This window comes from Corynebacterium sp. c24Ua_83, from assembly GCF_039907245.1.
Taxonomy (GTDB): domain Bacteria; phylum Actinomycetota; class Actinomycetes; order Mycobacteriales; family Mycobacteriaceae; genus Corynebacterium.
Map to the genome: position 1 here is coordinate 1 of NZ_JASBOI010000016.1, position 50,457 is coordinate 50,457.

At 62.0% G+C, this 50,457-nt stretch carries 46 protein-coding genes; 29 read left to right on the forward strand and 17 right to left on the reverse strand.

Going from position 1 to position 50,457, the window contains the following annotated elements; all coding sequences use genetic code 11:
- The 5 genes from QKE30_RS08890 to QKE30_RS08910 form a co-directional block, all read left to right on the forward strand.
- A partial coding sequence (locus tag QKE30_RS08890) for an AAA family ATPase (RefSeq protein WP_347934632.1) occupies positions 1-491 on the forward strand: 491 nt, incomplete at its 5' end.
- On the forward strand, positions 488-964 hold the full coding sequence (locus QKE30_RS08895; RefSeq protein WP_239202855.1) for an ABC transporter permease: 477 nt from the start codon (positions 488-490) through the stop codon (positions 962-964). The genes QKE30_RS08890 and QKE30_RS08895, both read left to right, overlap by 4 nt.
- Positions 965-1,363: 399 nt before the next feature.
- Entirely contained in the window at positions 1,364-1,828 is a 465-nt protein-coding gene (locus QKE30_RS08900; protein ID WP_239202854.1) for a GyrI-like domain-containing protein, read from the forward strand.
- Between the two features lie 133 nt (positions 1,829-1,961).
- Entirely contained in the window at positions 1,962-2,393 is a 432-nt protein-coding gene (locus QKE30_RS08905) for a MepB family protein (RefSeq protein WP_347934633.1), read from the forward strand.
- A 95-nt stretch (positions 2,394-2,488) separates the two neighbouring features.
- Positions 2,489-2,884, forward strand: coding sequence for a TIGR00730 family Rossman fold protein (locus tag QKE30_RS08910; RefSeq protein ID WP_255717351.1), 396 nt, complete (start codon positions 2,489-2,491; stop codon positions 2,882-2,884).
- Between the two features lie 66 nt (positions 2,885-2,950).
- Here QKE30_RS08910 and QKE30_RS08915 read toward each other — a convergent pair whose 3' ends face one another.
- On the reverse strand, positions 2,951-3,553 hold the full coding sequence (locus QKE30_RS08915; RefSeq protein WP_239202333.1) for a DJ-1/PfpI family protein: 603 nt from the start codon (positions 3,551-3,553) through the stop codon (positions 2,951-2,953).
- Positions 3,546-4,514: an NAD(P)/FAD-dependent oxidoreductase gene (locus QKE30_RS08920; RefSeq protein ID WP_239202335.1), complete on the reverse strand. Its 969-nt coding sequence runs from the start codon at positions 4,512-4,514 to the stop codon at positions 3,546-3,548. The genes QKE30_RS08915 and QKE30_RS08920 overlap by 8 nt, the downstream gene beginning before the upstream one ends.
- 448 nt (positions 4,515-4,962) lie before the next feature.
- Between QKE30_RS08920 and QKE30_RS08925 the strand changes: the two genes are divergently transcribed.
- From QKE30_RS08925 to QKE30_RS08935, 3 genes are all read left to right on the forward strand, one after another.
- The gene (locus QKE30_RS08925; protein ID WP_239202337.1) at positions 4,963-5,253 is read left to right on the forward strand and encodes a hypothetical protein; all 291 of its coding nucleotides are present in this window, start codon (positions 4,963-4,965) and stop codon (positions 5,251-5,253) included.
- A gap of 92 nt (positions 5,254-5,345) precedes the next feature.
- A complete protein-coding gene (locus QKE30_RS08930) occupies positions 5,346-5,927 on the forward strand; it encodes a hypothetical protein (protein WP_347934634.1) in 582 nt (193 codons plus the stop codon).
- 270 nt (positions 5,928-6,197) lie between these two features.
- Positions 6,198-6,548: a transglycosylase family protein gene (locus QKE30_RS08935; protein ID WP_239202344.1), complete on the forward strand. Its 351-nt coding sequence runs from the start codon at positions 6,198-6,200 to the stop codon at positions 6,546-6,548.
- 42 nt (positions 6,549-6,590) lie between these two features.
- On the opposite strand, the gene QKE30_RS08940 is transcribed toward QKE30_RS08935, so the two are convergent.
- Positions 6,591-7,358: a DUF4442 domain-containing protein gene (locus tag QKE30_RS08940; RefSeq protein ID WP_239202345.1), complete on the reverse strand. Its 768-nt coding sequence runs from the start codon at positions 7,356-7,358 to the stop codon at positions 6,591-6,593.
- 321 nt (positions 7,359-7,679) lie between these two features.
- Between QKE30_RS08940 and QKE30_RS08945 the strand changes: the two genes are divergently transcribed.
- Positions 7,680-8,312: an HNH endonuclease family protein gene (locus QKE30_RS08945; protein WP_239202411.1), complete on the forward strand. Its 633-nt coding sequence runs from the start codon at positions 7,680-7,682 to the stop codon at positions 8,310-8,312.
- A 7-nt stretch (positions 8,313-8,319) separates the two neighbouring features.
- Here QKE30_RS08945 and QKE30_RS08950 read toward each other — a convergent pair whose 3' ends face one another.
- Positions 8,320-8,961, reverse strand: a complete 642-nt coding sequence (locus QKE30_RS08950) for a DNA-3-methyladenine glycosylase (RefSeq protein ID WP_239202346.1) — start codon at positions 8,959-8,961, stop codon at positions 8,320-8,322.
- Positions 8,962-9,129: 168 nt separating this feature from the next.
- Between QKE30_RS08950 and QKE30_RS08955 the strand changes: the two genes are divergently transcribed.
- Both QKE30_RS08955 and QKE30_RS08960 read left to right on the forward strand, forming a co-directional pair.
- Positions 9,130-10,293 (forward strand): cystathionine gamma-synthase, encoded by a 1,164-nt coding sequence (locus tag QKE30_RS08955; RefSeq protein ID WP_239202348.1) that lies wholly within the window; start codon positions 9,130-9,132, stop codon positions 10,291-10,293.
- A gap of 12 nt (positions 10,294-10,305) precedes the next feature.
- Positions 10,306-10,722, forward strand: coding sequence for a hypothetical protein (locus tag QKE30_RS08960; RefSeq protein WP_239202350.1), 417 nt, complete (start codon positions 10,306-10,308; stop codon positions 10,720-10,722).
- A 46-nt stretch (positions 10,723-10,768) separates the two neighbouring features.
- Here QKE30_RS08960 and QKE30_RS08965 read toward each other — a convergent pair whose 3' ends face one another.
- Positions 10,769-11,827 carry a hypothetical protein gene (locus tag QKE30_RS08965; RefSeq protein WP_239202352.1) on the reverse strand — a complete coding sequence of 353 codons (1,059 nt, stop codon included), beginning with the start codon at positions 11,825-11,827 and terminating at the stop codon, positions 10,769-10,771.
- Positions 11,828-12,033: 206 nt separating this feature from the next.
- Entirely contained in the window at positions 12,034-13,059 is a 1,026-nt protein-coding gene (locus tag QKE30_RS08970) for a hypothetical protein (RefSeq protein WP_347934635.1), read from the reverse strand.
- A gap of 145 nt (positions 13,060-13,204) precedes the next feature.
- On the opposite strand from QKE30_RS08970, the gene QKE30_RS08975 reads away from it, so the two are divergent.
- Positions 13,205-13,996, forward strand: a complete 792-nt coding sequence (locus QKE30_RS08975) for an SDR family oxidoreductase (protein ID WP_239202356.1) — start codon at positions 13,205-13,207, stop codon at positions 13,994-13,996.
- 61 nt (positions 13,997-14,057) lie between these two features.
- Here QKE30_RS08975 and QKE30_RS08980 read toward each other — a convergent pair whose 3' ends face one another.
- A complete protein-coding gene (locus QKE30_RS08980; protein ID WP_035003371.1) occupies positions 14,058-14,375 on the reverse strand; it encodes a YbjQ family protein in 318 nt (105 codons plus the stop codon).
- A gap of 139 nt (positions 14,376-14,514) precedes the next feature.
- Here QKE30_RS08980 and QKE30_RS08985 point away from each other — a divergent pair, with 139 nt between their 5' ends.
- On the forward strand, positions 14,515-15,330 hold the full coding sequence (locus QKE30_RS08985) for an NAD-dependent deacylase (protein ID WP_304504321.1): 816 nt from the start codon (positions 14,515-14,517) through the stop codon (positions 15,328-15,330).
- 21 nt (positions 15,331-15,351) lie between these two features.
- On the opposite strand, the gene QKE30_RS08990 is transcribed toward QKE30_RS08985, so the two are convergent.
- Together QKE30_RS08990 and QKE30_RS08995 are read right to left on the reverse strand one after the other, a co-directional pair.
- A complete protein-coding gene (locus QKE30_RS08990; RefSeq protein WP_347934636.1) occupies positions 15,352-17,754 on the reverse strand; it encodes an acyltransferase family protein in 2,403 nt (800 codons plus the stop codon).
- A gap of 98 nt (positions 17,755-17,852) precedes the next feature.
- Positions 17,853-18,410 (reverse strand): gamma carbonic anhydrase family protein, encoded by a 558-nt coding sequence (locus QKE30_RS08995; protein WP_239202360.1) that lies wholly within the window; start codon positions 18,408-18,410, stop codon positions 17,853-17,855.
- 89 nt (positions 18,411-18,499) lie between these two features.
- Here QKE30_RS08995 and QKE30_RS09000 point away from each other — a divergent pair, with 89 nt between their 5' ends.
- Positions 18,500-19,036: an NAD(P)H-dependent oxidoreductase gene (locus QKE30_RS09000; protein WP_239202362.1), complete on the forward strand. Its 537-nt coding sequence runs from the start codon at positions 18,500-18,502 to the stop codon at positions 19,034-19,036.
- Between the two features lie 22 nt (positions 19,037-19,058).
- On the opposite strand, the gene QKE30_RS09005 is transcribed toward QKE30_RS09000, so the two are convergent.
- On the reverse strand, positions 19,059-19,412 hold the full coding sequence (locus QKE30_RS09005; RefSeq protein WP_239202364.1) for a hypothetical protein: 354 nt from the start codon (positions 19,410-19,412) through the stop codon (positions 19,059-19,061).
- A 120-nt stretch (positions 19,413-19,532) separates the two neighbouring features.
- Here QKE30_RS09005 and QKE30_RS09010 point away from each other — a divergent pair, with 120 nt between their 5' ends.
- Entirely contained in the window at positions 19,533-20,504 is a 972-nt protein-coding gene (locus QKE30_RS09010) for a nitronate monooxygenase (RefSeq protein ID WP_347934637.1), read from the forward strand.
- Between the two features lie 12 nt (positions 20,505-20,516).
- Positions 20,517-20,900, forward strand: a complete 384-nt coding sequence (locus QKE30_RS09015) for a DUF488 family protein (RefSeq protein ID WP_239202368.1) — start codon at positions 20,517-20,519, stop codon at positions 20,898-20,900.
- Between the two features lie 25 nt (positions 20,901-20,925).
- On the opposite strand, the gene QKE30_RS09020 is transcribed toward QKE30_RS09015, so the two are convergent.
- Positions 20,926-21,240: a hypothetical protein gene (locus QKE30_RS09020; RefSeq protein WP_239202371.1), complete on the reverse strand. Its 315-nt coding sequence runs from the start codon at positions 21,238-21,240 to the stop codon at positions 20,926-20,928.
- A gap of 355 nt (positions 21,241-21,595) precedes the next feature.
- Here QKE30_RS09020 and QKE30_RS09025 point away from each other — a divergent pair, with 355 nt between their 5' ends.
- Positions 21,596-21,913, forward strand: coding sequence for a GlsB/YeaQ/YmgE family stress response membrane protein (locus QKE30_RS09025; RefSeq protein WP_239202373.1), 318 nt, complete (start codon positions 21,596-21,598; stop codon positions 21,911-21,913).
- Positions 21,914-21,956: 43 nt separating this feature from the next.
- Here QKE30_RS09025 and QKE30_RS09030 read toward each other — a convergent pair whose 3' ends face one another.
- Complete coding sequence (locus tag QKE30_RS09030; protein WP_239202375.1) at positions 21,957-22,262, reverse strand: hypothetical protein; 306 nt, start codon at positions 22,260-22,262, stop codon at positions 21,957-21,959.
- Between the two features lie 448 nt (positions 22,263-22,710).
- Between QKE30_RS09030 and QKE30_RS09035 the strand changes: the two genes are divergently transcribed.
- Positions 22,711-23,379 (forward strand): DNA-3-methyladenine glycosylase I, encoded by a 669-nt coding sequence (locus QKE30_RS09035; RefSeq protein WP_239202378.1) that lies wholly within the window; start codon positions 22,711-22,713, stop codon positions 23,377-23,379.
- On the opposite strand, the gene QKE30_RS09040 is transcribed toward QKE30_RS09035, so the two are convergent.
- Positions 23,376-25,709, reverse strand: a complete 2,334-nt coding sequence (locus QKE30_RS09040; protein WP_239202380.1) for an NADPH-dependent 2,4-dienoyl-CoA reductase — start codon at positions 25,707-25,709, stop codon at positions 23,376-23,378. The genes QKE30_RS09035 and QKE30_RS09040 overlap by 4 nt on opposite strands.
- 353 nt (positions 25,710-26,062) lie before the next feature.
- Between QKE30_RS09040 and gltB the strand changes: the two genes are divergently transcribed.
- The 5 genes from gltB to QKE30_RS09065 all read left to right on the forward strand — a co-directional run bounded on the left by gltB (position 26,063) and on the right by QKE30_RS09065 (position 34,230).
- Positions 26,063-30,670 carry a glutamate synthase large subunit gene (gene gltB / locus QKE30_RS09045; protein WP_239202382.1) on the forward strand — a complete coding sequence of 1,536 codons (4,608 nt, stop codon included), beginning with the start codon at positions 26,063-26,065 and terminating at the stop codon, positions 30,668-30,670.
- A complete protein-coding gene (locus QKE30_RS09050; protein ID WP_347934638.1) occupies positions 30,671-32,209 on the forward strand; it encodes a glutamate synthase subunit beta in 1,539 nt (512 codons plus the stop codon).
- Positions 32,206-32,901, forward strand: coding sequence for a LysE family translocator (locus QKE30_RS09055; protein WP_239202386.1), 696 nt, complete (start codon positions 32,206-32,208; stop codon positions 32,899-32,901). Before QKE30_RS09050 ends, QKE30_RS09055 begins: the two co-directional genes overlap by 4 nt.
- A 20-nt stretch (positions 32,902-32,921) precedes the next feature.
- Positions 32,922-33,314: an RNA-binding S4 domain-containing protein gene (locus tag QKE30_RS09060; protein ID WP_239202388.1), complete on the forward strand. Its 393-nt coding sequence runs from the start codon at positions 32,922-32,924 to the stop codon at positions 33,312-33,314.
- Between the two features lie 94 nt (positions 33,315-33,408).
- A complete protein-coding gene (locus QKE30_RS09065; protein ID WP_239202389.1) occupies positions 33,409-34,230 on the forward strand; it encodes a VOC family protein in 822 nt (273 codons plus the stop codon).
- Between the two features lie 46 nt (positions 34,231-34,276).
- Here the strand turns inward: QKE30_RS09065 and QKE30_RS09070 are convergent, their stop codons facing one another.
- Complete coding sequence (locus QKE30_RS09070) at positions 34,277-36,394, reverse strand: M13-type metalloendopeptidase (RefSeq protein WP_239202390.1); 2,118 nt, start codon at positions 36,392-36,394, stop codon at positions 34,277-34,279.
- A 319-nt stretch (positions 36,395-36,713) separates the two neighbouring features.
- On the opposite strand from QKE30_RS09070, the gene QKE30_RS09075 reads away from it, so the two are divergent.
- The 3 genes from QKE30_RS09075 to QKE30_RS09085 all read left to right on the forward strand — a co-directional run bounded on the left by QKE30_RS09075 (position 36,714) and on the right by QKE30_RS09085 (position 39,891).
- The gene (locus QKE30_RS09075; RefSeq protein ID WP_347934639.1) at positions 36,714-37,379 is read left to right on the forward strand and encodes a hypothetical protein; all 666 of its coding nucleotides are present in this window, start codon (positions 36,714-36,716) and stop codon (positions 37,377-37,379) included.
- Positions 37,372-38,340, forward strand: coding sequence for a PrsW family intramembrane metalloprotease (locus tag QKE30_RS09080; protein WP_239202417.1), 969 nt, complete (start codon positions 37,372-37,374; stop codon positions 38,338-38,340). Before QKE30_RS09075 ends, QKE30_RS09080 begins: the two co-directional genes overlap by 8 nt.
- A gap of 123 nt (positions 38,341-38,463) precedes the next feature.
- On the forward strand, positions 38,464-39,891 hold the full coding sequence (locus tag QKE30_RS09085; RefSeq protein WP_347934640.1) for a glycoside hydrolase family 25 protein: 1,428 nt from the start codon (positions 38,464-38,466) through the stop codon (positions 39,889-39,891).
- A 477-nt stretch (positions 39,892-40,368) separates the two neighbouring features.
- Here QKE30_RS09085 and QKE30_RS09090 read toward each other — a convergent pair whose 3' ends face one another.
- From QKE30_RS09090 to QKE30_RS09100, 3 genes are all read right to left on the reverse strand, one after another.
- Positions 40,369-43,842 (reverse strand): arabinosyltransferase domain-containing protein, encoded by a 3,474-nt coding sequence (locus QKE30_RS09090; RefSeq protein ID WP_239202393.1) that lies wholly within the window; start codon positions 43,840-43,842, stop codon positions 40,369-40,371.
- A gap of 185 nt (positions 43,843-44,027) precedes the next feature.
- Positions 44,028-46,073 carry a galactan 5-O-arabinofuranosyltransferase gene (locus tag QKE30_RS09095; protein WP_239202395.1) on the reverse strand — a complete coding sequence of 682 codons (2,046 nt, stop codon included), beginning with the start codon at positions 46,071-46,073 and terminating at the stop codon, positions 44,028-44,030.
- An 80-nt stretch (positions 46,074-46,153) separates the two neighbouring features.
- The gene (locus tag QKE30_RS09100; RefSeq protein WP_347934641.1) at positions 46,154-47,569 is read right to left on the reverse strand and encodes an NYN domain-containing protein; all 1,416 of its coding nucleotides are present in this window, start codon (positions 47,567-47,569) and stop codon (positions 46,154-46,156) included.
- Between the two features lie 187 nt (positions 47,570-47,756).
- On the opposite strand from QKE30_RS09100, the gene QKE30_RS09105 reads away from it, so the two are divergent.
- Genes QKE30_RS09105 through QKE30_RS09115 form a run of 3 tightly spaced genes read left to right on the forward strand, consistent with a single transcriptional unit; the run spans position 47,757 to position 50,370 of the window.
- Positions 47,757-48,131 (forward strand): GntR family transcriptional regulator, encoded by a 375-nt coding sequence (locus QKE30_RS09105; RefSeq protein WP_239202407.1) that lies wholly within the window; start codon positions 47,757-47,759, stop codon positions 48,129-48,131.
- Positions 48,128-49,060, forward strand: coding sequence for an ABC transporter ATP-binding protein (locus tag QKE30_RS09110; RefSeq protein WP_239202409.1), 933 nt, complete (start codon positions 48,128-48,130; stop codon positions 49,058-49,060). Before QKE30_RS09105 ends, QKE30_RS09110 begins: the two co-directional genes overlap by 4 nt.
- 5 nt (positions 49,061-49,065) lie before the next feature.
- A complete protein-coding gene (locus QKE30_RS09115; RefSeq protein WP_239202419.1) occupies positions 49,066-50,370 on the forward strand; it encodes an ABC transporter permease in 1,305 nt (434 codons plus the stop codon).
- Positions 50,371-50,457: the final 87 nt, after the last annotated feature.

Sequence of the window (50,457 nt, forward strand, 5' to 3'; positions counted from 1 at the left end):
GCACTCTCAGATCGTTATCTGGTGGACAAAGTAAACTCGTCCAACTTGCGATCGCCATTTCCTCCAACCGACCATTCGTCATTCTGGATGAGCCCACGAACGAGCTGGATGCGCTAAACCGCCGTCTAGTATGGGATGAAATTGCGACCCTCGCCCAACAGGGAGTTACCGTATTAGTAATCACTCATGCAGTTTCTGAAGTTGAATCCTGCCTAACCCATCTTGGAATTATGGATAGAGGGCGGCTCATTGCCGACGGCACGGTTAATCACGTCATGCAAAACGTTCAAAATAGACGAACCATTGCGTACCGCACGGAATCCAATAGTGATAAAAGTTCAGAACCTTGGGAGCAGATAGTAGATGTCGACCAAATTCCGAGAATTGTCTCGAAACTATGCCACGAAGGAGCCGACGATATTACTATCAGTTCACCCAATCTCGAGGATGTTTTTGTCAACCTAATTGCATCCAGAACGAATGAAGCATGAGTAACACCCTTACGTTTACGCGCATACAGCTGACCAATTGGCGATGGTCTTGGCCGTCCATGCTGCTTACTGGAATTGTCGTTCCTGTTCTAATGTCTTTAGGACTTGGTGTGTACGCGCAAAACTTAGGTGGGCCTGCCGTTGAGTACGCTGTTATTGGTGGCTTGGCGTTTTCTCTACTATTCGAGTTGCAGGGCAAAATGGCCGCCAATATTTCCTTTATGAAGGCGAATGGAGCCCTAGATCAACTAGTGGCTACGGGGGCGAAGCGCATCCAGTTTGTTGTAGGGAGCTTTATCGCCTTTAGTCTCTTAGCTACTCCTTCACTGCTCATAACTCCAGTTGCGGTAGTTAAGATTCTCGGGCTTTCTTTCTCTCCGTCTTTCACTATCGTTCCTTCCGTAATTTTTGCTGGTTGTGCTTTCCTTTCTGCCGGAATGATAATTGGAGCATTGTGTTCCAGTCTTGAGTAGGCGTCTTCCATCTCATTGTTATTGGCCATTATGCTGCTAAGTTTCGGCCCAGTTGCCGTTCCTGAAGATTTGTTGCCTTCGTGGCTTCAGGTAGCGGGAGAAGCCAATCCGGCTGTCCATATAAGTGAAGCAATTAGATACGGCCGCTTTGGCGGCAAGGGTATCCCCTGGAGCTCGATAGCATATTTAGTGGATGTCACTGTCGTCTTGCTTGTTGGTGCTGTGGTTTCCCTACCCTGGCGGCATAAACGGGCATAAATGTTGTTTTCCCACGCCATACGGCACACCGTGACAAGTGTGCACGTTTACTTTCCCTGCGTCGTGTTTAAACATTGTTCGATCCTTGGGAAATGTTTTAAAATTTTAATTCAATTAAACTGATGAATATGGTTACTCTTCATGGACACAACCATGGTATGGACAGAAAGCATTGAAGCAACCTCGGCATACTATCTAGAGGTTGAAGGCCCCTACGGGACTGCTCAGCACAAAGAAGCGATGGAGCATACTAAGAAAGTTGCCTACCGTAGCTTTGGAGATAGCGACTTCACCATCTACGGTCTTGCCCTCGATGATCCGCGCACAGTTGATGAGAAACTCCTGCGCTACCGCATTTGTCTGCTAGATACCAAGCGTTCGTTTGACATAGACAGCCTGTGCGATTTCGGGGTGATGGAAATCCCATCGCTTCATGTACTAGTCATTGAGGTGGATCATACGCGAAAGGCTATTGCGCAGATGTGGGAGAATTTTCCGTCGATACTTGCTGAGCAAGGAGTGTCCCAGAAAGGTTATATCGCCGAGCGGTTTAGAAGGTCCAAAGTCGCTGCAGGGAAAAGCGAATTCCTTATACAGCTTCCTTGACCCCCGTCGCTTGGTAGTCCTTTTCCTCTACGGCATGCGATAAGGTACGAGATAACGCGGCAAAATTGTTACCCTCTGATACCTTCCTTAAGCTTCAAAGCTAAACGAAAAAGATGCGGATATCGACTTGAAGATGAAGTTTGATTCCTTTTACCAATTCATGGCGGCCTTTAATTTAGAGGGCACCATCAATGAAACAAGTGATAATGCGAATTATGAATCGGGAATAGCCGAGTTGGGAGCTAAAACCTGGCATGTTCGCACAGCACGCACCACGCCTTCTAAGCCGGGAGCCTTTGTAGCATTCTGGCAACGCAACCATGAAGGGGAACCCGTGCCTTTTGAAGATTCTTCCTGCGGCGACGGTCTCCTAGTCTTTGTGATTCAAGGAGATCACCGAGGTGTGTTTCAATTTAGCAATCAAGATTTACAACGTCTCGGTATTACCTCCGGAGCAGCCCCAGGAAAGAGAGGATTTAGGGTATATCCACCATGGTGTGAAGGGCTGAACTCCAGCGCTTTAAAGACTCAAAAGCAGCAACAGGCATCGTTTACAGAATTCTGACCGCCTATTCCTCCCGGATAGGCGGTAGGAAGTGTTTCTTATTAGCTAGCTTGCCTACTTTTTGTCATGGATTGTGAGTAGATAGCCATCGGGGTCTGAAGTGTTCCAGATTTTCCCATCTACTCAAACGGAACAAAACCTGGGACACTTCACATCGGGGTCTTTCACACCTCGAGATTGTTGACACAATGCATCAGCGTAAGCAACGGATGAGTGACCTGGTCGATGCCTACGTGTGTTTGCCTGGCGGCGCTGGAACGTTAGACGAATTTTTTGATGCGTGGACAGCTCAACAACTCGGGCTTCATAGCAAGCCCATTGCCCTTTTTGGTTCAAGTTTCTGGGCACCTACGGTATCGATGCTCAAGCATATGGCAGACGAGGGATTTATTCGTCAAGATGATGTCGACACGCTTATTGTCGCCGACACCGTTGATGAACTTCTCGTCGCGCTCAATTCTTGGGCTGCGCCGTGCCCCAAGTGGAATTAGTTTCTAAATTGTATTGCAGTAGGTACCGAGTAAAGCGATATTTGTTTGCATTTGCTGGACTGGAAGCTATACCGCGAACGGGTCGTGGTCCGGGTCGCTGTTAACTTGAATCTCTAGGTCATGGGCGATCTTCTCCGCAAGTGGAGCGCCGAAGAAGTGGGAGACGAAGGCGACGGCCATATCTATACCCGCGGCCACACCGGACGACGTCCAACGATCTCGGTCGTGCACCCACCGGGAAGAGCTTTTCCAGTCGATGTCCTTGCCGAAAGACGTGGCCCAATCAAACGCAAGCTTATTGCTGGTGGCGGCGTATCCCTCCAGCAGACCAGCTGCAGCCAAAACCGCTGAACCCGTGCATACCGAGCAGACAAGTGAGGCGCAGCTCGCGACCCTATCGATGCGGGCCAGGAAATCTGCATCTTTGACGAGAGCTCGCGTTCCTTGGCCACCGGGGACCACAATGGTGTCGCAATCTAGGGAATCGAAGGCCGTATCGGGGAGAATCTTTACACCTTGGGAGCTGGCTACAGGTTCCCTATCCGCGGAGGCGAATTCCACCTGTAGGCCAGGCACCTTGGAGAAAATTTCGGCAGGCCCAAAGACATCCAGCAGCTCAAACCCGTCGAAAAGAATAAACGCTACGCGCTGTGGTCGTCCGTTATTCATGGGTCTGCCCTCGAACCTGCTGCATTTCTTCGTGCAGTAAGAACTGATCGATCGCGATCGCAGTGGCCACGCCGGTGCCCATCGCCTGAGAAACCTGGTCGGGGGAGCTGGTGACATTGCCGGCTGTCCACAGTCCGGCTTTGGAGGTCCGGCCACTGGGTTGCCTAACTACCCAGCCGTTTTCGGATTCACAACCAGCTGCTAGCAGCAGTTGATCATTGGGGTGGAATTCCGGGCCGGTGAAGCACGCTTCAAAGGCGCGGGTAGTAAAGGCAGAGTCGCCACTTTCGTTGGGATCGGCGATGCTCACCAGAACTCCCGCTTCTGACTCAGGGTCGGGTTGCACCTCGGTGACGTGGGCGTCCATAAGAGCAACACCGCGCTTCTCGAACAGTGCACGGTCGGCTTCGTCAAGGGAGAGCCCATTGGTGAAGAACGTGACGCGATCGGTCCACTTCCGCATCAAGTGCACCATATGCGTCGTAAACCTGGGGTTCTTTCCGCCGATGACGGCAAGGTCGCGCCCCCGGACCTCGTAGCCGTGGCAATAAGGGCAGTGGAAAACTCGCGATCCCCAAAGCTCGGCTAAGCCCGGTACGTCTGGCAGTTCGTCGGTGATGCCCGTCGCAATGAGTACCTGTCGGGCCGGAAACTGCTGTCCGTCGGCCGTAGTGGCCGTCCATGCGTTGTCTGTTTGCTCGAGGGAGGTGACCTCACCCTGGGTCACTTCACCGCCGAAAGTCATGAATTCTTTGCGGCCTTGGTCCAGCAGCTCCATTGGGTTAGCCCCGTCACGGCCCAAAATGCCATGGGAATGGGCGCTGAAGCGGTTACGCGGTTTTCCGCTGTCGATGATTCCTACGGTCCGCTGAGCCCGGGCGAGGGTAACACCCGCCGCAGTGCCCGCAAACCCTCCGCCGATGATGAGTACGTCGAGTGGTTCAGTCGCATTGCATGCCATGATCTACTCCCTTCGAGGATCGTTACACTCGGCCACTGTACCTGCATGTTTGGTGCGATTCGCGCGACGGAAAGGTGGAGTATCGTGCAAACCTACTCTGAAAAGGCGATTCGGAAGAGCTTTATCAACTGCTCTAAGGGTGCCGCTGCGCGCATCAATATTCCGCCACACGTTCTGGGAGCGGATTTGGGGGAGCCAGGTGTTTGTCAGCTGGGCGGTCCCCAATGCGCCCCAGCGGGCATACCTCGTCGCGAAGTCCGCACAGGTTAACTACGGCAGCATCGGTACGTACATGTGCAGCGCCGAGGCGTATCTCACCAGTATTTATTGAAAACGTATTGACAACGTAGCAGGTGAGAGGGCAGTATAGAAAGCGTCGAAGCAACCTACTGGCCCGCCTAATCCTAGGGAAGTGGCTCCATGGTTGCCTGTAATAAAGGAGTTCATCATGAGCTGCACTACCCACGCCGATCATGATCACAAGCACGGCCCGAACTGTGGTCACGTCGCCATCCCGCACGGCGACCACGTCGATTACGTCCACGATGGCCACCTGCACCGCGAGCACGAGGGGCACTGGGACGAGTGCGAGACCACGGAGCATCAGGTCCACGAGGATCACGACCACGAGCATGGCCCGAACTGCGGCCACGTCGCCGTTCCGCACGACGACCACGTGGACTACATTCACGACGGCCACCGTCACGCCAAGCACGGTGACCACTGGGACGATCACTAAAGCTCGATCACTAAAGCTGCGGAGAGGGGTGACTACTCAATAGTCACTCCGGTAACATAGGCCACCTGAAACGCCAGTGAAAGGAGCGTTGGGTGACTTACCCGCAAGGAAACGACGATCAGACCCGCATGTTCAACACGCAGGGCAATAGCGGTTATGGCGGCTACAATTCTGGCTACAACAATCAGCAGCAGTACCCGCAGGGCTATAACTCTGGCTACAACCAGCCCCCGCGGGACCCGCGCGAAGGCCTGCTGGCCGGCCGTTACGACGGCAAGAAGGTTGCGATGAACCTCATAGTCCTCGCTGTTCTGGCCGCGGCTGTTACTTTCGCTGCGGTGTTCATCGTGGATCTCTTGGTGGGCTTTATCCCTGGTGAGGCTTCCGCGGGCGTAGGACCTGCCGTACTGACTGGAGTGATTGCGGGCGTCATCGGCGTACTCGCCGGGCTCCTGTACATACCGGTTTCCGGTACGGGCAACGAGCACCTCTTTGGCATGGCCGTGATCGCGCTGGCATCAGTCGCCGCGATCGCATGGGTGCTCGCGGGCGGACTGCTAAGTGGCGACTGGGGGACGTTGGTCACGCTCACGGGCATTGTTTGCACCGCCGCAATCACGTACGTGGTGCCTACCCGCATCGAATCGGCTGCGGTCTACGGCCCGCGCCGATAGTTCAAAAAAAAAGGGGGCGGGGGATAAGAAGCCCCTTAAATTTCGTTATCAATCCGAGATTCTTTCGGGATTTAGTGCTTTTTCGGTTGACGCACCCCGGGGGAGAGTGCGTAAGTTTGCGTACTTAGTGGCAGCCGCCCGGCAAACACCCGGGGCGCGATACTTCGCGTAACTGCCAGCGTGCAGTCGCAAAGCGCGGCCGCGTAGACATCAAACAATCGATATGAGGCCAGCCACCCGGTCGGCTTCGCAGAAGGAGTTTTCGTCTACATGAATAAGTCCGTAAAGACCGCTTTCGCCCGCATCGGTATGGCCGCAGGCCTGGTTGCTGCTCCGGCAGCCGCCGCAGCTGTGGCAGCCCCGGCCGCACAGGCCGCACCAGTAAGCGCCTGGGATCAGGTTGCGCAATGCGAGTCCGGTGGCAACTGGAGCATCAACACGGGCAACGGCTACTACGGCGGGCTGCAGTTCAGTGCTCAGACCTGGTCTGGCTTCGGTGGCACGAAGTACGCCCCAACCGCTAACCAGGCCACGAAGGCGCAGCAGATTGAGATCGCCGAGAAGGTCCTGGCCAAGCAGGGTGCAGGCGCTTGGCCGAACTGCGGCAAGGTGCTCGGCTAATCGCTTGAGCTAGGTACCGGACTAATTTAGTACCGGGCTAACTTAAGCGTCCAGGTACTTTTCCGGAATATCTAGAGCCACCAGGTCCTCCCGGGACTTGGTGGATTTTTCTAGTGCTACCTTCACCACGTGGCGCATCTGATCCTCGGGATCGGGGATGCGGCGCTGTTCGGACATGAGCACGGTCAGGATCTCCGGCTGATCCTTGAAGCAGTGCCAGACCACGGCGTTTGCCAGCGATTCCAACACTAGGCCGCGCGGCTGCAGGGCCTGCTTCGGCCGGTCGGCGCGCTTGCCTCCACCGCGCGGGCGGACGTGCAGATCCTGCTGGCCGATGCCCACGATGGAGCCGTCCTTGTTGTAAATGATGGAGGTGTACGGCACGTTGCAGTAGCCGTCCTCTTCGACGGTTTCGGTGATCCAGTTGATCAGCTCGGGCGTGAGATCCACGTCCATGTATGCCCCACTGCGACCGGGCTTGAGGAATTGGAAGGTGCCGGTACGGGTCCAGGCTTCGTATTCAGTGCCAAGACGGCGGGCGATCAGGGTGCCGAACAGCACATCCGTCATGGCAAACAGCGTTCCGCCGAAGGCGGCGCCGTGCATGTTGGCGTTCCACCAACGCAGGTTCAGCACGATGCGCGCGTGTGCCCAGTCTTCGGAAACGCGGGTCATCTTAATGCCGGAGCACAGCAGCGGTGGCCAGAGGTTCATCATGCGCCGCATGCGGTTCGGCTTCTCGATCATCTTGTCTGCGAAGGCCGGTACTGCCTTCATTTGTGCGCGGTAAATCTTCTTCAGAGGTTTCATGATGCGTTTATGCTACCGCGAGACCGCTAGCGGTAAGCAGGTATAAAAGTATTCTCTTTTTGTTGACGCCCCTACGCCCGCGCCGCCCCGCACGCTTGTTCGAAACTTAAGGTGGATGCTCGCCGGGACTGTCCAGGGCGATTGCTAGCGTGTTGGACTATGAGCAAGAGGGTAAGTGGGCGTGTATCCGCTCGTGCAGCGGCGCTGCTAGTGGGCGTGAGTTTGCTGCTCGGTGGGTGCGCCGAGGGTGCGGAGTTCCTAGAGGGCGGAAGTTCGGCGTCACAAAGCTCGGAAGCACCGGTAGAACCGACCACAGAAACGGTGCCGGAGCAGCCAGAACAATCCGAGCCCCCAGAGCACCCCGAACCAGAGCCAGAGCAACCCGCAGCGCCGGAACGGTCGCTGCACCAGCAAAACATGCTGGATCTGCTGGAGACGTTGGCGGTCAAGGGGCGCGCGCCGAAGACGGGCTACAGCCGCGACGAGTTCGGCCAGCGGTGGAAGGATATCGACCGCAACGGTTGCGACCAGCGCAATGACATCCTCGCGCGCGACCTCACCAACGTGGAGGCGCCGAAAGGTTGCAAGGTGCTCAGTGGTGATCTGCAGGATCCCTATACCGACCAGCGCATCCACTTTGTCCGTGGGCAGAACACCAGCCGGGCAGTGCAGATCGACCACGTGGTGGCGCTGGCCGATGCCTGGCAGAAGGGTGCGCAGCAGCTTTCCCCGGAGCGGCGCGAGCAGTTTGCCAACGATCCGATGAACCTGCTGGCTGTGGATGGGCCGGCGAACATGCAAAAGGGTGCGGGCGATGCCGCGACGTGGCTGCCGGCGAATAAGGGTTTCCGCTGCACTTATGTCTCCATTCAGGTGCGTGTGAAGGCGGAGTACCAGCTGTGGGTTACGCAGGCGGAAAAGGCGGCGATTCAGCGCGAACTCGGCCGCTGCTAGAAGCCCACTACGAGGGTGTGCGCAGTGGGCTTCCCAGCTGCCGGCCGCGAGGGCTGGAAACGCTGCGGTCGCCGGGCACCCAGAAGCGGAGTAAGGCATCCGCGTTCTTGGTGATCCCTATGCGTTTGCCACGGGTGATCTCTGGGATAGCTGTGCGTGGGGTCAGGGTAAACGGGGCAGCAGGGGATGAGGTATCGCCTGCGCCAGAAATCACTTGATCAACCGCCGAGCCATTAAGGTCCAGGTTCAAACCAAGTGCTGCGCCCAGGTTTCCCGGCCCACGCGCAAGCGCTTCATCCGCGGGCTTTGATCCGCGCCGGGCACGGGCAATATCGAGCCCCTCGATGAGTTTTCCTGCGCGCAGCAGTACTCCTCCAGCCTCGCCATCGGGGCTGCACACCAGGTTGCCGGCACGGTGGATGCCGTAACTGGCATACACGTAGAGGTGCTGGGGAGGGCCAAACATAACCTCGCAACGAGGGGTCGGGCCGTTGAAGGCATGGGAGGCTTCGTCTGCAGTCCCTAGGTAGGCCTCGACCTCGGTCAACTCGATAGCCACTCCGCCGTGGCGCAAGACCGCGCCCAACAAAAGAGGGGCGACGACGTCGGCGGGTTGGGTGAAGTCGATTCTCTTTGCGCTTCGATCCATGTAGCCATTGTGGTGCTATTGCCCTAAACCCGCCAAGGTTGGTCCATTGTTGCCGAAAACTAGACTGCTTAGTCTATAATCGTTGAAACGATACGCGCCGGATCGGTTCACCCGGCGCCGACAAGCGCGACTACGCGCGACCAAGCACTAGTTCGAAGAGGAGTTTCCATGGCCCACAACACAGATGCCATCCACGCAGGCTACGAGCCCGACGAGTTCATGGGCTCCATCAACGTGCCGATCTACGCCTCCACCACGTTCGCCCAGGATGCACCGAACGATCTGCGCGGAGGCTACGAGTACGGCCGCGTGGCGAACCCCACCGTCGATTCGCTGGCCCGCACGGTCGCCGCCTTGGAGGGTGGCAAGCACGGTCGCGTCTACGCTTCCGGCATGGCCGCCACCGATCACCTGCTGCGCGTGCTGCTGCGCCCCGGCGACCACGTGATCATGGGGCACGACGCTTACGGCGGCACGTATCGCCTGATCGCCACCGTTTTCAAGGACTGGAACGTGGACTTCACCGTGGTTGACACCACCGACCCCGAGGCCGTCCGTGCGGCGCTGACCCCGCAGACGAAGCTGGTGTGGCTGGAGACCCCGACGAACCCGCTGCTCGCCGTGACCGACATCGCCGCTATCGCCGAGGTGCTCTCCGACGAGTTTGGTAATGACGCCCCCACGCGCCCGAAGCTGATCGTGGATAACACCTTCTGCAGCCCCTACCTGCAGCGCCCCCTGGACCACGGAGCGGATGTGGTGCTGCACTCCACCACGAAGTACATCGGCGGGCACTCCGATGTGGTCGGCGGCGCGATCGTCAGCAACGATGCACAGCTGGACGAGGATCTGGACTTCCTGCTCGGCGGTGCGGGCCCGATTGCTTCGCCTTTCGATGCCTACCTGAATGCCCGTGGCCTGAAGACCCTGGGCGTGCGGATGGATCGCCACTGTTCGAACGCGCAGGCCATCGCGGAATACTTGGATGAGCGGGAGGAAGTCGCCACCGTCCTGTACCCGGGTCTGCCGCAGCACCCTGGACACGAGGTGGCCAAGCGCCAGTCCACCGGCAAGGGGTTTGGTGGCATGATCTCCGTGCGCTTCCACTCCGAGGAAGCGGCACTGAAGTTCTGCCAATCCACCAAGCTGATCTGTCTGGCGGAGTCGCTGGGCGGCGTGGAATCGCTGCTGGAGCACCCGGCGACGATGACTCACCAGTCGGTTGCGGGATCCCAGCTGGAGGTTCCGCGCGACCTGGTGCGCATTTCCATTGGTATTGAGGATCTGGAGGATCTGCTCGCAGATGTCGCGCAGGCTCTGGAACAGCTTTAAAATACGGGGCTTATGAAGTCCTTTTCTTCTTCCAAGTCCCTCACCGCCCTAGCCACCGCAAGCGCCCTAGCCGTCAGCGCCATCGCAGCCACCCCGGCGCAGGCCATTGCCCCGTCCGAAGGCAACGGCTCGAGCACCGCCCCGATCACCCAGCCCGTCGACCCGGACTCCAATCCGAACAACCCAGAAGCCACTAATGAAGGCTCGTTGGCCGGCAGCATTGAGGCTGCGAACCCGGGTGCCGAATGGCTGTTGAAGACCTTCCCGCTGGGCAGCACCGACCCCGCAGGTTCCCTGGGTAAAGATGCACCGCCGATCGCAGGCATCTTGGCCTGGGTCGGCGGTGTCGTAGGTGCTTTTGCCCTGGGCGCGGCACTCGTCGGTGGGTACCAACACGCCGTGCAGCAGGGCTGGATCCAACCGCTGTAGCGGTTGGGCGCTAGCCAGGAACGGTATTTAGCTAGCCGGTCGTGGGTTAGGCGTCATCGGCAACACCGGAGTAACCAAGCTCGTCGAATACCTGCTTGACCTCGCCGGGCTTCGGGGCGATGAGCTTGGACTCTAGAACCATGTCCTTGTCCTTGTTGAAGATGAACACGATCGTGTTGCCCCGGTCTTTAACGTAGCCGGCGTACTCGTTTGGCTTGTCGTTTACAATCTCTGCGCCGCCGTCCTTGAATTCCTTTTCCTTGACGTCGACGTACTCCTTGTCTTTGATGAAGTCCACGTCCCAGTAGGCCCAGCCCGAGCCTCGCACGCCCTTACAGTTCGCACCGGTCATGTCACGGGGCTTCTTGGAGGAGTCGTAGTAGTTCAGGGTGAAGGTTCCATCTTTGCACTTATTGATCAGGTCGTTAACCTTCTCCGGCATTGCATCCTTGTAGGTGGCGGGGAGGGAATCATCGGGTCCGCCGACGTCGCCCCTCTGTGCTGCGGTGGAGCTGGGCGCGCTCGAAGTCTCGGAAGAGGTGGACTCCTCGGAGCTCTCTTCGGATCCTTCCTCAGTGCTTTCTTCAGTGGACTCGTCGGCGCCCTCGGACTGGGAGGTCGAAGTTTCGTCGGAGTCGGTACCTTCATCATCCTTGGCCAGCAGGAAGAAGCCGCCTACTGCCAGGGCAATGACGACAGCAAGGGCGATGATGATGCCGATAACCTTGCCTGTGCCTCCGCCGGAGTTTAGGTTTTGACCGTAGGAGCTGGCAGCACCGCCAGCGAAGGGGTTCTGGCCGGGCTGACCGGGCTGGCTGGGCTGACCGGGCTGACCGGGTTGGCTGTAGCCACCCTGGTTAAAAGGATTCTGGCCGGGCTGTCCAGGCGCACCCGGCTGGCCGTAGCCGCCTTGCGGGCCGGGCTGACCGTAGCCCCCGGGCTGCGGCTGCTGTGCGCCGTACGGCTGACCGCCTTGCGGCTGGTTCTGGTTTGCGCCCCACTGGGTGGTCTCGTCACTTGGGTTGGAGCCGTTGTTAAAGGGGTTGTTCTCCCCGTTGTTGCCGCCCTGGTTGGGCTGGTTGTCGAAGGGATTATTGTTCGTCATGAGGGGGCAGGTCCTTAAATCTCTGGAAACGTCGTTTTCGGCTTTTGGTGCCTGGGAAGCAAATGGCGCCCGGTCTCGTGTGAAGGGCGCCTTCCCGCGGCGCTCAGTAGGTCAAATGTTACGAGATCCGCGGGATGTTCCTACTCGTTATTCTTTTATTGGAATAGGGGTGAATAGCGGGGGGGGGGGATTCCTCTGTGCTGAAGCTAAGGCTTCTTGTAGCCCAACTGGGTGAGAGCCTCTTGCAGGGCGGATTCGTCTTCGAAGTGCATCTTGGTTTCCATGGCGATGCCCTTGGACTTGTTAATGACGAATAGGAATGGCTTGGAACCCTGAAGTAGGTAGCCCGCGAAGTTGTCTGGGTCATCGGACCAAATTTTAGCGCCCTGTTTCTTCACGTAGTCGATTTCCTCAGGTACGAATTTCGCATCACGGACGAAGTCCACTTTCTTGAACTCCCAAGCGGAGTCCCATACACCGGTGCACTGCACGCCCTTGACCCTGCGGTTGTTATCGCGTGCCAGTTCGAAGGTGCCGTTACGGCAGTCGTACACCAGATCCTGCATCTGCTTGGGCATCGCGTCGGCATAAGTCCTGTCCATCGAATGATCCGGGCCGCCGATATCGCCAGCCTTCGCAGGCTCCTTAGAGGAAGATGAAGTCTCCGAGGTGCTGGAATCCGAGCTGGATTCGGAGGAGCTCTCGCTGGTCTCCTCCGACGAGCCAGACTCTTCAGAGCTCGACGAGGAACTGGAGGCGTCCGTGCTCTCTTCGTCATCCTTGTTCAGTAGGAAGAAACCACCAACGATCAGGCCGATTACGACCACTGCGGCGACGATGATGCCGATGATCTTGCCGCCGTTGCCACCGCCGTTACCTCCGACATTGCCTGGCTGGCCGTACGCGCCATAAGGCTGCGAGTTGAACGGATTCTGACCCGGCTGGCCCGGCTGGCCCGGTTGGCCGTACCCCTGCTGACCGAAGCCTTGCTGGCCATACCCCTGCGGGCCGTATCCCGGTTGGCTCGGTTGCCCCTGCTGGCCGTACGGCTGTTGACCATAACCTGACTGGCTCGGCTGACCCTGTTGTCCTTGGTTCTGGTTGCTCGGGAACTGTTGATTACCGTAGCTCTGCTGGCCAAACGGATTCTGGGGCTGATTTGGGTTCTGTCCCGGGTTGTTCTGGGAACCATCTCCGGGGCCGGGGTAACCGCCTCCGTAATTATTAGTCATAAGAATTCCTTAAGGGGATGCCATAACCTTTGCTAAAGGGAAAGGTTAATGCATGGCTTTCTCTATTGCAGTGTTCTGCAGGTATTGTCTCAAACCACAGCTAAATGGCCCTCGCGGCCTATGGTTGGTCGCTACATTGGAATCCATGAGTTCCACGAATGCAGAGTCCATGAATGAAGGATCCACGCCCACCCCACCAACCAACTCCCGCGTCGCCGTCGTCACTGGCGCGAGTGCCGGCATCGGCGAGGCGACCGCGAAGCTGCTGGCTGCGGACGGCTGGCATATGGTTCTGGCCGCGCGCCGTGCAGAAAAGCTAGAGCAGGTAGCGAAAACGATTGCCCAGGAGGGCGGCAAGGCTACGCCCCTTGTGCTGGATGTGACGGATAGGGCGTCAATAGATAATTTCACCGCAGCGCTCGCCGAGCTGACGGGCTCCAAGCTAGACCTACTGGTCAACAATGCAGGCGGCGCGCGGGGGCTTGACCCCGTGCTGGAAGCCGATCCGGAGGATTGGCGCTGGATGTTCGAGGCGAACGTGATGGGCACCCTGGAGGTCACGCGCGCGCTGTTCGATCAGCTGCAGGTGGCGGACGCGCCGCAGGTTATTAATGTGGTTTCCGTTGCTGGTCGCGGCGCCTACCGCGGGGGTGCGGGCTACAACGCGGCGAAATTCGGGCAGACTGCCCTGACCGACGTGATGCGCATGGAGTTCGCCGAGGCGGGCGTGCGCGTCTGCCAGGTGGATCCGGGCCGGGTGGCTACCGACTTCAGCTTAAACCGCTTCAAGGGCGACGCAGAGCGGGCCGAGGAGGTTTACGCGGACAAGCTAAACCTGCAGGCAGAGGACATCGGCGAGGCCATTCGCTGGATCGCGGACCGCCCCCGCCACATGGATGTGGAGTCCATCATGATCCGCCCGCTCGACCAGGTCTAAAGTTTGGCGCACGAGGTGCTCGGCGGGTCAGTCGCGCCGGGTTATCCCCGGCAACCAGGGTCTACTGGAAGGTGACGGCAGTGCCGGTCGCGCTGACCATCACCATGCCGCCCTGGCCCAGGGACTCGTAGTCCACGTCCACGCCGACGATGCCGTGCGCGCCCATCTCCAGCGCGCGATCCACCATCTCCTTCAGTGCGCTCTCGCGAGCCTGCAGGATCTCGCCCTCGTATGCGGAGGAGCGGCCACCGGTGATGTTGCGGAAGCCCGCGCCGATGTCCTTGAACATGTTGATACCGGCCACCGTCTCGCCCGAGACGATGCGCAGGTACTGCCCAATGGTGTGGCCCTCGACGGTGTTGGTGGTAGTGACGATCATGGCGTTGTTAGCCTTTCTGCGAGTCTTTCTTAATGACGCCCACGTCTGCCGCGGGCGCGCTTATGCAACTGACTATAGAGGACTGCGTGGGTTGCGCGCGCGTGAAAACCTCAGTTGGCCTTCCGGCTAGGGTGGGGGCATGGTCACCGTGATCGCCAGCCCGCAGTCCACCTCCGACGATCTCCAGCCGCTGAAGTTGGAGGACCTGCCGGAAGACCTCGTCGCCGCAGTGGGTGGCGCCAAGCACGTGGAAATGTTCACCGGGGCTGGCATGTCCGCCGATTCCGGTTTGGATACCTTCCGCGACGCGCAGACCGGCATCTGGTCGCATGTAGATCCCCAGGCGATGGCCACTTTGGATTCTTGGGCGAAGGATCCCGAGCCCATGCTTGCCTGGTATCTGTGGCGGGCGGTGCTATGCCGCCGCGCAGAGGCAAACGCGGGGCACCGGGCGATAGGTGAGTGGGCGGAACGAGGGGGCGTCACCGTACACGTAACAACCCAAAACATCGACGACCTGCACGAGCGTGGCGGCAGTAAGAACGTGGCGCACCTACATGGGAGCCTGTTTCGCTATCGCTGCAGCATTTGTAGCAAGCCCGCGCGCATGCCCGAGCTGCCCGAGAAGCAGGTGGAGCGCGTCACGCCTCCGACGTGCTCACTGTGCGGGAATCCGGTGCGGCCGGGAGTGGTGTGGTTCGGCGAGCCGCTGCCGCACCGGGAGTGGGAGGCAGCCGAGGAGGCAATGCGGGCGGCGGATCTGGTGGTGATCATTGGCACGTCGGGAGTGGTGTGGCCCGCCGCAGGCCTGCCCGCGATCGCGGCCCGGCGCGGCACGCTTATCGTGGAGATCTCGCCCGCGCGCACCGACCTGACCGATATGTGCACATGGTCGCTGCGCACGACCGCAGCGAACGGGGCACCGCTGGTGGTGGAGGCGGCGGAGGGCGCCTAGCGTGGCGCTGAGTCAGCCCCGCTAGTTCTGCGGATTCGGAGGAGCCGGCTGGCTATTCTTCGGCATCAGGCCGACGTTCATCGGCGGGATCTTGTGGTTCGGGTCGAACATCTGCGCCTCGATCTCCGGAGCCAGCGTTTCCGCGAAGATGTTGTTGAAGTGGTGCGCATCGCGGTAGACCGCCATGTTGCCGATGATGGAAGGGCACCAATCCTCGCGGCACACCGCAGCAGTCAGATCCATGAGGGTTACATCCATGCCCTTGTACGCTTCGATGGAAGGATCCACAGGAAGCAGGGAATCCCAAACGCTCTGGCCGCACTCGGCGTTGATGGCCAGCACTTCGTCGAAGTTCGGGCGGCCGGGGTTCGCAAGGCCGGGGAAGTCCGCGTTTTCCGCAACCTCGCCCTGCTTGCCTTCCATCATCTCGGCCACGCAGGCGCGCATGTCACGGGGAGCGCCCTCATCGGTGGTCTGCCACGGGTTATCGCGCATCAGCCAACTGTGAATCCCCTGGTCCGTGAAGCTCTGCACCAGATCCTTGTACTCTTGCGGCACCTGCTCCGGGCCAGCGCCACCGATCGAGGTTGGGCGCGTACCGGTCATGAAGATGCCTTCTGTCGGCGGGTTCTCCTTGATGTAATCCACGACCTTCTCCGACCAGCTGAGGCAGGAGGGGTACTCCTCGCCATTGACACGCGTGATCTTGGCGTTTACCGGGCAGCCCATCTTTAGCAGCGGGATCATCTTCACGTGCCGGTTGCGGCCCACGATGTCCAGCGCCGGAATGTAGTGCTCGGAATGCGAGCCGCCGATCACATAGATGGTCTTGTCGGAGTTGACGTCGCCATACGCGCATTCCTCGTCGGAACGGTTGAAATTCTTCGTCAGGATCAGAGCATCGCTATCGAAACCGATCTGGCAACCATCGGGCTGCGTCTGCGGCAGCAGGGCGTGGAAGTCCTCCAGCGGCGGCACGATCGGCATGTTCTCCGGCACGGGGGCGTTCACCAGGAAGCTCGCCGCGCCGGGGTAGATCGACCTATCTGCGGCCAACTCCCACAACTGTTCGCTGTTCACATCCTCGCGGTGCTGTAGATACTTTGGTGACGCCACCACAGACCCAGCGAGCACCAGAATCAGCACGGCATAGACGGCCTTCGGCCAGGCGGACAGGGACTTTGCCCAGTACTTCGGGCTGAGCAGCACCCAGTTGCGCTCGGGCTTCTTGCCCTGGCGCAGGGGGCGCTCGATCAGCTTGTTGGAGAGCCAGGCCAGCACCACGCTGGCCGCGATCACGACTGCACCCAGGCCCGGGCTGACCTTGGGAACGTTGAAGTAGTAGACGCACAGCACCAGAATCGGCCAGTGCCATACGTACAGGGCGTAGCTGATGCGGCCCAGGAATTGGAATGGGCGCGTCAACAGCAGTCGGGTCACGCCGACGGGCTCGCCGGAGTGACCAGAAAGGACCACCAGCAGAGCACCACCCAGGGGAATTAGCGTCCACGGGCCGGGGAACTGGTCCGCGCCGTCCAGGAAGAGGCCGGTGCTGATGATCATGCCCAGGCCGACAATGCCCATCACGGTGCGGGTCCATCGACCCAACGGACGCAGCACGGGGTTGCCATTCGCGTCGCGGCGCAGCAACAGCATGCCCAGCAGGCCACCCAGGCCGATCTCCCAGAAGCGGCTCAGCGTGGAGTAGTAGTTGATGGTCTGGTCTTCAAAGTGGAAGTACGTGGCGTAGGTGAAAGAAAGCACCGTCGCGGCGGTGAGCACAACCAGCAGGGCCGGGCGTGCGTACTTCCGGAAGATGAGGGCAAGCAGGGTAACGACCACCAGGGATGCTACGTAAATCTGCAGCTGCGCCGACATGGACCACAGGTGTTGGAAGGGGCTGACGGTGGTGCGCACAGAGGTGTATTCGCGGCCGGAGTACGCCAGCTGCCAGTTGATGTAGTAGCCCAGGGAAGCCACCGCATCCTTTGCCATCTGTACGTGCACCAGGCGATTCATGAGAAGTAGCGACGCCGCCAATACGCTGGCGACCACCACTGCGAGTAGTGGGAATAGTCGCCGGATGATGCGAATCAGAGACTGAATGAAGGTGAGCCCCTTCGGGTTCTGCGCGTTGCGCAGCTGGCTGCCGAAGAAGAAGATGCCGCCGAGTAGCAAGAACACGTCCACGCCGGAACTAACCTTGCCGACGAAAACGTGGAAGATCACGACCAGGCCGATGGCTAGGCCGCGCAGACCTTCGATGTCGTAGCGCATCATGCTGGACGATGCGCCGGGCTTACCGGAGGTGCCCTTGGTCGTGGCGCCGGCCTCTGCCGTTGCCTTTTGCTTTACCTTTGTGGCGTTGGACTGCTCTGCCTTCGTGGCTGCGCTATCGTCCGCCGAAGAGTTTCCCTGTGCCATAACTTGAATAAGTCTATTGAGCAGCGGGAAAAATATCGAAACGACTCACCCGAGAAGGCCTCAAGCTGCGACGGCGGTCACTCTAGGCCCGGGAGAGGCTACTCGAAGTACACGTCCTCCAAAGACAGCGCCTTTGCAGCGCTGGCCTGGTTACGGGCAGTTTCTACATAGCGCGCCGCGTGGGCGATGAAGCCCTGGCGCTCCTCCTCCGTTAGTTCGCGGCGCACCTTCGCGGGAAGGCCGGCGGCCAAGAATCCCGCCGGAATTTGCTGCCCTTCCAGCACTACCGCGCCCGCGGCGACGAGGCTGCCGCCGCCGATAGTGGAACCTGATAGCAGTGCCGATTGCATGCCAATCAGCGTTCCCGCCCCCACATGCGAGGAGTGAACCAGCGCCTGGTGGCCGATCGTTACATCGTCTTCCAACACACATTCCTGGCCGCGCTCCACGTGCATCACGGAGTTATCCTGCACGTTCGTCCGCTCGCCGATGCGGATCGCGCCTACGTCGCCGCGCAGTACGCACCCGTAGAACACGGAGGAATCCGCCCCGATTTCCACATCCCCAATGATCGTCACGCCCGGGGAGATCATCGCGCTGCGGTGGATCCTGGGCGTCTTGCCCTGATACGGAAGGATAATCGGTGCTGCATTCATGTTTCCCACCCTAACTATTTTTGGACGCCCACGCTTCCCTTTGCCTGGAATACCCCACCTAACCCTGCAGGATCGGTAGCGTTGGCGTCATGAGTAAGAACACCACGAACGACGACCACCCGGTAACGATCCTCGTCGTCCACCACAGCCCGACCGAGAAGGCGCAGAAACTCGCGGACACGGTACTCGCGGCAGCACGCGCCGCTGCAGAGGAAGTGAATGCTGAGCTGAGTCCGGCCACAAGCGAGGGAGCTGGCCAGCCCTCCGTTCAGGTGCTGGAACGCCAGGCTCTGGAGCCGGACGTGGAGGAACTCCGCGGAGCAGATGCCATCATCCTGGGCACTACTGCCAACTTTGGCTATATCTCCGGCGCCCTGAAGCACTATTTCGACACGGTCTACGTGCCCGTCCTGGAAGAGAAGAAGGCCACTCCCACCAGCTGGTGGATCCGGGGTGGCTACGATACGACGGGTGCGGAAAAAGCCATGCGCTCCATCCTTACGGGGCTGGAGTGGGAAACGGTGGCCGAACCCGTCGAGTTCACTGGAGATATTGAGCCCCACTTGGCGGAGCTAGAGGCGATGGCTCAGGCTGTGGTGGGCCAAGCTGTGGCGTCAATAATCTAAAGGGATCTAAGAATAGAGCTCGTTAGCGCAGGTCGGACAGGACGCACGCAGCGCCTGCGGCGGCGGTGGTGACGGTCAGAACAGCAGGCCAGGCGCCGATCTTCTTAGCCAGCGGGTGGGAAAGACCAAACGCGGCCAGGTAACCGGCGGTCAGGCCCGTGGCAACACCCGCGCCAGCCTTGGCGTTCCAAGAGCGGGCAGCGTAGCCACCTGCAGCGGCCAGAATCACGCCACCGAGCGGGCGAATACCGGTCTCGCGGGCGGTCAGCCAGCCGCCGACCAGGCCAGCGATGACGACGGATGCGGTGTTGACTTCCTTCGCTGGCTTCAGGGTGGCGGTGGGCTTGAGCTTATTGAGCTGATTCTTCTTCGACATGCCAACAACTCTACGCCGGTGTAGGGGGACTAGTTTCGCAAATGAATCAGAAGTAGGACTAGGGTGGCAACCAGACCTAACCTTTTTGCCGATCCAAAACCACGAGGAGGCATGTGTTCCATGGTTGAACGCATCGATACCCGGTTGACCAGACTCTGGGGAATCGATAAGCCCATCATCGGTGCACCAATGGCGGGGCGCTCCGACGGCCACCTGGCAGCCGCCGTCAGCCGCGCCGGTGGATTGGGAATGTTCGGCGCCGGTGCCGGAACCAAGCCCGAATGGATTCTGGAGAACGCGCGCATCGCAGCAGAGGCAGGTCCCTACGGAATCGGCCTGATGGTGTGGGCGCTGGAAGACAACCCGGCCCAATTCGACGCAGTGCTGGAGGCGAAGCCAAAGGTAGTGAGCCTGGGCTTCGGCGACCCCAAGCCCTATGTGGACCGTGCCCACCAGGCCGGAATTTCCGTCGTTGCCCCAATCAACACCATGGCACAGCTGCGTCAGGCACTGGCCGCAGGCGTGGACGCTGTTTGCGTGCAGGGAATGGACGCCGGCGGGCACACCGGGCGCATCGGCACGCTGCCACTGCTGCAGATCGTGATGGAATACATGCAGGTCAACGCGCCGGGCGTGCCGATCGCTGCCGCGGGTGGCATCGCCACAGGCAGGGGTGTGGCCTCCGTGTTGGTGGCAGGCGCCGACGCAGCATGGGTTGGCACCGCACTGCTGGCCTCCCCGGAAGCCGCCGGTGCGCCCGAGCTGCGACAGGCCGCGATCAAGGCCACGGCCAGCCGGACCGTGCTGACCGACATCTACGACCGCGCCGAAAAGCAAAAGTGGGATACGGAGCAGTGGCCCACCCGCACCGTGCGCAATGCATTCGTGGACGTGTACCGCCCGCTGTCCGAAGCGGGGGAGGTTACCGACGAGGAACTGATCGCGGCCCGGGCCGAGGGCGGGGACTTTGCCGACGAGCTGAAGCTGCACGCGGGTCAGGGCGTGGAGCTGCTGCGGGCAGAGGTGCCCGCCGGTGAGGTCGTGCAGGGTATGTACGACGAAGCGCTGCACTGCCTCGGGCGTTTCGCCTAAAGAGGAAACCGCATGGACATCGACCGCGTGTACAACTGGCGCGACCGACAGCGCCAAGGTCTGTATCTAGTGGACCGGTTGTGGCCTAGGGGCGTCAAGAAAGAAAGCCTAGATTTGGCCGGTTGGCCGAAAGAACTAACGCCCAGCAGCGACCTGCGCCGAGAGTTCCACAATGGCTTGGGCTTTGCCGAGTTCCGTGAGAAGTACGTGGCGGAGCTGGAGGAACGGAAAGCCGCAGGGGAGCTGGACGATGCGCTGACTGCATTGCGCGACTACCAGGAGCGGGTGACCGAGGAAGGCGCTCCGGAGCTCCTGCTGCTGTATGCCGCGAAAGAAAAAGAGCACAACCATGCGGTTGTGCTCCGAGATTGGCTGGCACCCCAGCTGGAAAGCTAAGGCGCCGGCTAACTAGCCAATCGCGCTAGAGGCGCTGGCGCGACAGGAAGTTCCAAACCTCCTGGGAAGCATCCGGAACGCGGTTCCAGGTGTGGTTCTGCGGGTTCAGGATCAGCTGCAGCTCCTTGCGGGCGCTGGGGTACACGTGGCGCTCGCCGCCCCGGATGTGGGTGACGCGCGGCGGGTAGCCACAGCCGTTACGCTTCGCGTAGCTACCCACCAGGTCGCGAACAGCCAGGTAGTGGGCGCCGTTGTGGCGGTAGCCACCGTTGATCTTCATCATCGTGTCGCCACGGCCATGCATGATCAGGAACGGGATTGCGCGGTTCTTGCAGCCCATGTTCACCGGATCGTAGTAAGCACCGCCGACGGCAGCGGCTGCGGCATGGGAGGCAGCTGGGGGAGCTGGGGGACAGAGCCCTGCGGGGCAGCATTTGCCTCCGGGGCGTTCTAGGTAGCCACGCCCGCGGTACCGAATGCGGTGGCCAGCACCAGCGACAGCGCTACGACAATGCGCTGAAAGGAAGGCAAGAAGGAGCTAAGAGATCGATTCACGAATGTGACTATACATATATGTGAATACATACATATATGTGAATACTCTGCCAATTTGATTGAGGAAATCTGGCTGGCTGGAGTTTGCATTGGAGTTCGCGCTGTAGAAGTTCCTGATCATGGTCTGTATGCTGAGTAGCATGATTACTGAAATTTTTGCGGCAAATACTTTCCTACTCGCTGAGGGCTCTGCAGTTCCGCCATTGGGCATGATCGGCTGGGTTGTCATCGGTGGCCTGGCTGGTTGGATCGGTTCCAAGATCATGGGTACCGACGAGCAGATGGGCTTCTTCCTCAACATCATCGTCGGCATTATCGGCGGCTTCTTGGGCGGCTGGGTCCTCGGCCTGCTGGGAGTCGGCAGCGGCGGCTGGATCTGGAGCTTCCTGACCTGCCTGTTGGGCGCCTGCATCCTGATCTTCATCGTCGGTCTGGTCACCGGAAAGCGCAAGAAGTAAGCAACCGTAATCGGCAACTGCCGCTACAGGCTGGAGCTGGGGTTTAGTCGACCAGCAACATAGCAAGCGCACTTTCGCCCAAACGTGCGCTTTCGTTTTCTAGGCCTAGGCCAAGCCACATTACGAGAAGCAGGATAACCAGCGCGCAGATGATAAAGATCAGTGCGCCGATAAAGAAATAAGACCGGAAGGGGCCACTTTTGGACTCTTCCTTCAGAGGCACCTCAACCATCGGTTGGGGGCCTTTTTTCTGTGGGTCTACGGCCGGTGTGCCCGTCTCATCGACGAAGCCGCCACGTTGGACGGATACCGCCCGGAACGTGCCCGTATCGCGTTGCTGGCTCTGCATCGGTCTTCTCCGGTTCGTAGATCTTAGTGGGGCTTTCTGTTTCAGCTGCATGCGCAGGGGCGACGAAACCCTGCATGGCTTCTGCAGGGCTGCGTGTAGCCTTACAAAAACTTAAAGAGCAAGAGGAACGAACAGTCGAAACTGTTGGGTTTCTTTAAGCCTAGTATCGTCGGTCCCTTCGTTGTGGGGTTATCCCAATTCCAGGGGTGTGATGCCAGATGACCTCCACCTGTTCCCACCCCCAAATAGGGCTATTCACAGGCAGGGTTGTCTGTGGATAACCCTGTTATCTGGATGGGTTGGCGGCCCGTTTACACGCCAACCCGTCCAACCTTTTCGTTACGCTGTTGAATGTCTACCAGCGCTCGCGAGCGCACACCAAATCCCGCACACCAAGTCCATGTCACATGTTTGTCGCATGTGCCTGGCCGTAGTTGAAAGGAGTCCGATGGAAGGCCAACTTCTCACCACCAGCACCGGGCAGCTCGTCGATGAATCGGGAGTCGCCCGTCCGCCGTGGGCCTATCGCAGCGAGATTGAGCTGGACTACTACGACAACGAGTGGGGTCGCCCTGTCATCACCGAACACGGCCTGCTGGAGCGCATCGCCCTCGAAGGCTTCCAATCCGGCTTGTCGTGGGCCACCATCCTGCGCAAGCGGAGGGATTTTCGCTCTGTGTTCTTTCTTTTTGACGCCCAGCGCATCACCGAAATGAGCGAGCCCCAAAGGCGCGCTGCTCTGCAGGACGAACGCTTGATTCGTAATGCCCGCAAGCACGAAGCGCTCTACGAAAACGCCAAGGCGACGCTGGAGCTGCGGCGAGCGGAGGAATATCAGGAGTTGCCGGAGGATTCGCCCGCCCGCGACGTTCTGGGCGGGGCGGCCAACCGGCTGGCGCCGGGTCTGCCGGTACTCGTGTGGTCGTTCACCCCGGCGGAGCACTCCCGTCCGACATCGCTGGATGGGGTGCCCTCGACTTCGCCGGAGTCCAAGGCGCTGGCGAAGGAGCTAAAGCGCCGGGGATTTCAGTTCGTCGGCCCCACCACCTGCTACGCGCTGATGCAGGCCATCGGCATGGTCGACGACCGGGTGGTGGAGCCAGCCGAGGGGGCCTAGAGTCGCGCGGCCAGCTCCACGGCCTGGCGGATCGCGCGCTTGGCGTCCAGTTCCGCGGCGACATCCGCACCGCCGATGATGTGGACGTCAGAGGTGCCGTCCTGCTCGGCGTCGCTCTTCTCGGCGCCTTCCGGGCGCACGGATTCCTGGCCCGTGCACAGCACGACCGTGTCCACGTTGATCACGCGCTCTTCGCGGTTCTCCTTGGTCTCACGCTCGATCTGCTCCAGCAGCTCCTGCTTTTCGGCGCGATCCAGCGTGCGGCCCTCGAAGGTGCCGGACTTGATCTGCTTGATCTTCTTCAGCGTGACCTGCGGATCCTCCACCGGGACGGTGATGTGCAGGCCGTCGGAATCGATCTTCTCGTAGGTCACGCCCACGATCTGCTCCGTGCCGCCCATGGCCACCGCCGCGCGGTGTACCCAGCCGGTCGTCTTGCCCAGCGTGCGGCCCATGCGGGTCGGCTTACGCTGCAGCATCACCACGCGGCGCTGCGGGCGCTCCGGCTGCGGGGAGGAGAGGTTGCCGTGCACATCCGAGTCTTCGACCACGCCCCACTGGCTGTTCCAGGAGGTCAGGGACTGCGGGGCGCCCTGGCGATCCGCCAGCAAGAACTCCGCCACGTCGTAGCCGATGCCTCCAGCGCCGATGACGGCGACGTACTCGCCCGGCGCCTTCTTTCCGGAGATTAGCTCGGCGTAGGTGGCGACGGTCACGCCGTCGATCTTGCCCTCCAGGCCCTCGTTCACGCCCGGGAACTCCGGGATGCGCGGGCGCACGCCCGTGGCCACAACAACTTCCTCGAAGCCGTCGGCCTTAAGCTCCTCCGGGGTAACGGCCTTGCCGGTGGAGATGTTCACCTTCAAGCCCTCCAGGCGGTTGACCACCGCGTACAGCGCCTGTACGAACTCTTCCTTGCCCGGCACGCGCATCGCCAGGTTGAACTGGCCACCCAGGGTGTCAGCCGCTTCGAAGACGGTGACATCGTGGCCGCGCAGCGCCAGCGCCTCAGCAGCGAAGAGCCCGGCCACGCCACCGCCGATCACGCCGACCTTCTTGGTGCCCTGTGCGGGCAGCAGCTCCAGCTCGGTCTCGTAGGCGGCGCGCGGGTTAACCAGGCAGGTCGCCCGCTTGTTCTCGAAGGTGTGGTCCAGGCAGGCCTGGTTGCAGGCGATGCAGTGGTTGATCTCGGTGTTCAGGCCGCGTGCGGCACGGTTGACGAACTCCGGGTCGGCCAGCAGCGGGCGAGCCATGGAGACCAGGTCGGCCTGCGGGGTGCCGGCGGGCTCGCCGTTGCCACCGTCCCAGCTTCCGTCGAGGATGGCCTCGGCAACCTCCGGGGTGTTGATGCGGTTAGAAGCCACCACGGGGATGTTCACGTGCTCGCGCACCTTCTGGGTCGCCCAGGCGAAGGCGCCACGGGGGACGGAGGTCACGATGGTCGGGATCTGTGCCTCGTGCCAGCCCACGCCGGAGCTCAGCAGGTCCGCGCCGGCCTCCTCGATCTTCTTGGCCAGCTGCAGGATCTCCTCCTGGCTCTGGCCACCCTCGACCAGCTCCAGCACGGAGATGCGGTAGTCGATGACGAAGTCTTCCGGCACCTTTGCGCGGATGGCCTTAACGATCTCTACGGGGAAGCGCTGGCGGTTTTCCACCGAGCCGCCCCACTTGTCAGTGCGCTGGTTCGTGCGCTCCGCGAGGAACTGGTTAATCAGGTAACCCTCGGAGCCCATCACCTGCACGCCGTCGTAGCCTGCGTCAGCGGCGAGTGCGGCGGAGGTGGCGTAGGCGTCAACAAGCTTTTCAACGTCCTCGGTGGCGATCTCGCGGGCGGGGAAGGGGCTGATTGGCGACTGCGAGGCGGAGGCGGACTCCGCCATCGGGTGGTAGCCATAGCGGCCGGCGTGCAGCAGCTGCAGCAGGATCTTCGCACCGCCGGCGTGTACTGCGTCGGTGATTTCGCGGTGAGCCTCGGCGATCTCCGGGGTGTTAAACGGAGTGCCGTAGGGGGTCAGGTTGCCTTCTAGGACCGGCGGGTAGCCGCCGGTGACCATCGCGGCCACGCCACCTTCGGCGCGGGCGGCGTAGAAGGCGGCGAGCTTCGGCACGTCCTCGATGGAATCCTCCAGGCCGGTGTGCATGGAGCCCATGATCACGCGGTTGCGGAAGGTGGTCTTTCCTACCTGGATAGGGGAGAGGAGGGTCTTGTAGGCGGTGGCGGGATCTTCCACCGGGGTGGCGGTGAGAGCGGTGGCGCCCGGTGCCGTAGTCAGCGGCAGGAGGGTGCGGACGGAAGCGTCGGAGGAGTTGTTGGAAGGCTGGTTGGTCATGGGCGCAATTATCTCTAACTGCGCAAAAACTTGTGGGGCTTTTGAAGAAACCGAGAGCATTCACACTGCTGCGCGTTAAAGTATGTATCAAAATGTGAGTAATGTATGACGATCGTTGCAGTTCAGCGTGACTTCGATCACACATTAAGGTGAGGCTAGAAAGAGTAAGGCAAGCCTAATTTTGTCTGCTCGTACCGACGGGTGCACTCTAGATAACCCAAGACGAAATGGTGTGACCGGAACTACAGCTGTTTCTTGGCGGAGACTCACGTCACCACCAGACCGGCGGTCCGATTGCAACTTTATTCGCATATGCAAATGCAGTACTTGTGACGAAAGTTAGGCCGTAAATCATGAAAAACTACCCTGCACGCCAGGGTCTTTACGACCCCCAGTTTGAGCATGATGCGTGTGGTGTCGCCTTCGTGGCTGACATGCACGGCCGCGCGACACGCGACATTGTGGACAAGGGCATCCAGGCCCTGGTGAACCTGGATCACCGTGGCGCAGCTGGAGCGGAAAAGAACACCGGCGATGGCGCCGGCATCCTTATCCAGGTCCCCGACCGCTTCTACCGGGAGGAGATGGCCAAGCAGGACATCACCCTGCCGCCGGCCGGCCAGTACGCCACCGGCATCGCCTTCCTGCCGAACTCCCGCATGGCCGCGCTCGACGCGGTGCGTGCCGTCGAGGCCATCGTGAAGGAAGAGGGCCTTAACCTCATCGGCTGGCGCGACGTCCCCGTCGACGACTCGAGCCTGGGCGCCATCGCGCGCGACGCCGAGCCGCTGTTCCACCAGCTCTTTATCTCTGGTGTTGACGCCAACGGCTCCCCCCTCGAGGGTCTCGAGCTCGACCGTCGCGCCTTCTTCGTCCGCAAGCGTGCAGAGCGTGAACTCGGCACCAAGGGTGCAGGCGAGGGCTCCGGTGGAGACACCGTGTACTTCCCCTCCCTGTCCTCCCGCACGGTCGTCTACAAGGGCATGCTGACCACCCCGCAGCTGCGGGAGTTCTACCTGGATCTGCAGGACGAGCGCATGGAGTCCGCGCTGGCCATTGTGCACTCGCGCTTCTCCACGAACACCTTCCCGTCCTGGCCTTTGGCTCACCCCTACCGCTTGGTTGCACACAACGGTGAGATCAACACCGTCCGCGGCAACGAGAACTGGATGCGCGCTCGCGAATCCCAGCTGCGCTCCGAGGTGCTGGGCGACCTGGGCCGCGTGCTCCCGATCTGTGACCCGGAGGGTTCGGATACCGGCCGCTTCGACGAGGCTCTGGAGCTGCTGCACCTGGCCGGTCGCAGCCTGCCGCACGCCGTGCTGATGATGGTTCCGCAGGCGTGGGAACGCAACCCGCACATCGACCCGCAGGTCCGTGCGTTCTACGAGTACCACTCCAGCTTCATGGAGGCCTGGGACGGCCCGGCCGCCATCACCTTCACCGACGGCACCCTCATCGGCGCGACCCTGGACCGCAACGGCCTGCGCCCCGGCCGCATCTGGATCACCAAGGACGGCCTCGTCGTCATGGCTTCCGAGGCCGGCGTGCTGGACATCCCGGACAGCGAAATCGTTAAGCGCACCCGCGTGGAGCCGGGCAAGATGTTTCTGGTCGACACCTCCCGCGGCTGCGTAATCGAGGACGAGGAAATCAAGCAGGCGCTGGCCGACCAGCCCTACGAGCAGTGGGTAGAGGAGAACCTGGTCCGCGAGTCCGACCTGCCGACCGCCGAGCCGATCGCCATGAACCACGAGCGCATCGTCCTGCGCCAGCGGGTCTTCGGCTACACCGAGGAAGACCTCGAGACCCTGCTGCGCCCCATGGCCGACAAGGGCGCTGAGGGCATCGGCTCGATGGGTACGGATACCCCGATCGCCGCCCTGTCCGACCGCCCGCGCCTGCTGTACGACTTCTTCGCGCAGCGTTTCGCGCAGGTGACCAACCCGCCGCTGGATAGCTACCGCGAGAAGATGGTCACCAGCATGTTCACCCAGCTGGGTGCGCAGGCGGATGTTCTGAACCCCGGTCCGGACGCCGCCCACCGTATCCACCTGGACAGCCCGATTCTGGGTAACCAGACGCTGGCCAACCTGGCGAATGCGGCGGAGAACGCCGCGGCCGCCGGCTCCGACGTGGACTTGAGCGCCTTCAAGGCCGTGCGCATCCCGGGCCTGTACTCCGTCGCCCACGGCGGCAAGGGCCTGCGCGAGGCCATCAACCGCATCCGCCGCCAGGTCACCGAGGCAATCGAGGACGGTGCGACCATCCTGATCCTCTCCGACCGCGAGTCCGACGAGCGCTACGCCCCGATCCCGTCGCTGCTGCTGACCAGTGCCGTGCATCACCACATGGTGCAGGAGAAGACGCGCACCCGCGCATCGCTGGTGATCGAGTCCGGCGGAGCCCGCGAGGTGCACCACCTGGCCATGCTCATCAACTTCGGTGCGGATGCCATCAACCCGTACATGGCCCTCGAGACCGTTAATGAGATGGCCAACGACGGACGAGTGGGCGTCACCGCAGAAGAGGCCGAGGAAAACTACATCAAGGCCGCGACCGCCGGCATCCAGAAGGTCATGTCCAAGATGGGCATCGCGACGGTGGCGAGCTACCGCGGCTCCCAGCTGGCCGACGTGGTGGGCCTACACCAGAGCCTGCTCGATGAGTACTTCGTCGGCGCCTTCAGCCCCATCTCCGGCATCGGCCTGGACGAGATCGCCGACGACGTGGCCAAGCGCCACCGCGCGGCATTCCTGCCCCGCCCCGAGGAGCAGGCACACCGCGAGCTCGAGATCGGCGGCGAGTACAAGTGGCGCCGCGAGGGCGAATACCACCTGTTCAACCCCGAGACTGTCTTCAAGCTGCAGCACGCGACCCGCACCGGCCAGTACCGCATCTTCAAGGAGTACACCGAGAAGGTCGACAAGCAGTCCGAGCGCCTGGCTACGCTGCGTGGCCTGTTTAAGTTCAAGTCCAATCGCCCGTCGATCCCGATCGAGGAGGTCGAGCCGGTCAGCGAGATCGTGAAGCGCTTCGCCACCGGTGCGATGTCTTACGGCTCGATCTCCGCCGAGGCGCACGAGACCCTGGCGATCGCCATGAACCGCCTGAAGGGCATGTCCAACTCCGGTGAGGGCGGCGAGGATCCGGCCCGCTTCGAGCCGGAGCCGAACGGCGACTGGAAGCGCTCCGCCATCAAGCAGGTAGCCTCCGGCCGCTTCGGCGTGACCAGCCACTACCTGAACAACTGCACGGACATCCAGATCAAGATGGCCCAGGGTGCGAAGCCGGGCGAGGGCGGCCAGCTGCCACCGAGCAAGGTGTACCCCTGGATCGCCGAGGTGCGCGTGACCACCCCGGGCGTGGGCCTGATCTCCCCGCCGCCGCACCACGACATCTACTCCATCGAGGACCTGGCGCAGCTGATCCACGACCTGAAGAACGCCAACCCGGATGCCCGCATCCACGTCAAGCTCGTCGCCGAGCAGGGCGTGGGCACGGTCGCCGCCGGTGTGTCCAAGGCACACGCGGATGTGGTGCTGATCTCCGGTCACGATGGCGGCACCGGCGCCTCCCCGCTGACCTCGCTGAAGCACGCGGGTGGCCCGTGGGAGCTCGGCCTGGCCGAGACCCAGCAGACCCTGCTGATGAACGGCCTGCGCGACCGCATCACCGTGCAGTGTGACGGCCAGCTGAAGACCGGCCGCGACGTGATGGTGGCGGCCCTCCTGGGTGCTGAGGAATTCGGCTTCGCCACCGCCCCGCTGGTGGTCTCCGGCTGCATCATGATGCGCGTCTGCCACCTGGATACCTGCCCGGTGGGCGTGGCAACCCAGAACCCGGAGCTGCGCAAGCGCTACACGGGCCAGGCGGAGCACGTGGTGAACTTCTTCAAGTTCATCGCCGAAGAGGTCCGCGAATACCTCGCCGAACTGGGCTTCCGCACCCTGGAAGAGGCCGTGGGCCACTCCGAGTGCCTGACCGGCGGCGAGATGGAAGTCGAGCACAAGACCGCGGGCAAGCTGGACCTGGCGCCCATCTTCGCCCAGCCGGACAGCCCCTTCATGCACCAGGACCTGCACCGCACCAAGGAGCAGGACCACTCGCTGGACAAGGCGCTGGACAACCAGATCCGTTCTGATGCGCAAGACACGATCCGCCGCGCCGCTGCGGGCGAGGACGTCTCGATCGACCTCAGCTACCCGATCACCAACGTCAACCGCACCGTCGGCACGATGACCGGTTCGCTGATCTCCCGCGTTGCCGGCCGCGATGGCCTGCCGCAGGACACTGTGAACCTGCAGTTCACGGGCTCCGCAGGTAACTCCTTCGGTGCCTTTGCCGCCCACGGCATGACGCTCACCCTGAACGGTGATGCCAACGACTACGTGGGCAAGGGCCTGTCTGGCGGCCGCATTGTCATCCGCCCGGCCGATAACCACGGGGCGGAGGACACGACCAGCGACGTCATCGCCGGCAACGTGCTGGGCTTCGGTGGCGCACACGGCGAAATGTTCATCCGCGGCACCGTGGGCGAGCGCTTCTGCGTGCGTAACTCCGGCCTCACCGCCGTCGTCGAAGGCGTGGGCAACCACGGCTGTGAGTACATGACGGGTGGTCGCGTTATTGTCCTGGGCAAGATCGGCAACAACTTCGCAGCCGGCATGTCCGGCGGCATTGCTTACCTGGTGGATGACGGTAGTGGCGTCACCGATCGAATCAACACCGAGCTCGTCGACATCGAAAAGATCACTGACGAGGAAGAACTGCGCTGGGTCGAGCAGACGATCCAGACCCACCGCGACCTGACCGGATCTACCGTGGAGGTAAACGCCGCGGATCTGATCAAGGTCATGCCCCGCGACTACGCGCGCGTGCTCAAGACGATCGCACGGGCCGAAGCCGAAGGCTTGGACAACGACGGCATCGCCGCCGCAATCATGGAGGAAGTGAAGTAAATGGCTGATCCACGCGGATTTCTGAAGCACCGCCGCGAGTCGGCGGCACACCGACCCGTCCCGCTGCGCCTGCTGGATTGGAACGAGGTCTACGAGGACTTCTCCGACGACAAGGTGCAGACCCAGGCCAGCCGTTGCATGGACTGTGGCATCCCGTTCTGCCACGATGGCTGCCCGCTGGGCAACATCATCCCCGAGTGGAACGACCTGGTGCGCAAGGGCAACTGGCGCGAGGCCTACGACCGCCTGCACGCCACCAACAACTTCCCGGAGTTCACCGGCCGCCTGTGCCCCGCACCCTGCGAAGGCGCATGCGTGCTGGGCATCGGCGACGACCCGGTGAACATCAAGACCGTCGAGTACACCATCGTTGAGCACGCCTGGAAGGAAGGCTGGGTCAAGCCGATCAAGCCGAGCTTCAAGACCGGCCAGCGCGTGGCTGTCGTGGGCTCCGGCCCGGCCGGCCTGGCAGCCGCGCAGCAGCTGACCCGCGCGGGCCACGACGTCACCGTCTTCGAGCGCGCAGACCGCATCGGTGGCCTGATGCGCTACGGCGTGCCCGAGTACAAGATGGAAAAGAAGTGGATCGACCGCCGTCTGGAGCAGATGGAGGCCGAGGGCACGAAGTTCGTCGTCAACACCTCGCCGACCGGTGAGCAGCTGAAGGAGTTCGACGGCGTGATCGTCGCCATCGGCTCCACCGTGGGCCGCGATCTGCCCGTCGTGGGCCGCGACCTGAAGGGTGTCTACCAGGCGATGGAATACCTGCCGGAGGCCAACAAGGTTTGCGAGGGTGACCGCAAGGTATCCACCATCAACGCCAAGGGCAAGCGCGTGGTGATCATCGGCGGTGGCGATACCGGTACCGACTGCTTCGGCACCGCGCTGCGCCAGGGCGCCATCTCGGTTTCCCAGTTCGACATCACCCCGAAGCCGCCGAAGACCCGCGGTGCATCCACCCCGTGGCCGACCTACCCGCGCATCTGGCGTGTGGCGTCCGCCCACGAGGAGGGCGAGTACCGCGTGACCGGCAACGAGTCCGCCGACGAGATCGCCGCCCTGGGCCTGGCCGAGCGCCAGCCGGGCGACGAGCTGGGCATCCGCCGCTACTCCATCAACACGGTGGAGATCACCGGCGACGGCGAGAAGGTCACGGGCCTGAAGGGCGCCGAGTGCCGCTTCGGCGAGAACGGCCTGGAGAACATCCCGGAGTCCGACTTCGAGATGGATGCCGACCTGGTGCTGCTGGCGATGGGCTTCGTCTCCGTCGAGGAGACCCCGGTGGTGTGGGACCTGGGCCTGCAGATCGGCGAGCGTGGCCGCCTGGAGCGCGACGATACCTTCCGCGCCCAGCCCACCAACGCTGAGTTCGCGGACATTCCAGTGTTCGTCGCCGGCGACGCGGGTCGTGGCCAGTCCCTGATCGTGTGGGGCATCTCCGAGGGCCGTTCCGCCGCCGCGGAGCTGGACCGCGAGCTGATGGGCGAGACCGCTCTGCCGCGCCCGATTAACCCGACTGACGTGGCGATGCAGGCATGAGCCTAGCCGCTTACCTAGGGCTGCTCGGTGCCTGGGTGCTGGCCATTACGATGCCAGGCCCGGACACCGTGCAGCTCATTCGTTTGGGTGCCCGTTCGCGCCGCTCGGCGGTGTTCGCCGCGCTGGGAATTAGCACGGGCAATGTGTTGTGGCCGGTGGTCACGATGCTGGGCCTGGCCGCGTTGATCGCGGCCTTCCCGTGGATCCTGACGGTGTTGTACCTGTTCGGCGGCTGTTTCCTGATCTACATGGGCCAAGGCGCGTTTCGCTCCGGGTACGCGGATTGGCGCGCCCGGGCGGTCTTGCCCGCTGTTTCTTTTAATGACGCCACCAGCGCTCCAGCGGGTGACGGTGGAGCACAGGCAGCGGCGCGTGCACCGCTGGGGGACTTCGCCTCCTGGCGCCTGGGGCTGGTGACGAACCTCTCTAACCCCAAGGCGTTGCTGTTCTTCGGTTCGGTGTTCGCACAGTTCATCCCGGTGGACGTGTCCTTGCTGGACCGGCTGCTGGTACTGCTTTTGATGACTGTCGTGGGTGTGGCGTGGTTCTGCGGATTCGCCCTGGCGGTGGCCGCGGGAGCGGAGAAAATCCAGCGGCTCAACCCCTTCATCGAAATGGTGGCCGGGGTGATCTTTGTCGTGCTCGGCGCGTTCCTGGCCTTCGAGGGCGTGCAGATGCTGGTGGGTAGCTAAAGCCCGCTAGACTGAGGCGCATGGAGTTTCCAGAGGTCAGCATTCGTGATTCCGAAATCAAGCTGGGGCAGTTCATCAAACTGGCGAACCTGGTGGAGACCGGCGGGGAGGCCAAGGAGGCCATCGCCGCCGGGGTTGTGCAGGTCAACGGCGCGGTGGATACCCGCCGCGGCAAGGCGTTGCGCCCGGGTGACGAGGTGGCCCTGGTGGATGCGGACACCGGCGACGTGCTGGCAGGAGCCACGGTGGCTGGCGCGAGCGGCGCGGCGGGCGCTGAAGGTGTTGCGAATGGAGCGGAATCCGACGATGACCTCGGCGAGTTTTTCGACGAGTCTACTGCGGACGATGACTTCGATCCGCAAAAGTGGCGCAACGTCAGCCTGGAAGATGTCCGCGAGGATAACGCGATCTAGCGTCAGCTGAATGCCTGGCCGGTGGAGGCCAGGTGGCGTCAATAAGAAACAACAGATACACCCCAAGAACACAAGAAAGAGCAGTGGAGGAACCATGCCCGCAATGATCGCCCAGCCCGGAATGCCCGTATGGCTGGACCTGGCCAGCACCGACGCGGCCGGAGCGGAAAAATTCTACAGCGAGTTACTGGGCTGGGAGTTCGAGCAGGTCTCCGACGGCTACACCGTGGCGAAAAAGCAGGGCATGCCGGTGGCGGGCATCGCGCAGATCCCAGAGGGCAACCGGTCTGTGTGGGGAGTGCTGCTGTACACCCCGGACGTGCAGCAGGCGCACGACAAGGCCGTGCAGGCGGGGGCGAAGTCCGTGCTGGAGCCGCAGGATCTGGGGGACCGTGGCGACATGGCCGTCATCGTCGACCCGTCGGGGGCCACGGTCGGCCTGCGCAATCCCGCGGATGAGCATGCGTTGATCGCCGCAGGCGAGCCCGGAACTCCGGTGTGGTTCGAGCTGATGGTGGTGCAGAACTGGGATACGACGCTGGAGTTTTACCACGAGCTGGCGGGCTGGGATATTAAGGCCACAGGGGATGGCGCAGGGGATGATGAGTTCCGCTATGCCACCGGCGAGTTCGACGGCGCGGCAGTGGTTGGCCTGTGGGATACCTCCAAGCTGGAGGTGCCCGGGATGTGGACCGTTTACCTGGGCGTGGCGGACGTGGACGCCGCCATTGCCAGCACGCCGGAGCTGGGCGGAAAGGTGATTCGCCCGGCCTGGGAATCCGAGTTCGGCCGCATGGCCACCATCGAGGATCCGACGGGCGCGCTGGTGAACCTCTGCGGGATCGAGGAGTTCGTCCCCGACGAGGACGTGCACGAGCCGGACCTGCTGGCTCCGGAGAACTTCCAGGCGTTCTAGCGCGCCGGGTTGGCTCCGCCGCGCCGGGCAAGCCCAGCGGGCGCCGCTACCAGATGCAGACGCGCTCGTCCTCGGCCAGCCACATTCCGTCGCCCTCCGAGACGTCGAAGGCTTCGTAGAACTCCGCGATGTTGCTGGAGACCACGTTGCAGCGGAACTCCGCCGGCGAGTGCGGGTCGATGGAGGCGTACTGAGCCGCCATCTGCGGGCGGATCGCGGTCTGCCAGATCCGTGCCCAGCGCAGGAACACGCGCTGCAGGGCGGTGTACTCGGTTGTGTCCGGGTTGCCCTCGGCATCCACCAGCCCCTCGACCGGCAGCTTCTCGGCTGTCTCGAAGGTCTGCCCCTGGTCCGCCAGGTAGCGGCGCAGAGCCACGATGGCGATGCCCAATCCGCCCAGGTCACCGATGTTTTCACCCAGGGTGAAGCTGCCGTTAACAGTGTGCTCGGTGATCCCGCGCTGGCGCAGGCCCGTCGGCACCAGGCCGTCGTACTGGGCCACCAGCTTGTCGGTCAGCGCGGTGAAGGCCTCGCGGTCCTCCTCGGTCCACCAGGAGTTCAGGTTTCCGTCGCCGTCGTACTTCGACCCCTGGTCGTCAAAGCCGTGGCCAATCTCGTGGCCAATCACAGCGCCGATGGCGCCGAAGTTGCCGGCCATGTCCGCCGCCGGGTCGAAGAACGGCGTGCGCAGGATCGCCGCCGGGAAGGTGATGTCGTTCTTCACCGGGTTGTAGAACGCATTCACCGTCTGCGGGGTGGTGAACCAGGTCTCGTTGTCGCTGGGCTTGCCCAACTTGGAAACCTCGTAGTTGTGGTTGAAGCGGCTGGCCGCCCGCACGTTCGCCAGCAGGTCCGCGCCGGTGGCGCCGAACTCCAGGCCGTCGAAGTCGCGCCACTTATCCGGGTAGCCGATCTTCGCCTCGAACTTCTCCAGCTTCGCCAGCGCCTTCTCGCGCGTAGCGGGGGTCATCCAGGCTAGCTCGCTAATGCGCTCGCGGTAGGCGGCGATCAGGTAATCCACCAGCTCCAGCATCTTCTGCTTGTGCTCCGGCGGGAAGTGCTCGGCGACGAAATTCTTGCCGACTTCCTCGCCCACAGCACCTTCGACCAGAGCGACGCCGCGCTTCCACCGCGCCCGCTGCTCCGTAGCGCCGGACAGGGTGCGCCCGTAGAACTCCCAGTTCCGCAGGTTCACCTCCGTCGGCAGGTATGCCGCGCTGCTCAAGATCACCCGCCAGTAGGCCCAGAGCTTCCACTCGTCCAGGCCACTGACCTGCGGGCTATCGCCCTCTCCGGTGGCCATGGCCGCGACGTGCTCCAGGTAGCTGGGCTGGCACACCACGATCGTGCCCCCGCCCGCGCTCTGGGTATCCACGCCCGTGGCCGCCAGCCACTCGCGGAAGGGGAAGCCCGTCGGCAGATCCTCCACCTTCGTCGGGTTATATGTCTTCTCCGCATCGCGGCTGGCCACGTTGTCCCAGTGCCCGCGCGCCAGCTCGGTCTCGAAAGCGCAGATCGCATCCGCCGCGGCAGTAGCGCCCGCATCCGCATACTTCCCGGGCAGCTCCAGCTCGCTGACCAGCCCCAGCATGTCCTTTACGAACTCGCGGTAGGCCTCGCGGGTCGGCGCGTGCTGCTCCTCCCGGTAGTACGCCTCGTCCGGCAGACCGAGCCCGGTCTGCACCAGGTAGGCACGCTGAATGTCCTGGCTGGAATCCTTCTCGATCCAATACCCCGCAACACCACCGGTGCCCTCCATATCGAGCCTGCCGAGTACCTTGGCCAGGTCGCTGATCGAGGTGGCGTCACTAACAAGCCCCAAGGGCTCCCGCAGGCCGGCCAGACCCGCGGCGGCGATGCCCTGCACGTCCATAAAAGAGGAGTACAGGGCGCCCACGCGGCCGTTCGGCTCGTCGGTGGCGGCGGCCTCTACAATCTCGCGGACCTCCTGCTCGGCGAGGTCACGCAGCTGGTGAAAGGTGCCGTCGACGGGGCGATCGCTGGGGATCGTGTGGGTCGCCAGCCAGGTGCCGTTGACGTGCCGGTACAGGTCCTGTGCAGGCGAGGGCTGGGTGGCCTCGCCAGCTTGATTCTGCGGCGCGGCCTCGGAGATGTCGTCCGGGATATCTACAGCCTTTGTTTTTGCAGCGTTGTTTTCTACCATGCCCACCACCTTAGACACCGCCGCAGACAGGGTGTCCGGCACAGTGGTTAGGCTATGGCGTATGTTCCATCATCCCGCGCCACAGGGGCCGCAACATGGGCGGCCGGCTCGCCCATCACAGGGTCCGCCAGTCCGCCCAGCACAGCGACCGATGGCCCCGGTCCCGCCTGTGCCAGCCCGCCCCGCGCCACCCGCAAAGCCTGCCAAGCCCGCCCCACCGACCACATATCGCCCCGCGCCGACCAGTCCGCAGCGGAGCGGTGCCTACTCTGCCTATCTTTTAGGGACACTGTTGTTGCTGGTTGGGGGCGTTTTTATTGTGGACGCCACCCTGGAAGACGAGCCCCAATCCCTGACCGTCGCGGAAGGGATGGCGGACTCGGTTCTCACCTATTCCGAGTGGCCGCTGCGGTTTGCCTCCCTGGAGGAATGCCACGATTCACCCGGCCTGGGTCGCCCCGGAGTGATGGAATTGGATTGCGATGGAGAAAGCTACGGAGTGACCGGCCTATCGGGCGTGGACGTGAAAGGCGGCGAGGAACCCATCTCGCAGGCCGTGAACCGCGCCGTGCGTGCGATAGTTTTCCAGGACGGTGTGAACCTGCAGTCGATCGACGTGCTGGGCAAGATCTCGGAGGAAAACCGAGAGCTGCTAAAAAAGTCGCAGGTCAAGCAATTGCGCGTGACGGATACCTACAAGCTGGGGGAGAAACGATTCATGGCAGTCGCGTTTGTGCGGGCCCCGGATGCGGGTTCATCGGACGGCAGCGGGGAAGCCGGCGCCGCTGCGAACGATGGCACCGGCGGGGAGCCCAATAGCGAACTGGAGCACAGTCTCGAACCCGATGGCACGGCCCCGATAGTGGTGGTGCAGATGCCGGTGAAGTCGGCGTCAATCAGAAGGCAGTTAGAAGAGATCGACGAGTTCGTGCGCGGCGTCAGCTTGGAGGACAACGCAGAAAGCGCAGGTGAATCCGATGTTTAAGGTGCGCAACTACCGCGTGTTCGAGGTGCCACTCGAGTTTCACTTGAAGCATCCGCCCCAGCAACGGCCGAAACTGGGACTTTTCCGCGACGGCTGGCTGGCGGCGTACTGGCTGCTGGTGGTTCCGAGCCTCGTGATGTCCGGGTTTCTGCTAATTGGCAATAATCCTTCAACGGTTAGCCCAACGCTGACGCTGGTGCTGCTGATCGGTGCGTTGCACCTGGCGGGGGCGTTGCTGTGCGTGTGGGCGCTGCCGATATATAGGGGCACACCTAAGCGGCTGGCCGCGCTGGCGGTGCTGTGGGGTGGGGCGGCCTCCGTGGTGCTGGCGGCGGTGGTGATTCAGCCGCCGGTGGTGAGCACCGTAGACAAGCTGGGTTGGCACGGGCTGACGGCCAGCTTTGGAGGCGCCTACCCGGAGGAGATCGCTAAGGGTCTGGGCATCTGGCTCCTGCTGTGGATGGGGCGCGTTTGGTGGAACCGCCCGTGGCACGGCATTATCGCCGGATTGCTGGTGGGGCTGGGTTTCGAGGTCTTCGAGAACATGATGTACGCGATGATGCTGGCGGTGATGGATCCGGTGTCTGACATGCAAGGAGCCTTGTCGACGTACCTCGTGCGAGTGATCGCCGGACCTGCGAAGCACATGATGTTCAGCGCGCTGGTCGGCTATGGGATCGGCCTGGCGATGTTCGTGGGAGCGAAAGCGGGGCAGCCGCGCGGTGTCGCCTGGCGCCTGGGGGCCGTCGTGTTGTGGGGTGGCCTGGGCTTCTTGACGCACTTTGCGTGGAATATTCGCTGGCTAGATGTGTCGCCAGTGTTTCAGCTGCTGTGGATGGGCTTCGTCTGGGTGGCGCTGGCGGCGCTCGCAGTCTGGGCGATTGTGTGGACGAGTGTGGAGTTTCTGCGGTGGAAAAAGCGCGGTGTTTGCCCAGCTGTGACGATATATCAGCGAGTGTGACGAAAATCACATGAGGGCTTGAGCAGGGATTTCTCGGTCGATGGTTTCATGGGGTGAAAGATGTTCCCCATGGGGTTGATGTGAATAATGTGAAATCAGTGGTTTTTGGGTATGGTGTGATTCATGATTTCACTGCCATGGCGCCGCTCCACGCGCACGTCCGTACCGAAACGCCTCACCGCAACGGCACTCGCTGGCTCCGCTTTGACGGTTGCAGCGCTCGTCGCCACCGATGTCATTCCCGTCCCCTCGTGGGCGCTGAATGGCATCGACGTTGCCTCCCACCAGCACCCCGGTGGTGCAGCAATCGACTGGACTGCCGTGAAGCAGTCCGGCCAGTCCTTCGTCTTCGTCAAGGCGACCGAGGGCACGTCCTACACCAACCCGGCGTTCACCACGGACTCCGCAAAGGCTCAGCAAGCCGGCCTGGTTCCGGGTAGCTACCACTACGCCCGCCCGGGCAGCGGCAACCCGCGCGCCGAGGCTCGCCATTACGCCAGCGTTCTGGCCACCGGCGTGCAGCCCTCGCTGCCCCCGGTTCTGGACCTGGAGGAGCACGAGGGCCTGAACCCGACCCAGCTGCAGAATTGGGTCCGCGAGTGGATCGACGAGATTAAGGTCCAGACTGGCCGCGATCCGATCATCTACACCTACTACAGCTTCTGGATCCAGCGGATGGCCAATACCACTGAGTTCTCCGAGTACCCGCTGTGGCTGGCCTACTACCGCGACACTTTGCCGGATAAGATCCCGGGCGGTTGGGACCACGTCACCTTCTGGCAGTACTCCGGCTCCGGCCGCGTTAATGGTGTGCAGACCCAGGTGGACCTGAACAAGTACTACGGTGACGACGCTGCCCTGAACGCCCTGGCATCCGGCATGCCTGCGGATACCGCCGCAGGCCAGGCTTCCGAGGCGATGGACCCGATGCGTCCCGCCGTTGAAGGCGAAGCTGAGATCGCCAACAAGATTGAGCACGCCACCGGCGTGAACGTCCCGTTGGCCTCTGACTTTATGATGCAGTTGCTGGGCGTTATCGGCGGCCGTGTATCCCCGGAGGTTCTGCTAACCCAGGGGCAGAAGCAGCTGCAGGGCATGGATCCGGCACAGGTCGCAGGATCTGCTGGCGGACCGGATCAGGGCGCCCAGGCAACTGGTTCCGTGAAGGCGGCCCAGGAGGTTCTGACCGCCTACACCGCACTGTCCGGAGCGCTGAAGGAGTTCAACTCCGGTGGAAACAAGCTGCCGGTCGAGGCCATCCTGAGGCTGGTTCAGGGCTACACGCCGGGCGCTGGCGCCCAGGGCGGCACGGTGAACATCGGCCAGATCCTGAGCCTGCTGCAGCAGTTCGGTGGCATCTCCAACTGGAACGCTAAGCTGGAGAACGGCGAGGTCCAGCCTGACGCTAATGCCTTTGCTGAGCTGGCGGATGCCGCCAAGTCCGCGAACCCGGATGGCACCGCTCCGGCGGACGCTGCCGCCGCGCCGGCCGCTGACCAGGCTCCGGCCGCTCCGGTTCCGCCGGCAGCCCCGGCTCCCGCTACTAACTAAGCACATGGTGCCGCTGCTGGCACCGCAGCCTTGCAGCTAACTGAGCGCATTCAATCTGCGCGTTAGCGAGCTAGCGAGCAAACAGCTACAAGCAATGAAGCGTCGCCCTAACCGGGCGGCGCTTTTTGCATCCCTATCCCGCACTTGCGTTCCTACCCTGCTTTTGCATCCCTGTCTCGGTCGTGCATGCTCCACGGTCATCCATCCCTGTCTTGGCGAGCTAGAGCTGGGGAATGTCCCAAATCTTCCACTCTGTTTTTATAGCTATCTATTTCCGCAGGTCAGGGCTTCGCAGTTTTTTGCTGCAAAGGAGCTACTCCTCGAAGGTGGAAGATTTGGGACATCGTCCCTCTAGCGCAGGGTTCCTAGGGGGGCATGCATAAGTGCCAGAGCATGAAGGGGGACCAAGGCATGAAAAAGGCGGAGTGGATTTTCACCACCCCGCTCAGCCTTGTCCAGGGGCCAGCCGCCCCGAACCTAGTCCGAGAACTTCATCGGCCCGTTGTACCAGAGCCCAGAGCGCTTATCCGTCTCCGTATCCAGCTTCACCGGCTTCGGCTTATCGCCGTTCGCATTCGGGAACGGGGTCAGCTTATCCAGCACACCCCAGTCTCGCTGCCAGTCGTCCTGCAGGTAGGTCGGTATCTCCTCGGCCTGCGAGGTCATCTGCACCAGCCCGTAGGAGCCACCACCGGAGTAGTCCATCACCGGCGTGTGGTTGCTGCGGACGTCGTGGTCCGGCGAAATGCGGAACTCTGCTGCCTCGGCCACGCCCGCCCAGTGGTCGTACGGCTTCTGGCACGGGAACTGGAAAGCGATGGTCCAGTCCAGCAGCGTCGGCGCTTCGGAGCCCACGTAGTCGTTCAGTGACTCCATCTCTGGCACGCGCGGCGGTGTAATGGCAATCCACTGTGTGGGCGTCAGGTTCGGATCGTTCGCCACAATGCGTACCGAGTCCGCGTCCTCCGGAACTTCGTCCATCGGGATGCGCAGGTTACGCCACTCGGGCGCGTAGCCCGGATCCAGCGGAATCTGCTCGCCGAGCACCTCAAAGTCCTCAGCCTTCTTGGAACCACCGGACTTGCCGAACTGAACCTTGATCTCCTGGCCGTACTTGAAGACGCCGTCCATGTCGAAGTGTCCGACCTGCCCGGCCACGCTGAACACTAGCAGCGGCAGACCCTCGCGGTCCTCCGGCAGGCTGTACCAGCTGGTCGTGGTGTTCGCGGGTGTCTGCAGGCCCTCGGTGTACGAGCCGACCACTGGCACCTTGTTCGCGTCGATTCCGAACGGCAGCACGGCATAGGATCCGTTCACGCCCTTGGTGGCCTTCAGGCCGCCGGTGGTGCCGGATGCGTCGCCGCCGTCGTTGCCGTCATTGCTGCTCGTCTCTCCCTCGGACTTGTTCGTTGTCCTATCCTGTGACGCCGCATTCTGCGTGTCTCCCTGGTCAGAGGAAGCGTTCGTGTCGTCGGAGCCGGAATCCTCGCTACGGAACTGGTCGGAAGAGCCCACCGTGGCCTGGGAGTTGCCGGTGGACTTGGAGTCGATCTTGGCGGGGATGTTGTTCGGCTCGAAGCCGCGCCCCCCGCCGCTGGTCAGGGATTCCTTCAGGGAGCTGCCGTCGGCAGGCTGGAGGAAGGAGTCGTTGGTGTTGGTCTCCACCAGAACATCCGCAGCCTGGTTACAGGTCTGGCCCGTGAGAGCCATCACGTTGCCCTTGCCCACGGAGTAGGCGGGCCACTGGCTGACCATGCCCTTCGTCAGGGAGGCCAGGGTGAACACGACCGTGAAGGCCGTCAGCACGGCGATTGGCGCGGCCGTCAGGCCGCGGAACTGATGGAGCTTCTTAGTCTCGGCCCGCTCAAGATCTGCCACTTCCGATTCGGTGGTGGCACGGGCGCGTTTGGCGTCCGCAAGAAAGCCGACGATCACACCCCAGAAAAGAACCACGACAGATACAGCAAGCATCACGGTGCTAGCGGTGATACCAGAGAGCTGCACCGGCTTATCCCACCACGGCACACCGTAGGAGGACAGGTACCACCAACCGTTCGGGCCGGCGAGGGTGAAGGCGAACAGCATCAGGGTAGAGCCCAGGAACAGCAGTTGGTTGCGCCTGGTCTGCAGTGCGAAGCGCGAGGCGGCAACGGATGCTAGGGCCGTCAGCGCAGCACCGATACCCGCGAACACGCCGAAGTGGTGGGTCCACTTGGTGGGCGTGAACGTCATGAAGAACAGCGTGCCCAGAATGATCAGCAACAGGCGAGTGGACGGAGCCTTAGCAGTACCGGTGATGCGCCCGTTGCGCAGCATGGCAGCCACGACGATGCCAATGCAGAAGAACAGCATGACCATGGTGAAGCGGCGCGGGAAGCTGCCGTCGACGGTCTGCTCCATGAGGGCTTCGTAGCGACGGAACTCCTCGAACCACTGCATAGACGGGCCGATTTCTCCACGCAGCTTGATGGCCTCGGCGACGGTGCGCAGCGTCTGGTCTGCGAACACAGCCGTGAGGATCGCGGTGCCGGCGGCCAGGAACGGCGCGATCTGCGCCAGGATGGCCGCAATGACCGTCTTCTTCGGGGCACCCTTCGGCGCGCCCAACAGAGGCAGGCGGCGGGTGAGAATGCGGATCAGCGCGCCCAGGGAGGCCAGCAGGGCGGAGACGGCCATCAGGCCAGTCGGGCCCGCTCCCAGCGCCAGGGTGGCGATGATCGTGCCGACCGCGGCGGGCAGCAGGCGGTGGGTGGCGATGGCGCGTTCGAAGGAGACCCAAGCCAGCAGGGAGAGCACGGCGATGATCGGCTCCGGGCGCGTGCCGTTGTTGAAGGTCATCCAGAACAGCAGGAACGTTGCCGCCATGGTCCAGTGGGCGACTTGGCGCTGGTTGATCTTGGCGCCGAGGCGTGGCATGACCTCACGGGAAAGGAACAGCCACGTGACAATGCCCGCGATCAGAGAGGGCAGGCGCATCCAGATGGATGCGGAGGTGACCTGCGTCATCAGTGCCAGCAGGTCGTAGAACGGCGATCCGAAGGGGGATTCCGGTACGCCGAACCAGCGGTAGTAGTTGGCCATGTAGCCGGACTCGTGGGAGACCTTGGCCATGGTCAGCAAGTAGCCGTCATCCGAGGTGTTGGCACCGACAAAGTACCAGGCCAGCAGGATGAAGCCGACTACGCCGTCGAGAGGTCGGGGCTTCCACCAGTCGCGGTGGAACAGGCGGCGGGACGTAGTTCGCTTGTCGAGGATATCGATGCGGTACAGACAGTACAGGGCAATCGCGGTGGCGATGATGCCCACGAAGATGGCCAGGTACTTGATGGCCGACGGGGAAGAGGTGAAGCGCGAATCGACGGTGACGTGTGCCTGGAAGCCCGCGTCGATCGTGCTGTTGGAGTTCTTCTCCGTGTTCTTGATATCCGTGTAGATGCCGGTGAGAGCGGGGCGAACGTCGGCATCGATGGTGGAATCCAACGCGTAGTCCAGGTGCTTGTCTGCGTCCGGAACCCAGGCGCGGGTGGATTCGTAGTCGGAGGTGATGCGCAGCTGCGCGTCGTCCGGCAGCTTCCGCAGAGCGTCCTTATTAATGGACAGCGGGACGACGTTGCGCACGACCACGTCGAGGCTGTCGTCGGTGGAGCGGACGAACATGCCGCGCAGGGTGGCCTCTGTGGATTCTGGCGGGAGGGTGGACAGAATGTTTGTCGCACCGCTTTCCAGGTTGCGAACTTCCTGGATGGGAACCGTGATGTCTACGTCTTGGGGGACGTAGGAGATCAGGGGCGCCTGGACGGATGTGAGGTCATCGTCCTGAGGCCAGTTGAAAGAGGACTGTACCTGGTTTACAGGCAGGAAAGGCAAAGAAAGGAACATCACCATGCCGATGAGGCCGGAGATGATGGACGCTAACTTTAGTTTCCCTGTTGGCTGCTGAACTTTAGACACAACAGGTAATTGTAGGCCACGGTCGGGCTAACACAGAACTCAATTAGCCTATTCGCCGGGATTTCTGTTAATTCCTGTTACTTAGAGAGTCTTTTGTGACGCCACCTACAGTGTGCGCGGCGCCAGGGACCTGCTGGTGTGCGCAGCTCCGCTACCTAGCGTTGGATTGCTCAGCGCTGGGTGACTCAGCGCTGGCGCACCGCGATGACAAACGGCCCGACCTGGTGCAGATCCCAGCCTTCGGAGAACGCAGAGGCATCGAAGTGGATCGCGCGGAACCGTACATTCGGCTGGCTGGGGTAGATGTCATCTGCTACCAAGTAGGTAAATGTGCTGTCAGCGTCGTCGGCGCCGTCGCTGCTGCTATCGGTTGAATCCAACTGCCCGCGCATGAGTAGCGCGTCGGGTGCCTTCCACCCATATTCCTTTTCTGCGTTGTCCATCGCAGCCAGCAGGTCCTTGGGTTCCGCGATCTTGCTCCAGCCCTCGATCTCCTCGTTGCGGCGAGCGAAGTCACCCAACGGGTTGGCATAGTGCGAGGTAAAGGCCTGGTAGGCGTGGTACGGGTAGTAGGCCAAGAAGCTCTTCTCGTCCGTGAGCAGCACCTTTCCGGACCGGCCACCGAGCTCCTCGGAGAGGACCTCGTCTACCTGTGAATAGTACACGGCGGAATCGCCCGGAAGCTTGTCCGCGCGTTTTCCTTCGCCGTCAGTGTCGGTGTAGGCCGTGTCGATGTGGTTTTCGTGCTCGTGGGGGATCTGCGTCGCATAGTGAATGCCACATACGGCCATCACGATAGCCATCACGCGACTGATTAGTACGCCATTCACAGGCTTGCGGCCCGCTGCCGCCGTGAACTGCGGAACATACACCAGTCGCCAATCGGCGATGGCTAGCACGCCCGAAACGGCGAGGATAATGCTGATTGGCACAGCCATGCGGAAGCCCAGCAGCGTGGTGCCGAAGACCGTCATCAGTAGCGACAGGATCACCCATGCGTAGCAGACAAGTAGGCCGAGCGTCAGAGCGCGGACGTCGCCGTCTTTGCGCCGGAATACCATCCAGATCAGCGCAATGATGGAGAGGACGCCTATCGCCGCGGACTCGAAGAACGGGGTGGGCACCTGTGTGGCAACTTCCGGCAGGTAGTGCTGTGCGGTGCTGGTGGAGCCATGGGGCTGGGTGACTAGGCTCCACAGGTACGGCGCCCAGCCCAGCAGGGCAATGGCGATGGAGCCTGCGCCGATTGCCACCAGCCGGATCAGCGGCTTGATGCCGCGCTCCATAATCGCGCCAGCCACCGCTAGTACCACTACGGTCAGGGCGGATACGGCGGTGTACAGCGTATAGAGGTTTGCCGAAAGCCCCAGGTAGATGATGGATCCGACGAGCGCGGCGCGCCCTCCGTGGAGCGCGCGCCGGGCGAGGACGAACGCTGGCGCCATGCCCATGGCCACGATTGCCGCGTAGGGTTCGTCGCCGCCGGCCGTCAGGGTAACCGTCACGGTCACTAGTGCCAGTGCGCTGGCGATCGGCAGGGATCCGGAGATGCGCTGCCATACCGGCACCAGCATGCTGGCGGCCATGGCCATCGTGATGAGCGCCCAGGGCTGCATCGCCACCCAGCCGTCCAGGCCAAAGGTGCGGGCGAACAGTCCGCCGCTGAAGAACCACAGGCCGGGGTAGAAGGACGGCTGATCGATGTAGGCCATGTCCTCCCACCCCAGGTGGTCGGTCATGCGGGTGAGGAATTGCGTGCGAAACGCCTGGTCTACGCTGATTCCGCCGAGGTAAAGCTGGGTCGCCGCCAGCGGAATGCCCAGCGCTGCCAGCACCAGCACGGCCGGCGCTAGGTGCATGATCAACTGCAGTAGGATGGAGACCCACCCGCGCAGAGCTGGTCGCTGCGATCTTCGCGCCCCTAAGCTCTTGCCCTGCGCACCGGTGGCCTGCCCGCTGAGCATCCGGCTCGCCGGGTAGACCCACCAGTAGCAAGCCAGTCCGGTGACTACGACCAGGATGACTATTGCCGCTGTGGTCAGTCCGCGCAGCACGAAGCTATTGGTAAAAGCAGGGAAGTTCGTGTGCGCCATCAGGTACCACCCCAGGGTGGTTCCGGCGAATGCAAGCGCAGCGGTTACTACGAGGCGCACGAAAGTCTGGCGGATGGACAGCGCGTCCTTGGTGAAGGGGACCGTCCGATCAGCCTGCGTGGCGGAACTTGAGCTCATTGCTTCATTCTTGCACACGCCCCGGACAACCCCTGTCGTCCGAAGCCGTGTGCGGGTCGCGTCCGTCACGCCCCGCTCAGTCAGCGCAGCATGATTGCCCTAATCCCGGAGTGGAATCCGTCGCGCAGGCCTACGCGCTGCGTTTCGGAGAGCGTGTACTCGTGCAGAGTCTCGCAAGCAAACTGCAGCAGCGGCCGGTCGATCTCCGGAGGCAGCCCGCCGCCCGACAGCAGGTGGGCGTTGTCGCGCTGTTCCTCGTTCGCCACATTGTCGTACCACCACACCGCGTACTGCTGGCCAATGTCAGACGGGCTCTGCTCGCCCGCGGTCGCCCACACCTCGTTCGGCAGCGGCACGTAGCGGCTGCGCAGCTTGCGGTGGCGCGCCATCATGCCGGGGTTCGGGCGCGGCTTCGGCTTGGGTGCTTCTGTTTCTTGTTCTTCTGCTGTCTTATTTGGTGACGCCGTCGTGCCCGGCCCGGCCGCCGCAGCCGACGTGCTGGTCTCCGCCGGTGTGGGTTGTGCGCTGTCTGCATTCTGTGCAGTTTCGGCTGCCTCGACCGCCTCAGCTGCAGTTTCCGTGGCGGGTTGGGTTGCCGGAGTTGGGGTGACTTCTTGGTTCACGCTCGGATCGGTGGCGCCCCGGGAGGTGGCGGCAGGGCCGCTGCGCACAGGCTCCGGAATCTGAGGAGTGGTTGGAGCTTTGGGCTTGGGCGCATCCGCAGGTTTGGGTGCGTCCGCATTGCCGGCGGCGACACTCTCCTCGCCAGCGCTTTTCCCGGCGGCGGTGTCTCCGGGGGTAGAGCCCCCGGCAGCGCTTTCATCGGCAGGCCCATCCCCGGGAGCGTCGGCGGCGGTGAGTACGCACGGGCTCGAGTCCGCGGGCTCTTCCGCATCGCCCAGCGGCTTGTCCTCGGGCTGTTCGGGTTGTTCGCCAGTCGGCAGGGGGCCTTCCAGCACTTGCAAGCGCATGGTGTCGCGGAAGTCTTCGCGCGGATCCAAGATCGTGGTCGTATCGCAGGCGAAGCGCAGGGCGGAGGACATGGAATCCCAGCCGAAACCGTATAGATGCACGCGGATGCCTGCCGCGACGGCCTCTTCAACACCGGGCAGCATGTCGGCGTCACCAGAAACGAGCACGATGTCGGATACCTGGCGCTTCATCGCGGCGATAACGATGTCGGCGACGAGGCGCGTATCCACTGCCTTTTGGGTGCGGCGGTCGCCCCATTCGATCAGTTGACCGGCGCGTAGCTGCACGCCCGGCTCGCTGCGCAGGGAGCGCTGGTAGCGGTGGGGGCCGGAATCGGGGATGCCGTCGTACCAAAATTGCCGGTGAACGGGCTGTTTCAGCTGGTCCTGGATCATCTGGCCGAGGACTGCCACGACCTCCGGAAGGTCTATCTCTAACTGGGCGCGAGCCCCGGTGTCCCAGGAGTTATAAAAGCTTGCTAGCAGGTAAGACGTGTCGACATAGACCTGTGTGCGTTCCAACATTGTTCATTGCTCTTTTCGTTTCGTTCGTAACTAGTTCTTTTGGGTTCTTTCCCTCTAGCATGCCCGAAAACTTTGTTGTATGGTTATTTGCACAAGTAACTAACCAACTAACTAGGTGTGTTGAGAGTGCACTGAGGTACAGAGCGCACTGGGAACTTGTTAAGCAGCCCGCGGAAGGAGGTGCCCCATGAATGAATCGTCGACTCCGCTTTTTCAGCAGGTCGCAGACCTCATCGCGGACGCGATCGTGGATGGATCGCTTACTGAGGGCGAACGCGCGCCATCGACTAACGAACTCGCAGAATTTCACAGCATCAACCCCGCAACCGCCAGAAAAGGGTTGGCGCTACTTGTCGATCAGGGCGTGTTGGCCAAGAGACGTGGCGTGGGAATGTTCGTTGAACACGGCGCCCGCGAGCGAATCCTGGCCTTGCGTAAGGAGGCCTTCGCGGCCAGTTATTTGGTTCCCCTCGTCGACGAGGCCGCCAAGTTGGGCATGAATCGCAAACAGCTGAAAACCCTCATGGACAAAGTCGCAGAAAGTCGAGGACTCTACGAATGAACGTCACACAATCTTCCGTCGTAGCCTCAGGCGCCGCTCCCGACATTGAACTGCGCGACGTCAGGCGCAAGCTCGGCGCCACTCACGCCCTTGATAGCGCGACGGCGCACCTGCCAGGTGGCCGCGTCTATGGCCTGATCGGCCGCAACGGTGCAGGTAAGACGACTCTGTTGCGCACAATTTCCGGACAACTGCGCGCCCAGGGCGAAGTCCTTATTGGCGGTCAGCCGGTGTACGACAACACGGAAGTGCTGAACAGCTTGATACTGTCTGGCCCTGATGTGCCTTGGCCCGCGGATATTAAGGTCAAGCAGTTACTCAGTGTGGTCGCCGCCCGCTGGGAGACTTGGGATCAGCGCTATGCGGGCCAACTCTGCGAAGACTTCGAGGTCGATACGCGCAAACCGCTGTCTAAGCTCTCGCGCGGGCAAAAGTCCCTGGTCTCGATTGTTATTGGTCTGGCTGCCCAGTGTCCCGTCACCCTCCTCGACGAGCCCTACCTGGGCCTTGACGTGCAGAATCGCGAGCTGTTCTACAAGCATCTCTTGCAGGACGTGGAACGCAACCCGCGCACATTCATCATCTCGACCCACCACGTCGAAGACGCCGCCCGCATCCTCGACTCCGTCGTCCTCCTCGACAAGGGCCGCATTACGGGAGTCGGCACCCTCGACGCGATTACCGAACGCATCGCGATCCTCTCTGGTTCCGCCGCGGGAGTCGACGCCGCGCTCGGGGAGGTTGGGGCTGTGGGTTCTGTTCTTAATGACGCCACGTCCTCCGGCCTACGCCGGGTAGTCCTTGATACTCACGGGCTGGGGACCGATAGCGTGCAGGATCTCGCCACCCGTATTGAAGGCAGCGGAGTGCGCGTAACCAGCGCGGACCTGGAGAAGGCGGTGCTAGCGCTGACCGGAAGGGAGTTCTAGCCTTGGTGACCACCTATCGACCTCTGCCTTGGGGAACGCACTGGAAATTGGCCATGCGCCAGCTGCTTCCTAAAGCTGGGAACCTTGGTTTTAGCACCGTGTTCGTTCTGATGATCCTCTTCTTTGCCGTGGGTGGGGAGGAAATCAACGGGTTCAAGCTGGGGATATACCTACTGTTTGGCCTCTCGCTGGGGCTGCAGCCGATCACCACAGTGTGGGACAAAGCTCAGCTTCGAGCGCTGGGGATGAGCGTGGCGGATATGCGCCGAAACCTCCTGATAGTCATGCCAATTGCATCAGCAGTCGTCTGTGGAGCGATGCTTTTGGGCTACGTCCTTGCGCTAATTCTCAGTTGGCACATCCCGGCATTCTGGGTTGTCTTAGGATTCGTCTTCCTCGTGCATGTGGCCAGCATCATCAGGGCTCTGGCACGTGTCGGGGATAATAGCGAGGTCATCAAGGCCGCCAACAGGAACTCTAGCGATTCTGAAAAAGACGAGCTTGGCAAAGCGGATAAGGCCGCGTTGGTTGGATTGTTAAATACGGAGACGAGGTGGCGTCAACAAGAAAAGAAGGGCAACAACCCCACGGCGCTCAACTACCTTGCAGCCTGGCGGATCGACGGCTTCATGGCTTGGATGCACCTGGCTGGACTCATCGCGATAGTCGTCGGTGTGATCGGTTGGTTCGCCTCAGGGCTAACGGCTAGTGGGGCGATGTGGCTGTACCCGGCCGCGATGATTCTGCTGGTGGCTGCCTACTACCTCGGTGAGACGCTGAACTCGAGCTTGCGCAATTGGCTGGTGCTCTCCGGCGATCGCCGCAGCTGGTACGCAACGGCTATGGGGCGGCTTGCTTTGTGGATGCCGGGAGTGGGGCTGCTGGTGCTGATCGGAACGGCGGAGTTCGCGCTATTTAGTGCACTGTTCCCGGGGGGCGGCGATCTAGAACTGCACGTAAGCGGGAAGGGTCTGCTGATGACCCTGCTCGTTGCAGCGACAGTGGCAATGGCCTTTGGCTCGGTGGTAATCGTGAGCTTTTGGGTGAGCAACCGCTTCAGCGGATGGATGAGGTGGGTGGCCAGCCTGCTGGCCATCATGCTGATGTCTGCCGCGATGGCGGTGATCATCGTCTCGGTTCAAGAAATTGATGAGGCTGGAATCGACCTATTGGGGCCTGTTGGTGCAATCCTTGGAGCAGTGGGTGTGGTGACAGTGCTCGTATTCGCTGCGCTGCGATGGGGGATCGGGCGTTTCGATACGGCCCATGAATCAATCCAGGAGAATCTGGGTCTAGGATCTGATGCCTAGAACACTCTGCGGAAATGCCTTGTGGCCTGCGGGTTTGTGTTTGGTGTGGGGTGTGTGTACATTAATCCAAGTCAGCGCGACACGGCG

What these genes read in the sequence shown, in the direction of transcription:
- QKE30_RS09030 (WP_239202375.1), bottom strand. Translation starts at nt 22,262, where the DNA reads ATGCAGAGCCAGCAACGCGATACGGGCACGTTCCGGGCGGTATCCGTC.
- QKE30_RS08955 (WP_239202348.1), top strand. Translation starts at nt 9,130, where the DNA reads ATGGCCCACAACACAGATGCCATCCACGCAGGCTACGAGCCCGACGAG.
- QKE30_RS09010 (WP_347934637.1), top strand. Translation starts at nt 19,533, where the DNA reads ATGGTTGAACGCATCGATACCCGGTTGACCAGACTCTGGGGAATCGAT.
- QKE30_RS09035 (WP_239202378.1), top strand. Translation starts at nt 22,711, where the DNA reads ATGGAAGGCCAACTTCTCACCACCAGCACCGGGCAGCTCGTCGATGAA.
- QKE30_RS08985 (WP_304504321.1), top strand. Translation starts at nt 14,515, where the DNA reads ATGGTCACCGTGATCGCCAGCCCGCAGTCCACCTCCGACGATCTCCAG.
- QKE30_RS09040 (WP_239202380.1), bottom strand. Translation starts at nt 25,709, where the DNA reads ATGACCAACCAGCCTTCCAACAACTCCTCCGACGCTTCCGTCCGCACC.
- gltB (WP_239202382.1), top strand. Translation starts at nt 26,063, where the DNA reads ATGAAAAACTACCCTGCACGCCAGGGTCTTTACGACCCCCAGTTTGAG.
- QKE30_RS09080 (WP_239202417.1), top strand. Translation starts at nt 37,372, where the DNA reads ATGTTTAAGGTGCGCAACTACCGCGTGTTCGAGGTGCCACTCGAGTTT.
- QKE30_RS09050 (WP_347934638.1), top strand. Translation starts at nt 30,671, where the DNA reads ATGGCTGATCCACGCGGATTTCTGAAGCACCGCCGCGAGTCGGCGGCA.
- QKE30_RS08925 (WP_239202337.1), top strand. Translation starts at nt 4,963, where the DNA reads ATGAGCTGCACTACCCACGCCGATCATGATCACAAGCACGGCCCGAAC.
- QKE30_RS09085 (WP_347934640.1), top strand. Translation starts at nt 38,464, where the DNA reads ATGATTTCACTGCCATGGCGCCGCTCCACGCGCACGTCCGTACCGAAA.
- QKE30_RS08900 (WP_239202854.1), top strand. Translation starts at nt 1,364, where the DNA reads ATGGACACAACCATGGTATGGACAGAAAGCATTGAAGCAACCTCGGCA.
- QKE30_RS09095 (WP_239202395.1), bottom strand. Translation starts at nt 46,073, where the DNA reads ATGAGCTCAAGTTCCGCCACGCAGGCTGATCGGACGGTCCCCTTCACC.
- QKE30_RS09105 (WP_239202407.1), top strand. Translation starts at nt 47,757, where the DNA reads ATGAATGAATCGTCGACTCCGCTTTTTCAGCAGGTCGCAGACCTCATC.
- QKE30_RS09000 (WP_239202362.1), top strand. Translation starts at nt 18,500, where the DNA reads ATGAGTAAGAACACCACGAACGACGACCACCCGGTAACGATCCTCGTC.
- QKE30_RS08995 (WP_239202360.1), bottom strand. Translation starts at nt 18,410, where the DNA reads ATGAATGCAGCACCGATTATCCTTCCGTATCAGGGCAAGACGCCCAGG.
- QKE30_RS08965 (WP_239202352.1), bottom strand. Translation starts at nt 11,827, where the DNA reads ATGACGAACAATAATCCCTTCGACAACCAGCCCAACCAGGGCGGCAAC.
- QKE30_RS08990 (WP_347934636.1), bottom strand. Translation starts at nt 17,754, where the DNA reads ATGGCACAGGGAAACTCTTCGGCGGACGATAGCGCAGCCACGAAGGCA.
- QKE30_RS08895 (WP_239202855.1), top strand. Translation starts at nt 488, where the DNA reads ATGAGTAACACCCTTACGTTTACGCGCATACAGCTGACCAATTGGCGA.
- QKE30_RS09005 (WP_239202364.1), bottom strand. Translation starts at nt 19,412, where the DNA reads ATGTCGAAGAAGAATCAGCTCAATAAGCTCAAGCCCACCGCCACCCTG.
- QKE30_RS08905 (WP_347934633.1), top strand. Translation starts at nt 1,962, where the DNA reads ATGAAGTTTGATTCCTTTTACCAATTCATGGCGGCCTTTAATTTAGAG.
- QKE30_RS09060 (WP_239202388.1), top strand. Translation starts at nt 32,922, where the DNA reads ATGGAGTTTCCAGAGGTCAGCATTCGTGATTCCGAAATCAAGCTGGGG.
- QKE30_RS08980 (WP_035003371.1), bottom strand. Translation starts at nt 14,375, where the DNA reads ATGATCGTCACTACCACCAACACCGTCGAGGGCCACACCATTGGGCAG.
- QKE30_RS08975 (WP_239202356.1), top strand. Translation starts at nt 13,205, where the DNA reads ATGAGTTCCACGAATGCAGAGTCCATGAATGAAGGATCCACGCCCACC.
- QKE30_RS09070 (WP_239202390.1), bottom strand. Translation starts at nt 36,394, where the DNA reads ATGGTAGAAAACAACGCTGCAAAAACAAAGGCTGTAGATATCCCGGAC.
- QKE30_RS09110 (WP_239202409.1), top strand. Translation starts at nt 48,128, where the DNA reads ATGAACGTCACACAATCTTCCGTCGTAGCCTCAGGCGCCGCTCCCGAC.
- QKE30_RS08950 (WP_239202346.1), bottom strand. Translation starts at nt 8,961, where the DNA reads ATGGATCGAAGCGCAAAGAGAATCGACTTCACCCAACCCGCCGACGTC.
- QKE30_RS08960 (WP_239202350.1), top strand. Translation starts at nt 10,306, where the DNA reads ATGAAGTCCTTTTCTTCTTCCAAGTCCCTCACCGCCCTAGCCACCGCA.
- QKE30_RS08970 (WP_347934635.1), bottom strand. Translation starts at nt 13,059, where the DNA reads ATGACTAATAATTACGGAGGCGGTTACCCCGGCCCCGGAGATGGTTCC.
- QKE30_RS09015 (WP_239202368.1), top strand. Translation starts at nt 20,517, where the DNA reads ATGGACATCGACCGCGTGTACAACTGGCGCGACCGACAGCGCCAAGGT.
- QKE30_RS09020 (WP_239202371.1), bottom strand. Translation starts at nt 21,240, where the DNA reads ATGGGCTGCAAGAACCGCGCAATCCCGTTCCTGATCATGCATGGCCGT.
- QKE30_RS08920 (WP_239202335.1), bottom strand. Translation starts at nt 4,514, where the DNA reads ATGGCATGCAATGCGACTGAACCACTCGACGTACTCATCATCGGCGGA.
- QKE30_RS08915 (WP_239202333.1), bottom strand. Translation starts at nt 3,553, where the DNA reads ATGAATAACGGACGACCACAGCGCGTAGCGTTTATTCTTTTCGACGGG.
- QKE30_RS09065 (WP_239202389.1), top strand. Translation starts at nt 33,409, where the DNA reads ATGCCCGCAATGATCGCCCAGCCCGGAATGCCCGTATGGCTGGACCTG.
- QKE30_RS08940 (WP_239202345.1), bottom strand. Translation starts at nt 7,358, where the DNA reads ATGAAACCTCTGAAGAAGATTTACCGCGCACAAATGAAGGCAGTACCG.
- QKE30_RS08935 (WP_239202344.1), top strand. Translation starts at nt 6,198, where the DNA reads ATGAATAAGTCCGTAAAGACCGCTTTCGCCCGCATCGGTATGGCCGCA.
- QKE30_RS09100 (WP_347934641.1), bottom strand. Translation starts at nt 47,569, where the DNA reads ATGTTGGAACGCACACAGGTCTATGTCGACACGTCTTACCTGCTAGCA.
- QKE30_RS09025 (WP_239202373.1), top strand. Translation starts at nt 21,596, where the DNA reads ATGATTACTGAAATTTTTGCGGCAAATACTTTCCTACTCGCTGAGGGC.
- QKE30_RS09055 (WP_239202386.1), top strand. Translation starts at nt 32,206, where the DNA reads ATGAGCCTAGCCGCTTACCTAGGGCTGCTCGGTGCCTGGGTGCTGGCC.